The organism is Candidatus Villigracilis proximus (genome assembly GCF_016717045.1).
Classification (GTDB): domain Bacteria; phylum Chloroflexota; class Anaerolineae; order Anaerolineales; family Villigracilaceae; genus Villigracilis; species Villigracilis proximus.
In genome coordinates, this window is sequence record NZ_JADJUO010000022.1 from 1 (window position 1) to 57,399 (window position 57,399).

At 49.5% G+C, this 57,399-nt stretch carries 57 protein-coding genes, 2 rRNA genes, 3 pseudogenes and 1 riboswitch; of the genes and pseudogenes, 20 read left to right on the plus strand and 42 right to left on the minus strand.

The window, feature by feature from the left end:
- The 5 genes from IPL71_RS20325 to infA (IPL71_RS20345) all read left to right on the plus strand — a co-directional run.
- Positions 1-943 (plus strand): 23S ribosomal RNA (locus IPL71_RS20325); the annotation flags it as partial.
- A gap of 74 nt (positions 944-1,017) precedes the next feature.
- Positions 1,018-1,134 (plus strand): 5S ribosomal RNA (gene rrf, locus IPL71_RS20330).
- A gap of 195 nt (positions 1,135-1,329) precedes the next feature.
- Entirely contained in the window at positions 1,330-1,578 is a 249-nt protein-coding gene (gene rpsU, locus IPL71_RS20335) for a 30S ribosomal protein S21 (protein WP_345324793.1), read from the plus strand.
- Positions 1,553-1,801, plus strand: a complete 249-nt coding sequence (gene infA, locus IPL71_RS20340) for a translation initiation factor IF-1 (RefSeq protein WP_345324795.1) — start codon at positions 1,553-1,555, stop codon at positions 1,799-1,801. The genes rpsU and infA (IPL71_RS20340) overlap by 26 nt, the downstream gene beginning before the upstream one ends.
- Positions 1,802-2,425: 624 nt before the next feature.
- Positions 2,426-2,674: a translation initiation factor IF-1 gene (gene infA / locus IPL71_RS20345; RefSeq protein WP_345324797.1), complete on the plus strand. Its 249-nt coding sequence runs from the start codon at positions 2,426-2,428 to the stop codon at positions 2,672-2,674.
- Between the two features lie 54 nt (positions 2,675-2,728).
- On the opposite strand, the gene IPL71_RS20350 is transcribed toward infA (IPL71_RS20345), so the two are convergent.
- From IPL71_RS20350 to IPL71_RS20375, 6 genes are all read right to left on the minus strand, one after another.
- Positions 2,729-3,424, minus strand: coding sequence for a dihydroorotate dehydrogenase-like protein (locus IPL71_RS20350; protein ID WP_345324947.1), 696 nt, complete (start codon positions 3,422-3,424; stop codon positions 2,729-2,731).
- On the minus strand, positions 3,306-3,731 hold the full coding sequence (locus IPL71_RS20355) for a beta/alpha barrel domain-containing protein (RefSeq protein ID WP_345324799.1): 426 nt from the start codon (positions 3,729-3,731) through the stop codon (positions 3,306-3,308). The genes IPL71_RS20350 and IPL71_RS20355 overlap by 119 nt, the downstream gene beginning before the upstream one ends.
- Complete coding sequence (gene nifJ / locus IPL71_RS20360; RefSeq protein ID WP_345324801.1) at positions 3,728-7,300, minus strand: pyruvate:ferredoxin (flavodoxin) oxidoreductase; 3,573 nt, start codon at positions 7,298-7,300, stop codon at positions 3,728-3,730. Before nifJ ends, IPL71_RS20355 begins: the two co-directional genes overlap by 4 nt.
- Positions 7,301-7,494: 194 nt before the next feature.
- Positions 7,495-7,851 carry a DUF4406 domain-containing protein gene (locus IPL71_RS20365; RefSeq protein ID WP_345324803.1) on the minus strand — a complete coding sequence of 119 codons (357 nt, stop codon included), beginning with the start codon at positions 7,849-7,851 and terminating at the stop codon, positions 7,495-7,497.
- A gap of 1 nt (position 7,852) precedes the next feature.
- Positions 7,853-8,377, minus strand: a complete 525-nt coding sequence (locus IPL71_RS20370) for an NUDIX hydrolase (RefSeq protein ID WP_345324805.1) — start codon at positions 8,375-8,377, stop codon at positions 7,853-7,855.
- Positions 8,378-8,450: 73 nt separating this feature from the next.
- Positions 8,451-9,206, minus strand: a complete 756-nt coding sequence (locus IPL71_RS20375; RefSeq protein WP_345324807.1) for a LysM peptidoglycan-binding domain-containing protein — start codon at positions 9,204-9,206, stop codon at positions 8,451-8,453.
- Positions 9,207-9,577: 371 nt separating this feature from the next.
- Between IPL71_RS20375 and IPL71_RS20380 the strand changes: the two genes are divergently transcribed.
- A complete protein-coding gene (locus IPL71_RS20380) occupies positions 9,578-10,672 on the plus strand; it encodes a hypothetical protein (RefSeq protein WP_345324809.1) in 1,095 nt (364 codons plus the stop codon).
- Between the two features lie 82 nt (positions 10,673-10,754).
- On the opposite strand, the gene IPL71_RS20385 is transcribed toward IPL71_RS20380, so the two are convergent.
- From IPL71_RS20385 to IPL71_RS20435, 11 genes are all read right to left on the minus strand, one after another.
- Positions 10,755-12,587 carry a hypothetical protein gene (locus IPL71_RS20385; protein ID WP_345324811.1) on the minus strand — a complete coding sequence of 611 codons (1,833 nt, stop codon included), beginning with the start codon at positions 12,585-12,587 and terminating at the stop codon, positions 10,755-10,757.
- Positions 12,588-12,794: 207 nt separating this feature from the next.
- Positions 12,795-13,799, minus strand: coding sequence for a uroporphyrinogen decarboxylase family protein (locus IPL71_RS20390; RefSeq protein ID WP_345324813.1), 1,005 nt, complete (start codon positions 13,797-13,799; stop codon positions 12,795-12,797).
- Positions 13,800-13,914: 115 nt separating this feature from the next.
- Positions 13,915-14,793 (minus strand): homocysteine S-methyltransferase family protein, encoded by an 879-nt coding sequence (locus tag IPL71_RS20395; RefSeq protein ID WP_345324815.1) that lies wholly within the window; start codon positions 14,791-14,793, stop codon positions 13,915-13,917.
- A gap of 15 nt (positions 14,794-14,808) precedes the next feature.
- A complete protein-coding gene (locus tag IPL71_RS20400) occupies positions 14,809-16,941 on the minus strand; it encodes an ASKHA domain-containing protein (RefSeq protein ID WP_345324817.1) in 2,133 nt (710 codons plus the stop codon).
- A gap of 83 nt (positions 16,942-17,024) precedes the next feature.
- Positions 17,025-17,309, minus strand: a complete 285-nt coding sequence (locus tag IPL71_RS20405) for a virulence factor (protein WP_345324819.1) — start codon at positions 17,307-17,309, stop codon at positions 17,025-17,027.
- A gap of 242 nt (positions 17,310-17,551) precedes the next feature.
- Complete coding sequence (locus IPL71_RS20410; protein WP_345324821.1) at positions 17,552-18,073, minus strand: energy-coupling factor transporter transmembrane component T family protein; 522 nt, start codon at positions 18,071-18,073, stop codon at positions 17,552-17,554.
- A complete protein-coding gene (locus IPL71_RS20415; RefSeq protein WP_345324823.1) occupies positions 18,070-19,773 on the minus strand; it encodes an ABC transporter ATP-binding protein in 1,704 nt (567 codons plus the stop codon). The genes IPL71_RS20410 and IPL71_RS20415 overlap by 4 nt, the downstream gene beginning before the upstream one ends.
- Before the next feature lie 120 nt (positions 19,774-19,893).
- Positions 19,894-20,544 (minus strand): ECF transporter S component, encoded by a 651-nt coding sequence (locus IPL71_RS20420; RefSeq protein WP_345324825.1) that lies wholly within the window; start codon positions 20,542-20,544, stop codon positions 19,894-19,896.
- Positions 20,545-20,615: 71 nt separating this feature from the next.
- Positions 20,616-21,986, minus strand: coding sequence for a monomethylamine:corrinoid methyltransferase (locus tag IPL71_RS20425; protein ID WP_345324827.1), 1,371 nt, complete (start codon positions 21,984-21,986; stop codon positions 20,616-20,618).
- 45 nt (positions 21,987-22,031) lie between these two features.
- Positions 22,032-22,691 (minus strand): cobalamin B12-binding domain-containing protein, encoded by a 660-nt coding sequence (locus IPL71_RS20430; RefSeq protein WP_345324829.1) that lies wholly within the window; start codon positions 22,689-22,691, stop codon positions 22,032-22,034.
- Between the two features lie 168 nt (positions 22,692-22,859).
- Complete coding sequence (locus tag IPL71_RS20435) at positions 22,860-24,101, minus strand: BaiN/RdsA family NAD(P)/FAD-dependent oxidoreductase (protein WP_345324831.1); 1,242 nt, start codon at positions 24,099-24,101, stop codon at positions 22,860-22,862.
- Positions 24,102-24,242: 141 nt separating this feature from the next.
- On the opposite strand from IPL71_RS20435, the gene IPL71_RS20440 reads away from it, so the two are divergent.
- Positions 24,243-24,884, plus strand: coding sequence for a class I SAM-dependent methyltransferase (locus IPL71_RS20440; protein ID WP_345324833.1), 642 nt, complete (start codon positions 24,243-24,245; stop codon positions 24,882-24,884).
- Positions 24,885-25,088: 204 nt separating this feature from the next.
- On the opposite strand, the gene IPL71_RS20445 is transcribed toward IPL71_RS20440, so the two are convergent.
- Positions 25,089-25,370 (minus strand): hypothetical protein, encoded by a 282-nt coding sequence (locus IPL71_RS20445; protein ID WP_345324835.1) that lies wholly within the window; start codon positions 25,368-25,370, stop codon positions 25,089-25,091.
- A 215-nt stretch (positions 25,371-25,585) separates the two neighbouring features.
- On the opposite strand from IPL71_RS20445, the gene IPL71_RS20450 reads away from it, so the two are divergent.
- The gene (locus tag IPL71_RS20450; RefSeq protein WP_345324837.1) at positions 25,586-25,738 is read left to right on the plus strand and encodes a hypothetical protein; all 153 of its coding nucleotides are present in this window, start codon (positions 25,586-25,588) and stop codon (positions 25,736-25,738) included.
- 158 nt (positions 25,739-25,896) lie between these two features.
- Here the strand turns inward: IPL71_RS20450 and IPL71_RS20455 are convergent, their stop codons facing one another.
- The 5 genes from IPL71_RS20455 to IPL71_RS20475 all read right to left on the minus strand — a co-directional run bounded on the left by IPL71_RS20455 (position 25,897) and on the right by IPL71_RS20475 (position 29,249).
- On the minus strand, positions 25,897-27,144 hold the full coding sequence (locus tag IPL71_RS20455) for an RNA polymerase sigma factor (RefSeq protein ID WP_345324949.1): 1,248 nt from the start codon (positions 27,142-27,144) through the stop codon (positions 25,897-25,899).
- 8 nt (positions 27,145-27,152) lie between these two features.
- Positions 27,153-27,641: a GyrI-like domain-containing protein gene (locus tag IPL71_RS20460; RefSeq protein WP_345324839.1), complete on the minus strand. Its 489-nt coding sequence runs from the start codon at positions 27,639-27,641 to the stop codon at positions 27,153-27,155.
- A 17-nt stretch (positions 27,642-27,658) separates the two neighbouring features.
- On the minus strand, positions 27,659-28,444 hold the full coding sequence (locus tag IPL71_RS20465; protein ID WP_345324841.1) for an SDR family NAD(P)-dependent oxidoreductase: 786 nt from the start codon (positions 28,442-28,444) through the stop codon (positions 27,659-27,661).
- A 6-nt stretch (positions 28,445-28,450) separates the two neighbouring features.
- A complete protein-coding gene (locus tag IPL71_RS20470; protein ID WP_345324843.1) occupies positions 28,451-28,807 on the minus strand; it encodes a YciI family protein in 357 nt (118 codons plus the stop codon).
- 85 nt (positions 28,808-28,892) lie between these two features.
- Entirely contained in the window at positions 28,893-29,249 is a 357-nt protein-coding gene (locus IPL71_RS20475; protein ID WP_345324951.1) for a YciI family protein, read from the minus strand.
- Between the two features lie 559 nt (positions 29,250-29,808).
- On the opposite strand from IPL71_RS20475, the gene IPL71_RS20480 reads away from it, so the two are divergent.
- The 12 genes and pseudogenes from IPL71_RS20480 (at position 29,809) to xylB (ending at position 40,893) form a co-directional block, all read left to right on the plus strand.
- Positions 29,809-30,045 carry a LacI family DNA-binding transcriptional regulator gene (locus IPL71_RS20480; protein WP_345324953.1) on the plus strand — a complete coding sequence of 79 codons (237 nt, stop codon included), beginning with the start codon at positions 29,809-29,811 and terminating at the stop codon, positions 30,043-30,045.
- On the plus strand, positions 29,979-30,821 hold the full coding sequence (locus tag IPL71_RS20485) for a LacI family DNA-binding transcriptional regulator (RefSeq protein ID WP_345324845.1): 843 nt from the start codon (positions 29,979-29,981) through the stop codon (positions 30,819-30,821). Before IPL71_RS20480 ends, IPL71_RS20485 begins: the two co-directional genes overlap by 67 nt.
- A gap of 193 nt (positions 30,822-31,014) precedes the next feature.
- Entirely contained in the window at positions 31,015-32,370 is a 1,356-nt protein-coding gene (locus IPL71_RS20490) for an extracellular solute-binding protein (RefSeq protein ID WP_345324846.1), read from the plus strand.
- Between the two features lie 130 nt (positions 32,371-32,500).
- Positions 32,501-32,929 (plus strand): carbohydrate ABC transporter permease, encoded by a 429-nt coding sequence (locus tag IPL71_RS20495; RefSeq protein WP_345324847.1) that lies wholly within the window; start codon positions 32,501-32,503, stop codon positions 32,927-32,929.
- An 84-nt stretch (positions 32,930-33,013) separates the two neighbouring features.
- A complete protein-coding gene (locus IPL71_RS20500) occupies positions 33,014-33,247 on the plus strand; it encodes an ABC transporter permease subunit (RefSeq protein WP_345324848.1) in 234 nt (77 codons plus the stop codon).
- A complete protein-coding gene (locus IPL71_RS20505) occupies positions 33,244-33,429 on the plus strand; it encodes a hypothetical protein (protein ID WP_345324850.1) in 186 nt (61 codons plus the stop codon). Before IPL71_RS20500 ends, IPL71_RS20505 begins: the two co-directional genes overlap by 4 nt.
- Positions 33,430-33,441: 12 nt before the next feature.
- Positions 33,442-34,305 carry a carbohydrate ABC transporter permease gene (locus IPL71_RS20510; RefSeq protein ID WP_345324852.1) on the plus strand — a complete coding sequence of 288 codons (864 nt, stop codon included), beginning with the start codon at positions 33,442-33,444 and terminating at the stop codon, positions 34,303-34,305.
- A gap of 7 nt (positions 34,306-34,312) precedes the next feature.
- Entirely contained in the window at positions 34,313-35,890 is a 1,578-nt protein-coding gene (locus tag IPL71_RS20515) for a glycoside hydrolase family 43 protein (RefSeq protein ID WP_345324854.1), read from the plus strand.
- 225 nt (positions 35,891-36,115) lie between these two features.
- Positions 36,116-37,701: pseudogene (locus tag IPL71_RS20520) on the plus strand (glycoside hydrolase family 3 protein); the annotation flags it as partial.
- Between the two features lie 15 nt (positions 37,702-37,716).
- Entirely contained in the window at positions 37,717-38,145 is a 429-nt protein-coding gene (locus IPL71_RS20525) for a fibronectin type III-like domain-contianing protein (RefSeq protein ID WP_345324955.1), read from the plus strand.
- 26 nt (positions 38,146-38,171) lie between these two features.
- Positions 38,172-39,339 (plus strand): annotated as a pseudogene (gene xylA / locus IPL71_RS20530) (xylose isomerase).
- 66 nt (positions 39,340-39,405) lie between these two features.
- Positions 39,406-40,893 carry a xylulokinase gene (gene xylB, locus IPL71_RS20535; protein ID WP_345324856.1) on the plus strand — a complete coding sequence of 496 codons (1,488 nt, stop codon included), beginning with the start codon at positions 39,406-39,408 and terminating at the stop codon, positions 40,891-40,893.
- A gap of 252 nt (positions 40,894-41,145) precedes the next feature.
- Here the strand turns inward: xylB and IPL71_RS20540 are convergent, their stop codons facing one another.
- The 19 genes and pseudogenes from IPL71_RS20540 to IPL71_RS20625 all read right to left on the minus strand — a co-directional run bounded on the left by IPL71_RS20540 (position 41,146) and on the right by IPL71_RS20625 (position 57,390).
- A complete protein-coding gene (locus IPL71_RS20540) occupies positions 41,146-41,760 on the minus strand; it encodes an FmdE family protein (protein WP_345324858.1) in 615 nt (204 codons plus the stop codon).
- Between the two features lie 184 nt (positions 41,761-41,944).
- Positions 41,945-42,541, minus strand: a complete 597-nt coding sequence (locus tag IPL71_RS20545; RefSeq protein WP_345324860.1) for a class I SAM-dependent methyltransferase — start codon at positions 42,539-42,541, stop codon at positions 41,945-41,947.
- Positions 42,528-42,956: a nucleoside-triphosphatase gene (locus tag IPL71_RS20550; RefSeq protein WP_345324862.1), complete on the minus strand. Its 429-nt coding sequence runs from the start codon at positions 42,954-42,956 to the stop codon at positions 42,528-42,530. The genes IPL71_RS20545 and IPL71_RS20550 overlap by 14 nt, the downstream gene beginning before the upstream one ends.
- Positions 42,950-43,107: riboswitch (molybdenum cofactor riboswitch) on the minus strand. Its footprint overlaps the gene before it by 7 nt.
- Before the next feature lie 96 nt (positions 43,108-43,203).
- Positions 43,204-43,419: a twin-arginine translocase TatA/TatE family subunit gene (locus IPL71_RS20555; RefSeq protein WP_345324864.1), complete on the minus strand. Its 216-nt coding sequence runs from the start codon at positions 43,417-43,419 to the stop codon at positions 43,204-43,206.
- Position 43,420: 1 nt separating this feature from the next.
- On the minus strand, positions 43,421-44,215 hold the full coding sequence (gene tatC / locus IPL71_RS20560) for a twin-arginine translocase subunit TatC (RefSeq protein WP_345324866.1): 795 nt from the start codon (positions 44,213-44,215) through the stop codon (positions 43,421-43,423).
- Positions 44,216-44,224: 9 nt separating this feature from the next.
- Entirely contained in the window at positions 44,225-44,398 is a 174-nt protein-coding gene (locus tag IPL71_RS20565; protein WP_345324868.1) for a twin-arginine translocase TatA/TatE family subunit, read from the minus strand.
- A gap of 11 nt (positions 44,399-44,409) precedes the next feature.
- Positions 44,410-45,813: a radical SAM protein gene (locus IPL71_RS20570; protein WP_345324870.1), complete on the minus strand. Its 1,404-nt coding sequence runs from the start codon at positions 45,811-45,813 to the stop codon at positions 44,410-44,412.
- Entirely contained in the window at positions 45,732-46,907 is a 1,176-nt protein-coding gene (locus IPL71_RS20575; RefSeq protein ID WP_345324872.1) for a 4Fe-4S dicluster domain-containing protein, read from the minus strand. Before IPL71_RS20575 ends, IPL71_RS20570 begins: the two co-directional genes overlap by 82 nt.
- Positions 46,904-47,608: a TorD/DmsD family molecular chaperone gene (locus IPL71_RS20580; RefSeq protein ID WP_345324874.1), complete on the minus strand. Its 705-nt coding sequence runs from the start codon at positions 47,606-47,608 to the stop codon at positions 46,904-46,906. Before IPL71_RS20580 ends, IPL71_RS20575 begins: the two co-directional genes overlap by 4 nt.
- A gap of 15 nt (positions 47,609-47,623) precedes the next feature.
- Positions 47,624-49,147 (minus strand): hypothetical protein, encoded by a 1,524-nt coding sequence (locus tag IPL71_RS20585; protein WP_345324876.1) that lies wholly within the window; start codon positions 49,145-49,147, stop codon positions 47,624-47,626.
- Between the two features lie 18 nt (positions 49,148-49,165).
- Complete coding sequence (locus IPL71_RS20590) at positions 49,166-50,590, minus strand: WD40 repeat domain-containing protein (RefSeq protein ID WP_345324878.1); 1,425 nt, start codon at positions 50,588-50,590, stop codon at positions 49,166-49,168.
- A gap of 64 nt (positions 50,591-50,654) precedes the next feature.
- Complete coding sequence (locus tag IPL71_RS20595; RefSeq protein WP_345324880.1) at positions 50,655-51,572, minus strand: dimethyl sulfoxide reductase anchor subunit family protein; 918 nt, start codon at positions 51,570-51,572, stop codon at positions 50,655-50,657.
- 13 nt (positions 51,573-51,585) lie between these two features.
- A pseudogene (locus IPL71_RS20600) lies at positions 51,586-52,201 on the minus strand (DMSO/selenate family reductase complex B subunit).
- Positions 52,202-52,214: 13 nt separating this feature from the next.
- Positions 52,215-52,739, minus strand: a complete 525-nt coding sequence (locus tag IPL71_RS26175; protein WP_514130828.1) for a molybdopterin dinucleotide binding domain-containing protein — start codon at positions 52,737-52,739, stop codon at positions 52,215-52,217.
- The gene (locus IPL71_RS20605) at positions 52,661-54,628 is read right to left on the minus strand and encodes a molybdopterin-dependent oxidoreductase (protein WP_514130829.1); all 1,968 of its coding nucleotides are present in this window, start codon (positions 54,626-54,628) and stop codon (positions 52,661-52,663) included. Before IPL71_RS20605 ends, IPL71_RS26175 begins: the two co-directional genes overlap by 79 nt.
- Before the next feature lie 232 nt (positions 54,629-54,860).
- The gene (locus tag IPL71_RS20610; RefSeq protein WP_345324882.1) at positions 54,861-55,418 is read right to left on the minus strand and encodes a hypothetical protein; all 558 of its coding nucleotides are present in this window, start codon (positions 55,416-55,418) and stop codon (positions 54,861-54,863) included.
- A gap of 377 nt (positions 55,419-55,795) precedes the next feature.
- Positions 55,796-56,452: a response regulator gene (locus tag IPL71_RS20615; RefSeq protein WP_345324884.1), complete on the minus strand. Its 657-nt coding sequence runs from the start codon at positions 56,450-56,452 to the stop codon at positions 55,796-55,798.
- 18 nt (positions 56,453-56,470) lie between these two features.
- Positions 56,471-56,794 carry a hypothetical protein gene (locus IPL71_RS20620; RefSeq protein ID WP_345324885.1) on the minus strand — a complete coding sequence of 108 codons (324 nt, stop codon included), beginning with the start codon at positions 56,792-56,794 and terminating at the stop codon, positions 56,471-56,473.
- Positions 56,791-57,390, minus strand: a complete 600-nt coding sequence (locus tag IPL71_RS20625; RefSeq protein ID WP_345324886.1) for a dimethyl sulfoxide reductase anchor subunit family protein — start codon at positions 57,388-57,390, stop codon at positions 56,791-56,793. Before IPL71_RS20625 ends, IPL71_RS20620 begins: the two co-directional genes overlap by 4 nt.
- Positions 57,391-57,399: the final 9 nt, after the last annotated feature.

A 57,399-nucleotide genomic window follows, 5' to 3' on the forward strand; every position in this document is an offset into this window, starting at 1 on the left:
CGACCCGCACGAACCGCGTAACAATTAGAGCACTGTCTCGACGAGGACCCAGTGAAATTGAAATGGCTGTGAAGATGCGGACTACACCGCAGTAGGACAAAAAGACCCCGTGGAGCTTACTGCAACTTGGCATTGTATTTGGATATGATCTATGTAGGATAGGTGGGGAGGCTTTGAAGCTGGCGCTAGCGTCGGTGGAAACCAATGGTGCGAAATACCACCCTGATCATGTTTAAGATCCATAACCCCATTCCGTAATCCGGATGGGGAACCGTGCCAGGTGGGCAGTTTGACTGGGAGCGGTCGCCTCCCAAAAAGTAACGGAGGCGCCCAAAGGTTCCCTCAGGTGGAATGGAAACCCACCATAGGTGGAAAGGCTAAAGGGAGCTTGACTGTAAGGCCGACGCGCCGAACAGAGGCGAAAGTCGGGCTTAGTGATCCCACAATACCGGTGGAAGGGTTGTGGCTTACCGGATAAAAGCTACCCCGGGGATAACAGGCTGGTGAGATCAGAGTTCACATCGACGATCTCGCTCGGCACCTCGATGTCGGCTCATCGCATCCCCAGGGCTGGACAAGGTCCCAAAGGGTCGGGCTGTTCGCCCGTTAAGCGGTACGCGAGCTGGGTTCAGACCGTCGTGAGACAGGTCGGTCTCTATCCACTGTGGGCGTAAGGGATTTGAAGGGAGCTGCTCCTAGTACGAGAGGACCGGGTGGACAGACCTCTAGTGTGCCAGTTGTTCCGCCAGAACATATCGCTGGGTAGCCATGTCTGGCAAAGATAACCGCTGAAAGCATCTAAGTGGGAAACTTGCCCAAGATTAGATCCTGTGACCCGTAAGGGTGTAAGACCCCAGGTAGACTACCTGGTTAATGGGCATATGTGTAAGCGCAGTAATGTGTTAAACTAAAGCTGTACCTAATGGTCGAGGGCTTCCTTCTTGTGATACGGAGAATTTGGTACTTTTCTTGAGAAAACATCAACTTGCTGTTCAGACCAACATTGTGAAAATGTCCCTTGGTGATTTGAGCGACGTGGGTACACCCGGTCCCATACCGAACCCGGCAGTTAAGCATGTCAGCGCTGATGGTACTTGGAGGGCGACCTCCCGGGAGAGTAGGTCATTGCCAAGGGGCTTTTCTTTTACACATAACACGCGCGGGATTTTTCTATCCGCGCGTGTATGTGTTTGTATGTATCATCATTTGCTTATGCAATTTTGGTGTTGATCATATAATGAATCTAATTAGCTTGTGGTCTTATTTATAAAGTCCCCGGCCGATTAAGTGTAGCGGCCGTTTTTTTTGACTATTTTATGTGGAAAGTAGGTGATTTCGTTGGCTTCAGTAAATTTACGTAACGGCGAGTCTCAAGACTCTTTGCTCAAGCGCTTTCGCAAGAAAATAGTAAAGAGCGGTATTTTAAGCACCATTCGTAACAAACGCTGGTTCGTCTCCAAGAGTGAGACGCGTAGAATGGAAAAGAAGAAGGCTATTCGTCGCATTAATTACGACGCGCTTTCAAAGATAACGAATAGATCGAGAGGCGTGTATGACAAAAGAAGAAGGCAAAATTAAAGTGGATGGTCTCGTGATCGAAGCCCTGCCTGGAACTCAGTTCCGTGTGCGGCTTGATAATGGACATGAAGTGCTGGCTTATCTTTCGGGTAAGATGCGCAAGCATTATATTCGTATTTTGCTGGGCGATCATGTTTCCATGGAGATGTCTCCATACGATTTATCTCGTGCCCGTATTACTTTTCGTCAGCGAAAGAATGCGCCAGTTTCGGTTAGCAGCTAGATTTTGTAATTTGTATGTTGGAAGGTCCTCTGTGAAAATGGAGGGCCTTTTTTGTTTTAGTGAATTAGCGGCTGGGATGTTTGGGATGCAGAACCAGTTTTGGGTGAGTTTGATGCGGTCTGGTTGGGGTGGGTAAGTTATTCAATTGGAAAATCCATGTGGGTGAGGCAATTCCTAGGTGGAAAATTTGATAGAAAAATCTTTTCATCCATGCGTGTATCGTGTATAATGCCGATTGCAGTTTCAGCATGGGCTTTTTTGCCCTTTCTATAAAGCGAGGAGTGTGAAGCGCATTTTTTGATCGTATGGTCAGTGAGTTCGTTTCTGGTCTTATTTATAAAGTCCTCGGCCGATTCTGCGTAATGGTCGATTTTTTTTGTCTATTTTTTACGTGGAAAGTAGGTGATTTGATTGGGTTCAGTACATTTACGTAATGGCGAGTCTCAGGATTCTTTGCTCAAGCGTTTTCGGAAGAAGGTTGTTAAAGAGCGGGGTGTTGAGTACGATTCGCAATAAACGCTGGTTCGTCTCAAAGAGTGAGACGCGCCGGATGGAGAAGAAGAAGGCGATTCGACGTATGAAACGAAAATCTTTCAAGGATGTAGAATAGATCAAGAGGCGTGTATGACAAAAGAAGAAGGCAAAATTAAAGTTGATGGTGTTGTGATCGAGGCACTGCCCGGGACTCAGTTTCGGGTGAAGCTTGATAATGGACATGAGGTGCTTGCATATCTTTCTGGTAAGATGCGAAAGCATTATATTCGTATTTTGTTGGGGGATCGTGTAGCTATGGAAATGTCGCCTTATGATCTGACTCGTGCCCGTATCACTTTCCGCCAGCGTAAGAATGCCTCTGCTCCTGTTGAAAGCTAGCTTTGTGATTTGAATTTATAAAAAATCCTCCGTTTTCACGGAGGATTTTTTTACTTAAGGCAGGTTTCTGAACGAGTTCAGGACCTTCATGTAGTTTGCCCGTTCGAAAGCTGCGGGTTCTTTTACTGATTTTTGACTCATGCTTCCCTGCATTTGGTTGATCGAGACATATTCCCGTTCTTTCATCCATGTTTCCAATTCGTTTAATATGGATGGGATGACCTGGTTGCCGTTATGCAGGAGATTTGAGGCCATCATGGCAACTTTTGCGCCTGCCATCATGGATTTGAGTACGTCGTTTGCCGTGTGGACGCCGCTTGTGAGGGCAAAATCGGTGTTGAGTTTTCCGTGCAGGATTGATATCCAACGCAGAGGAAGGCGCAGTTCGGCGGAGGTACTTAAATCAAGGCTGTGGACGATTTCCAGTTCATTAAGGTCGAAATCTGGCTGGTAGAAGCGATTGAAGAGGACGAGTCCATTTGCTCCGGCTTCGACGATTTTGCGCGCAAAGTTGGGCAAGGCGGTAATATAGGGACTCAATTTGACTGCGAGTGGAATGGATATCGCAGATTTTACCTGTGCCACCAATTCAACTTGTGCGTTTTCCAATTCCTGGGCAGTGAGGTCGGGATCAGTTGGGATGTAGTACAGATTCAGTTCCAACGCATCTGCTCCGGCTTCCTGTATCTGTCTTGCGTAATTCGTCCAGCCGCCTTTGGATACACCGTTTAAACTTCCAATGACGGGGATGTTTTAAGGCTTTCTTTAATCCGGCTACTTGATTTAAGTATTTTTCAGGACCAACCGCGTACATACCGCCATCAGGCAAATAGGTCATTGCTTCGGCAAATGAGTCGGTTCCGCGGGTGAGATAGTGGTCCAGTTCGAGGCTTTCGTGGATGATCTGTTCCTCAAAGAGGGAATACATTACGATTGCTGCAATGCCGGCTTCTTCCAATTTACGTGCCTTGTCTATATCCTTGGAGAGGGGAGAAGCCGAAGCAACGAGTGGATTTTTTAATTGTAGACCAAGATAGGTTGTGGTAAGGTCGATCATGATTTTTTCTCCTCGGTTTCGCTGCCGTTTTCATAATGCATCGAAGCCATCTGCTGGTACAACGTCCAGCGGGATTTTGCATCGTGCTGCGCTTCCTTCATTAACATTTCGGCACGCTCTTCGTCCATTTGGATGAGCATCTTGTAACGGGTTTCGTTATAAGCATATTGTGAGATCGGAATACTTGGTTCCTTGGATTCGATCACGAGCGGATTGTGTCCCTGCTCGGCCAGGCGTGGGTCGTAACGATACATGGGCCAGTGACCCGATTGCACCGCTAATTTTGTCTGATCCAGACTTCTTGCCATATCGTAGCCGTGTGCAATGCACGGGCTGTACGCGATGACGAGAGATGGACCGTCATAGGTTTCGGCTTCGAGCAATGCCTTGAGTGTTTGCTGGTAGTTCGCGCCCATGGCAACACGGGCAACATAGACATATCCATAGGACATGGCGATCAGCCCGAGGTCTTTCTTGGGCAATCCCTTGCCGCCCATAGCGAACTTGGCAACTGCCGCGCGTGGCGTAGACTTGCTGGCCTGCCCGCCGGTGTTTGAATAGACTTCAGTATCCAGTACGAGGATGTTGACGTTGCGTCCGCTGGCGAGCACGTGATCGAGACCACCGTAGCCAATGTCATAGGCCCAACCATCGCCGCCGATGATCCAGACCGATTTCTTGACCAGATTATCCGCCAGGCTGATGAGGTCTTTTGCACGGCTATCACTGGACTTGCTCAGTTTATTCTTCAATTCAACAACACGTTCACGTTGAGCGCCAATGCCCGCTTCATCTTCTTGATTGGCATTCAAAATGGCTTCGACCAACTCGGTACTTACCGTTGATTCAAAGGACTTGAGCAATTCACGCGCATATTCAATTTGCTTGTCAATAGTCAGGCGCATACCCAAACCGAACTCGGCATTATCTTCAAACAGCGAATTCGACCAGGCCGGGCCGCGTCCATCGGCGTTCTTGGCCCACGGAGTAGTGGGGAGGTTGCCGCCGTAAATGGATGAACAACCCGTGGCATTTGCGATCACGGCGCGGTCGCCGAACAATTGTGAGACCAGTTTCACATACGGAGTTTCACCGCAGCCCGCGCAAGCGCCGCTGAACTCAAACAACGGGCGCAGCAACTGCGAGTTCTTAATCGTGGACGGATTGAATAACTTCCTGTCCATATCTGGAATGTTCATAAAGAAATCCCAGTTTTTTACTTCAGCTTCGCGCAAAGGAGGCTGCGCTTCCATGTTGATCGCCTTGCGTCCCACGGCGCGCTTGTCCTTCACAGGGCAAACTTCCACGCACAAAGTACAACCTGTGCAATCTTCGGGCGCAACCTGCAAAGTGTACGCAAACCCGGTCGAAAATTCCTTGAACTTCGACGCAGTATGCTTGAAGGCCTCGGGTGCCTCTGCCAGTAATTTTTCGTCATACACTTTATGGCGAATTACCGCGTGCGGACAAACCATCACGCACTTACCGCATTGGATGCACAGATCCGCTTCCCAAACAGGAATTTCGAGCGCAAGATTGCGCTTTTCCCATTGCGTTGTGCCGGTGGGGAAGGTTCCATCAATTGGGAATGCGGAGACCGGAATGTTATCGCCGTCTGAGTCGATGATCTGACCGAGCACATCGCGAACGAACTCAGGCGCTTCAATCGGGACCGGGAGCCTGCGCGTCGTCTTTGAGCTGATCTTCGCTGGAACTTTGACCTCATGAAGATTCGCGACAGTTGCATCCACTGCCTCAAAGTTCTGCTTCACAACCGCCTCACCGCGTTTGCCGTAGCTTTTTTCAATGGCATGTTTGATCTCGGCGATTGCCGCATCACGCGGAAGAATACCGCTGATGGCGAAGAAGGCCGTCTGCATGATGGTATTCATGCGTCCGCCCATGCCGGTCTTTTCCGCGACGTCGTACCCGTTAATGGCGTAGAACTTGAGTTTCTTTTCGATGATATCTTTTTGAACTTCCTGCGGTAATTCATCCCAGATTTCGTCCGGGCCAAACATGCTGTTGAGCAGGAAGATCGCGCCTTCCTTGGCGTATTTGAGCATATCCACGCGTTCGAGGAACGCATACTGGTGACAGGCCACAAAATTAGCCTGATTCGCTTCAATGAGATAAGGTGCGCGAATGGCTTGCGGGCCAAAGCGCAAATGTGAAACGGTGACCGTGCCCGACTTCTTCGAGTCGTAATAGAAGTAGCCCTGCGCGTAATTGCTGGTTTCTTCACCGATGATCTTGATCGAGTTTTTGTTCGCGCCCACGGTCCCATCGGAGCCGAGGCCGAAGAACACACAACTGACCATGCCTTCTGATTCAAGCGAGAAACTTGAGTCTACTTCAAGGCTGGTGTGAGAGACATCGTCATTAATACCGAGGGTGAAATGATTCTTGGGTTCAGGTTTGGATAATTCGTCAAACACAGCCCGTGTCATGGCAGGAGTGAATTCCTTGGAGGAAAGGCCGTAACGTCCGCCGATGACTTTGATATCGGAGCGTTTGCCTTCCATGAGCGCATTCACAATATCCAAATACATCGGTTCGCCGTTGGAGCCGGGCTCCTTGGTGCGATCCAATACTGCAATGGATTTCACACTCTTGGGCAGACCCTTGAGGAAATGTTCAATGGAAAACGGACGATACAGACGCACACGTAATACGCCAACTTTTTCGCCCTTCTTTGCAAGATAGGCAACGGTTTCTTCCACAACTTCGCCGCCGGAGCCCATGATGATAATGACGCGTTCAGCATCGGGATGTCCGCTGTAATCGAAGAGGTTGTAATGGCGGCCAGTGACCTGGGCGAATTTGTCCATCATCTCTTGCACGATGGCGGGAGTGGCGGTGTAGTAATTGTTGGAGGCTTCGCGCATTTGGAAGTACACATCGGGGTTCTGCGCGGTGCCGCGTAGGACGGGATGTTCAGGCGTGAGTCCTCTTGCTCGATGGGCACGCACCAGGTCATCGTCCAGCATGAGGCGGAGTTCTTCATCCGTCAATTGGAAGATCTTGGTCACTTCGTGCGAGGTTCTAAATCCATCAAAGAAGTGCATAAAGGGGACGCGTGATTTGAGCGTGGCTGCCTGTGAAATGGCGGCAAAATCCTGCGCTTCTTGAACAGAACCTGAGGAGAGCAGCGCCCAGCCGGTTTGGCGGACGGCCATCACATCTTGATGATCGCCGTAAATGGAGAGGGCGTGAGAGGCAATGGCGCGCGCGGCTACGTGGAAGACGGTGCTGGTCAGTTCGCCCGCGATCTTGTACATGTTCGGGATCATTAATAATAAGCCCTGAGATGCGGTGAAGGTGGTCGTGAGCGCGCCGGTTTGTAGTGCGCCGTGTACGGCTCCCGCCGCGCCGCCTTCGGATTGCATTTCAATCACTAGCGGCACGGTTCCCCAAAGATTTTTGCGTCCTTTGGAAGACCATTCGTCTGAAAATTCGCCCATTCCGGAGGATGGGGTGATCGGGTAAATGGCGATCACTTCACTGAGACGGTGCGCAACGCTTGCGGTTGCTTCATTTCCGTCGGTCATGATGATAGGTTGTTTCATTACTTGCTCCTTTGAAAGCAGGTTTACACCTGGGATTATCTTCAACATACAAGTTTATCCCTCCCTGAGGACATTGGTTAGTTATGAATGACCCGAATCTACCTGAGAGTTGTCATATTTTGGATAAGAATTGTAGAATTAAATAGACAGACGGCAATTTTTTTGCCGTCTGTCTATTTAATTCTGTTATTTAATTATTGAACGGGCGGAATTTCATCCAGTGCAAAATAAATGTTCAGGCTTCGTTTGCGCGCAACCTCAACCATTAAATCTGCGCCTTGTGACGCGCCGCCCACCCTGAGAACTGCATCACATTTTTCCAAAAGTCTCTCTGCAATCGGATGAAAAATTTCATTGAATGGTTCGTCTCCAATTTGCTTTGAGCCAGCCAGGGCCACCAATGGAAGCGCGAACCATTCACCTAATAAGGGAATATGCCCCAGGCGAAAAATAGGCAGTGCAAAGGTTTCCATCAAGTGGACATTCTCTGCGATCTTTTTAGGATCATCATTTGTGCCGGAGCGATAGGGGCCTGCAATGAGAATAAGCATATTATTTTGTTTGTAGATGTGACTTCGCCAATAACAACGCCGCCAGCGACTTGGCGTCGGGCATCCCGCCTCTTTCGACCATTTGAATTGCCTCTGCGTAGGAAAGTTTTTCCACGCTGAGAAATTCATCCGCATCTGCTTCAAGCGGATCGTGTCTTAATTCTTGCGCGAGAAAGACATGCATGAATTCTGTTGAATATCCGGGTGCGAGATAAAAATCACCGATCTTCTCGATCTTGTCTGCAGCGAAACCTGTTTCCTCGCGGATCTCGCGCGCGGCGCACACTGCCGGATCTTCGCCGTGTTCCAGGGTGCCCGCGGGCAGCTCAAGCAAGTCCATGCCTGCCGCGTGACGGTATTGACGCACAAATAGCAGATTGCCATCTTTATCGATTGGAACAATGATGACAGAACCGCCATGTTCGATAATGTCAAATTTGGTTTCACGTCCATCGGGTGTTTTTAGTGTGTCGCGCCGGATTAAAAGGCACGGCCTTTTAGCAGAGTCTCTGGTGAAGTAATTCAAACGGCATCGGAAGTTCCTTGTAAAAAGATAATAAAAAAAGCCCAAGCATTTGCTTGGGCTTTTTGATTTCAAATTAGGGTATTTTCAATGCTTGCCCGGCAGTTAATGACGCTGAAATTGAAATGCTATTTGCAGAGGCAATCGAAGCAGGATCAACATCACCAAATTTACAGGCAATGCTGTAAATGGTTTCATCACTTAAGACCACTGTGTAGGTGGCCGGGTGAGAAGCCAGCATCCGCGCGCCAGGGAATGCACCGCTTTGTGGAATGGTTAGAGTTAAGCCTGGGTAATACAGATCAGGACTGGTCAGCCCACTTGCGCTGAGCAAGGCATCAGGGTCAACATTGAAACGGCGCGCAATACAGTAGGGAAACTCGCCATTTTGTAATGTGTATGATGCAGGGCGTACACCGGCAGGTACTGGGGTTGTCGTTGGTCCACTGGGAACGACAGGTGTTAAACCAGCTGCCGCAGGAGTTGTGGGTACAGCGTTGGTAGGTGTGCCGGGCACTGGCGTTGAAACGCCCGGTGTGGAAGTTACTCCGGCTTGTGGCGTAATGACCGTTCCAACCGTGGTGATTGCCTGTGGGGTGCCAGCTGTACCGCCTGCTACAGATGTTTGCGCTGCGGCAGTCTGTTTTGCAAATTCCTCGATCATTGCCATCGGATTTTCAACAGATGGGAAGGGCGAAACGAACAGTCCGGTGGGGAGCAAGGTTGGCGTTGCTACAGGTGCTGCAGATAGTGATTGCGTGCAGGCAGAGATCAACATAGTGGACACTATAAAAATGAAGACTACCAGCAAGCCGCGTTGTTTATTACTCATAGTTTCTCCTCTTTCGATATATTCAACAAACGATGGTAGCACATGACCTTTAAAGCGTCAAGCAACTGGGAAATTCCAAATCAGATTATGATAATTAATCTTGGATTATGTGCAAGCTGCAATACCCGGCGCTCCCAAAGAGCAAAAGTCACAACGCGAATTCGGCAAATGAAGCGAATATTGCGAAAAAAGTTGCGGCCTTCGTTTCATTTAATCTTTTTAAGGAAAAATATTCATTATGTTTCTGCAACTATAGAGCGGCGCACCTTTCATTTTTGTTAGGTATAATATTTTAATTCCAGCCCTTTGCACGAGCTTATGAAATTATAGTTAATGGGATATTGATATTCTGCGCTAAAAAGGAACCATATATGAAAAGATCTCTTCCGTTAATGTTGCTAATTGTAACCATACTGTTGCAGGCCTGTAGCGCATCCACACCGCCGCCTGAAATCGTTGTGACGGGATCAACTGCTATTGCAAGTGAAGCTGTCATGATAACTCCAGAGACTGTACCTTCAGCAGTACCAACCCTCCCGCAAGCTATACAGATCGAGCATGTTGCAATTCCCACTGAAGGTACTACAGACCGTGCAACCGCTCATGATAATGAAAATTCATTATCCTTTGAAACAAAAAAAGTAAAGACTGGTGACTTTTTGCGAAAGAATCGTTTTGAACGCCCCTTCACGGCGGTTGACATGGTCTACCTGCCTGATGTTGACATTGCAGATTTTTCGATCACCAGTGATGACACTTTTTTCTACATCAAGATTTCTTTAATCGGGCTTGATCCTGAAACGCAATCCCTTACAGGTTCCTATGGTGTGGAAATCGATCGAAACGCTGATGGCAGAGCAGAGATTTTACTTGCAACACGCCCCCCATATAATACAGATTTTAACGCGGATAGTGTTGCGGTTTATTTTGATGTGAATAGCGATATGGGCGGCAGCAGTATCAACCGCCCTGATGATTATGACAGTGATGGATTTGAAACGATTATTTATGACTTGAGTAAGGGAGTCTACCCTGAAGGCGACCCCGACCTTGCATGGGCGCGCCTGAGTACCTATGGAAATTTACCCGCCATAGAAATCGCCTTTAAGAAATGGATGTTTGATGGTGGAAAAGAGACATTCATGTGGAGTGTCGTTTCCAGTGACGCAGTACTTGATCCCGGCCTTTTTTATTTTCACGATCATTTTACAGCCGAAGAGGCGGGCGCCGCCAATACGGATGACCCTACTTATCCGCTTAAAGACCTGGCTGGAATAGATAACACCTGCCGTGTGCCGTTGGGTTTTCAGGTAATTGGAAATGAGCCGCTGGGCTGTTACGTTAAGGGCGGGGAAGTAGAGGAGTTTGATGAGCCTTCTGCGGAAGGAGCCGAATCCACCTGCTCCCAGTTTAGCGAGCTTTGCAAACGGACAGAAAATAGTTCGGTGCTTTTTAGCGTGCAATAATAAGTTTGTGGCAGGGAAATAAAATAAGACCCGCCGTGACAGATTTCTGTCCCGGCGGGTTTCGCTTTTTCTGTATTTGGTACTATTTTTCGCAAAAAATAGTATTGAGTAATTTTTGCATCTCAGGCGTTGTATCAGAATTCCCAAATTCAGTGGTAAGTTTTTTACAGACCTGATATTTTTGGAAAGGGTCTTTTTTTATATCTTTGGCGATCTTTACCACTTCATCAAATTGATTGAGCCGCGTATATGCCTTTAGAAAGATCAGCCATTCAGATTTATCCGCGGGGCGCAATCCTTGATTCCAGGCTTCATTTCCGAGTGTGGCGGCGTGATCCCAATCTCCGCGCTGACTGGCCAGCGATGCAGTTTGAAAATAATAGCACCAGCCGTGTTCCGGTTCCGCCCCAAAAATGGACAATGGGGGAGTATGTGCTTCGGCGTTTACATTGATCAGATCAATATCTGAATAATTTGCAGCAGATGTAATGTCAGTCTCTTCATAGGCTGAAATGATCGGATTTTTTCCATCCATGAAATGCACACAGGAGAATTGTGTGGGCTGGCTAAGTACCAGAAGTTTATCGAGATTAGGCTGTGTGAGAATGCCGCGCCTTTCAATGGGTTTTATCTCCCCGCCTTGCATGATGTCTAAAAGATTGTTTTCATTTAAGACAATCGCATAGATCAATGGTTTTATGATTTGATGATCTGTGGATGCAGGATTGTAAATAAGATTTGCAGGTCCCCAAACGAAATAATCCTCTTCAATGGCTGTGATTGGATAATTGGCTGCCAGCGTGGTTTCGGGTTGGAATTCAGGCGCACGCCAACTGACTTGCCACCAGAAATCGCGAAAGGAAGCCGTCTGCTCTGCGGCGCGCGCGCCATTATGGAAATGGGTAAGAGTTGCAATGGTGACCAGAAAAGCCAGTGCGCTATGGCGTATCTTTTTATTGGATATTGAATAAAGCAAACCAACCATCAGCATTGCCGAACCCAGCGATGCAGCGAGTGCATAACGGGAATAGACCTCAAAGATCAGGCGTCGATTTACAAAAATAACAGGAAAAAGACTCAGGATAACAGAAGCAAGCCCGGCGGCGATGGAAGCGGTCTGCCATCCATTTTCTTCGGTCTCGGCTTCTTTGTCGCTTTCCAGATATTTTGATCCTGAAACAATCAAAGCGATGATGAGTGCGGCGATCCCAAAACTTAAAAGATGATCTCGGACCCGCAGGCCAGTGTTAAATAAATAAAGTGGAACTCCCCATGCGAGAAAGGCCGCCTTGATTGTGTCTTGAAAAAGAGCCAGCGCCAGCCAAAAGCCGTTGAGCAGCGGATTTGCTGAAATGGTTTGCAGTTGCGCGCCGATGTCTGTGGCTTTGCGTTCACTTTCAAATAAAATGATACGCCAGAAAAAGAATCCGGCTGGAATGATCGCGCTCGGCAGCCATTGTTTGAACGATATAAACGATGTTTGTGTAAAAGATTTTTTAATATCCTTATTAAGCAGGTAGATAGAGATGATCCGGAATAATTCAAATCCAAAAAAATATTCAACCAGCCCAAGATAAAAAATGCCGGTCACGATTGCAGACAGAAGCAATATATATTTTTTCCATCCCGAAATCAAAATTGCTTTTATGGTGAGCGCAATGGATAGTATCGCGAGAAAAAGACTAAAGAGTTGTGATTGATAATCGATTGGATTGGTCTGTGAAAGAAAGCCCGGGTAGATTACAAAAAGGATCGCGATCCAGGTATTCGCACTTTTATTTTTCGGCCAGATCATTTGAAAGAGCCAATACGCGCAGACGCCGCTTAGAAAACGAAAAAAATATCCGCTTAAATGATAGAGAAGAATATTGTCGCCAAAAAGAAAATATGCAGGCCCCATGACAAATGCCCGCATGGGTCTATCGCTGCTGAATACAAGTGAAAAAATATCTGCGCCCCGGCTTTTCCCGCAAAGATCAAATACCAATCATCGTTTATCAATCCGATTTTTTGAATAAATGGAAGATAGACCAAAGCCGAGATAACCAGCAATAATAAAAATGGAATCCAATTTGATAATTTTTTTCTCAACCAAGCCTCCGTGAATTGGTTTTATTATAAATTACTCAACCATGTACTTAATGTTTTGAATCGGCGTGCGGATGACGAGATCGCAGCCCGGCCAGACGGCGTCCACGCCCGCATCTTTCGCCCTGACAATTGATTCGCGTATTTCGGCATCATCTCCCCGAAAGAGAGTCTCTACCGGGTCAAGATTGCCAAACAGCAATGTATCCCTGAGAGCCAGCCGCGCCGCCGCCAGATCAACTGTCTGGTCGAGTGAGATCGCACCCGCTCCAGTTTGCGCCAGCAGATTAAGTGAACCCGTCACATTTCCACAGACCGATAAAACATTCGGCTCGGGAAGTTTTTCAATTAATAACTTTTCAGCCGGCAAAACAAACTGCTCATATTTGCCCGGACCAATAAAAGCGGGTGAACCGCCCATATCATGAATGGTAATAAAATCCGCGCCTGCTTCTCGATAGGCAGTGCCAACATCCGCAAGGAAAGAGGAAAGAAGAACGAGCGCGTCAGTAACAGCCTGCGGTTCCTTCTTCATTTCGATGAACATATTTTTTACATCCACGACCAGCAGCAACAATGTATACGGCCCGGGGATCATGCCTCCGATGACCGCATCATTCCCAATATCTTTCTTTAATAACTTAATGGCTTCGCAAACTTTCTCTATCCGCCCCAGACTTCGGATATCTTCAAGTTGAGAAGACTTCCGAAGTCTTTCAACCAATTCTTTTGCAGACCCAAACAATCCCGCGTGCTTCACCTGCGGAAATTCAAAATCCCGATCCTCGCGGAAGTTAAGCTCCGCGCCCAACGCCTCGGCTTCCACATACAGATCCAAAGGCAAAACCGCCGAAGGGAATCCGCTTAACTTAAACGTGCTCGCCGCCGCTTTTGCCAGCTTCTGCGCATTACGATGAACCTCATGAAAGATCAATCCTTCACTCTGCAACCCCTCAGCAGTGACATGGATCAACCCGCTGAAAGCCGGCTGTGAATCTATTTTTTTGCCCGATAACAAATCCAATATTTTTTCACGCATATGTTTCACCTTTAAAATAATAACGGATTACCCCTTCGAGTCACAAAACCCGTAATTGATAATCCGTCATAATACTGATTACTGATAACTATTCACTATTTTCTGTTCACTGCTCTTACTTCACAGCCTTCGCAATTGCCGCAATATGCTCGGGAGTATTTCCACAGCAACCGCCTACAACCTTCGCGCCCAGCTCAACATATTTCTTTGCATAGGTCGCCATATCTTCAGGACCCATATCATACACGCCCTGCTCGGTTTCAATATCCATGTGAGGTACACCCGCATTCGGTTTGACCCACAAAGGGAAATTCGGAATGGTCGCAACATATTCTTTCACAACGGCTTCCATGTTTTCAAGTGTCGTGCCGCAATTCGCGCCGATCAGAGTCGCGCCCATTTCACTGTAACGCTTAATTACATCCTTGGGTTTCACGCCCATCATCGAGCGTGTGCCGCGGTCATAACTAAAGGAGACAACGATCGGCAGATCAGTCGCCGAGCGTGCGCCTTCAAATGCGGCGGTGGTCTCTTCAAAAGAGAACATCGTTTCGATCAGAAGAAAATCCACGCCGCCATCGGCCAGAGCTTTGGCTTGTTCGGCAAAGGTCGCCTTCACATCTTCCGCTTCCACCGGACCATACGGCTTGACCAAAGCGCCGATAGGCCCCATCGAACCAGCCACCAGTCCATTGTTCAGTGAAGCGGCCTTGCGTGCAATTTCCGCAGCGCGGATATTTACTTCCGGTGTCCGATCCTGATATTTTGAATCCTTCATTCTCATGCGTGTCCCGCCGAAAGTGCAGGTCAAAATAATATCTGACCCGGCGTTGGTGAATGAACTCGCAAGTTTCAAAAGTGTATCAGGATCATCAATGATCAAATCCTCCGGCGGCTTGCCGGGCTTCAGCCCCATCTTTTGCAAATTTGATCCCGTTGCTCCATCCGCAACAAGAATTTCCCCTGAATTCAATCTTTCCAAAAATTTATTCATCCTGCTCTCCTTTTTTTACCACGAAGGAGACAAAGGGTCACAAAGGTTTTTAAAATCTTTTCCTTCGTGTCTCTTCGTGCCCTTCGTGGTTAAGTTATTTAACCTTGAAATTCTTCGCCATCGGGTCTGCCACACGATTGGGATCAAATGCGCAATGTGGGGGAAAGGCTCACTCATGTGCGGGAAACTCGTTGCAAGCATAAACTGATTTTGGAATTCAGGATCAGTTGGCAATTCAAATCTTTCAACCTTGCGAGTCACTTCTTCAATTTCTCTGCGCTTCTCAACATTCAACAACGCGATTCGCGCACCGTCACCCGCCGCATTTCCAACCGCATATACATTGTCCAAAACACAATCAGGGATCAGCCCGATCAGCATGGCTTTTTCTTTATCAATATAACTGCCGAAGCCGCCGGCGAGAATGATTTTATCAGGAGTTTCCAAACCAGAGCGCTTCAACAAAGTCCGCGCTGCGGTGAAGAGCGCCGCCTTCGCCAATTGAATCTGTCGTACATCCTGCTGAGTCATTGGGATGTCGCGCCCGATGGAAGTTTCCTCGGCCCAGGCAATTACATACTCCCAGCCGCTCTCTCCCTTTCGAATACGATTCCCCTTCGGGGACGATGTCGACTCAAGCCCTTGCTTGAACTTGCCCCGAGAGTCAACGATCCCCGCTCTGAATAATTCTGCCACTCCGTCGATGATGGCCGAGCCGCAGATCCCTTTGACCTTCCCAATAAACTCGGCATGGTCTGTGTTCCAGCCGTCTACACCGATGACTTTATATCTTGGCTCAAGAGTCTTATCGTCAATTTCAATGCGTTCCATCGCACCGGGCGCGGCCCGCATTCCATATTCCACGTGCGCGCCTTCAAGCGCCGGCCCCGTAGGCGTGGACGTACACACCAGTCGTTTGCGATTTCCCAGAACAAGCTCGGCGTTTGTGCCCACATCGATCAACAGCCAGTTCTCATCCTGTTTGTGTGGTTCTTCGGCAACGATCACCGCGCTGGTATCCGCACCGACAAATGAAGCGATGGTTGGCAGCACATGGATATTGCCCGAGGGATTAATGTGCAGTCCCAATTCACGCGCCTTCACATCCACCGACTTGTGAATCGCGGGTACGAAGGGAGCGAGTCCCAGATCTTTGGGATGTAAATTCAAGAGGATGTGGTGCATGGTGGAATTTCCAACCAGAACCATTTCCAAAATTTCACTGGTCTTGATGTTTGCCGTCTTTGCGGCTTGTTTCAATAATTTATTCAGCGTGGAGATAATGGCTTTGTGTAATTTCTCAAGCCCGTCAGGATATTCAATTGTGTATTGAATACGAGACATCACATCTTCGCCATACACAATTTGCGGATTCATTTCTGATTCTGCGGCGAGCATTTCACCGGTGCGCAGGTTGCATAAATAGAGCGCGACGGTTGTCGAGCCAATATCCACAGCTGCGCCGTAACTGTCTTCCACATATCCGGCTTGCACTTCGATCACTTCGCGATCCTGCCAGACGGAAACAGTCACATTCCATTTTGCTTCACGCAGGGTGGAGGATAAAGTCCGCAGGCATTGATAGTCAATATTAAACTCATGCCAGCGCGGAAGTTTTTCCTCGGTGCCGCGTACTAATGCCATGGAAGTTTCCAGTCCTTTGGCGAGTCTTTCCCAATCTGCGATCGGCCTCTCCAACGTGGGCGGACTCATCGAGACCAGATATTTCCGCACCGACGGTTTGATCTCGATCTCGCGATTGCTGGCACTCTTGCGCACGATCTGTTTGTTGCCGCGGCTTTCTTCGGGAACATTGATCAGCACATCGCCCTGTATTTTGCATTGACAGGAAAGCCGCACCTGGCCCACTTCCCAGCCTTTATCTTTTAATAACTTGGGCCTGCGTGCAAAATATGCGGCTTCTTCGGTAGTGACAGGCGAAACATTTTCACGCTTTGAATCAATGTTGTATTTTTCAAAGCGGCCTTCTTCGATCAAGACCATACACTTGCCGCAGGTGGCATTCTCAGCGCAAATGGATTCGATCTCCACGCCGAGATCACGCGCTGCGGAACGAATGGACTGGCCTTCTTCCACTTGTCCGCGGGAGCCGGAGGGTTGCAGGATGATGTTATGTTTTTGAGTCATGTAATTTTATGGGTCTCTATAAGTGATGATTGACGATGGACGATGGACCGTAGACCATAAACCCATCGTCCATGGTCTGTGGTCTACGGTCTGTTCGGGCGGGGAATCTCTATTTTGGCAAACTCAGTTTCCAGTTCAGAAAGAAGCGCTTCTGCAACTTCCTCGGGAGTGCCTTCGCGTTCGACCCACGGTCCGCGTTTGTATTGTGCGCTGTAATCCTCTGTGGAGGTTGAGCCGGTTGCCATCGCGTAGGCGTCTATCGCGTTTTGAATTTTTTGCGAAAGTTGTTTTTTGACGGTGCGCCCATCGCCTTCAACAATGAAGGAGGAGGGGATATGTTTCCAGTAAAAGATGCGGTATCTAGCCATGTGTTTACCTCGTGAAATTATATATAATCTTAGTTCGTGATTTTACGTGAGGTTGGGGATGTGGTCAATGTAAAAATTGACCCCGCAATTTGCGGGGTCATGATGATTAGATGAGCGATCTTTCCCATAACAAAAGTGCGATTGCAAACAAAATAAAAAATAGGATCAGGGCGATGCCTGTTTTTGTCCAGTGGAATTGTTTGGTGTAGGTGCGGTCGGGATAGGCGCCGAAGCCGCGTGATTCAATGGCGAGCGCGGTGTTCTCGGCTTTGCGCAGCCCGTACGACGGGCAGAAAGCGCAAGGCCATGAATACGGTGAAGGCGTAACGATAGGGCATACCGATGCTAACCAGCCCGACCATCAGGTCGCGGATGTCAGTTGTCCAAATTAAGATAAAGGAAGCCAGCACCATGATCGTGATGCGCAGAAAATATTGCAGGCCTTTATCAAATCCCTGCTGACCAAGAGAGAAGCCGGCGATATTTATATAACTCGTGGATGGTGTTGAAAAAAGATGCACAAAGAATAAGAGTGTGCCCATGATGAGAATAATGGGCATGGCCTGCCAGACAGACTTGAATGGAATTCTGGCGAGGAAGATCATGATAAAAAATAATACTCCCAGCATGATGAGCCGCGCCGAATTATCGGTCAGTTGAAACGTGACCAGAATGACAAGCACGACCCACAGCAATTTACTTAACGCGTCAATGCGGGTGAAGAACGAACCATTGTCAATATATCGCAGGGAATGTTCGCTCATTGCATGGCTCCGATGAAATCGTCCACGGTGTTCAAACCATCGGGGACGGTGATGCCTAGTCCGCGCAGACCATCTACGAGGCGGCGCAGTGTGGTGGTGCGCAGGGATGCGCGTTCGACCAGATCAGGAGATTGGAAAAGAATATCAGGACTGCCGTCAAATATTTTTTCACCGTTCGCCATCACAATGGCGCGGTCGATGTGTGTATCCACGAGACGCATATCATGTGTGATCATCAAAATGGTAATGCCTTCACGTCGCAGATTATTAATGAGCAGCATGAGTCTTTCAGTGAGACGGCGATCCTGCCCGTAGGTGGGTTCATCCACGATCAGGAGTTTTGCGTTGCCGCCGATCAGCATGGTCGCCACGCCGAGTCTGCGTTTTGCGCCGGCGCTCAACGAAAACGGATGACTATCTGCGGTGTCGGTGATGTCCAAACGCGCAAGCATATCTTCCACGCGCTGATTCACAACGGCTTGATCGTCAATGCCTTGCGCGAGCAAACTGTATTCCAATTCTTCGCGCACGGTATCGCATAAAAATTGATGTTCCGGATTCTGGAAGACGAGCGCGATTTGATTCGCAAGATCCTGAACTTTCCAGCGCTTCGCGCTTTGGCCGAACATGGTCATTTCACCCGCAGTCGGTTTCTGCAACCCGACCAGGAGTTTGCTAAGCGTGCTTTTGCCCGCTCCGTTTTGTCCGACGATGGCGACGATCTCACCCTGTTTGATGTCAAATGAAACACTGCGCAAGGCTTTGAATTTATTGCCGTACGCGAATTCGATATTCTCAGCGTGGATCAAAGTCTCAGATTCAGTGACCAGTTTTTCGTTAGGTTTTGATGCGTGAAATTTTAAATCCGCAAAATCTTTTACCGCTTCGGCCACCGTAATCGGCACGGACTTGTCGAACTGTCCGCTCGCTTTGAGGCGCAGACCGATCTCTGTCGGTTCGGGCAGCCAGACGCCCAGCTCAAGCATTTTATTTCCGTGCTGTGTGATGACATCACGCGGTGACCCCTGTGCAACCACGCGCCCTTCGGCGAGCAGAATAATGTCATCGGCTTCGGCCATGAATTCATCAAGGTCCTTGGTGACGAGGATCACGGTCTTGCCTTCATCGCGCAGGCGCAAAATCAATTGGTGGACGGAGTGGGTGGTGGCAGGGTCGAGGTTGGCGGTGGGTTCATCCAAAACGATCAGCGGAGTTTGCATGGCGATGACAGAGGCCAGCCCCAGCTTTTGAGTCTGTCCGCCGGATAAGGCCCAAACGAGATTATTCCGCAGGTGCTGCATTCCCACATAATTAAGGGATTGCTCCACACTCACCAGAATATCCTTTGGGTCGCGGCGCAAATTCTCAGGGCCAAAGGCAACTTCATCTTCCACTTTGAGCGTGGCGAACATCCACTCGGGGTCTTGAAACAACATCCCCGTGGACTTGGCTAATTCCTGCACAGGCACTTTGGAAATATCCTGTCCTTCCACAGTGACGGTGCCGGTTAATTTTCCGCCCAAAATTTGCGGGATGATGCCGTTCAACAGCATACACAAAGTGGATTTGCCCGAGCCCGAAGGCCCAACCAGTAACGTAAAAGACCCGCGCTGCACTGTGAGATTTACATCAGACAATGCGGGCGCAGGCTTATCGTAGTGCTTATAAGTAACTTGCTCGAACCGGACAAGCGGTTCCAATGGACTTTATTTCTGTTTCAATGAAACCGAGTCTTTATATGATCTGTGGGGTCACGAAGCAAAGAACGAAAGATCACAAACTTTGCCTTCGTGACCCTTCGTTCCTTCGTGATGAAAAAACTATTCTTCCTTGCGGCGGGTTGACCTTAAGAGACCGGTCTTTTCGATCATCTTTCCGAGATAGTATCCGAGCAAACCGGAGAATATAAAGCCGGAGATCATGTTGATCGGAGCGGCGATCAGGTAATCTTGAAGGGAAGTCCAGCCATAGAGGATGAAACTCCAGACGGTCCCGAATTGAGATGCGCCAGCGCCAGCCAGACCCAGTGCAAGCCAGCCGAATTTGCTGTACATGCAGAAAGCCATGACCACTTCCGCGCCGATGCCTTGTGAAATGCCCCAGCCCAAAGTGGAGAGTCCTGCCTGATTGCCGAGCAAGGCTTCCACAGTCGCTTCGATCAGGCCGATGATCAACATTGTGCCGGATTTGCGCACAAGGAAATAAGCCAGCACATAGGCCCACATGAATGTGCCCTGCAACGCAGCGCCGTAAATGGGGCTGACTGTATTGGCGGCGTACCAGATATTTCCCATCCAGGTGTTGATCACGCCCGCGAGCGCGCCCAACACGGCCATGATGACCAGGTCAGAGGTGGTGTAGTTGAAATTGAAACCGCCCTTGGTAGTTGGATCTGATTTGACGGTTTTGGCAATGGCGCCTAATGCAACAAGGATGGCAAGATTGATGCCAAGGATAACGGGGGTACTCATGGGAATTACCTCTCTTTGAAATTTGGATTTGATCTATGCCAGAGCAGGTGCTCTGAAATATCCACAGGTGCTTACAGCTTTAAACCCATTTCTTTCAATTCAGTTTTGACTTCCTCGTACATCTTCTGCCAGAAATCCAGCGGCTCGATTCTTTGAATATCATAGACTTCATCGAAAGGTTTGCCGGGATTCCCATTTTCCAGTGTAAAGACATGCTCATATTTTGGCAATAACTGGAGGACGAAATCATTCGCCTCCTTAAGTGACATTTTCATCTTGTGAGAGGCGAGTGCCACCTCAGCCATTAACCGCGCTTCAAGGCCTGAACAGTTGGGCTGATTCCCGTCCGCGGCACCACAGCCCTCAAGGTGACTTCCGCTCATCGCATTGACGATGGCATTGGCGGCTGTTTCATATAAGAGTTCCTTCGTCCCTGCGCCTGATTTGGGATAAATATCCGCCACGATAATGGAAGGCGCATGGCGGGCAAAGGCCTGCGCGGTGGCATTGATCACCCACAACACTTCAGGCGTGGAGGTTGCAATATTGCGGACATGAATGGGGTGCAGGATGTGATAATCTGCGAGACAGGTAATGTTGGCGATCAAATACGATGCCACATTAACCACCGCCGACCCGGCAGGTCCGCCGCCCAGCCCGCCGACGATGACACATGGCAGCGAAGCGTTGACCATGCCATACTCAAGTGAGTTGACTGCGCGCGAGATATTTCGGTGATCCATCTTGAGTTCATTTAAAACCGGCACAAGATGCGAATCACAGGAACGTAAATAATCAGGGTGCGCTGCTGCGAGATCGCCCAACTCTGAAACACTGGATTGCGCCGCGAGCATTCCCATGCCGGCGCGTCCGGCGCGTTTCAATCCCTGCCGCATGTATTGCAATTCGCGGCGGGTGGATACGATCTCAATTGGATTTCCCGTGCGCACTTCGCGCCCATCCACTTCAACGATGGTGCCGCAGGTGGCGAGATCGATCAATGGCTCCTGCATATACGAGATGACGTTTTGAAGAAAAAATCTTTCAGGAATGGGTGTGCCGGGTGAACCGCCGAAAAATAATGGCGCGCGTTCATCATGTAGATGACGGGCATACAAAGTACGCACATCCTTGCCTTCGCCCATGATGACTTCCTGCGGCATGGTGCGGATTCCGGTATCAATTTCATCCTGTGAAATTTCAATGATGCGCTCTGTAGATCGGCTGTACGCGCCCAATTCCACGGCCATTTCGTAGCCTGCATTAAAGATGGCTTCTGAAAGCAGAGGATCATCGGTGATCAGTTCGTTTTTGTTCCACTCAAGTTTATATTTCTTGACCAGTCTACGGGTGGTCATGGCGACCTTTTCAAGGTCCCAGTTTTCTTCCGCCATATAGGGTCCGTTGTTTGCACGGTCAAGAATATCGAGATAATTCAGCATTGATTTCTCCAGTTAATAAAATAAATGCGCAGTTAAACTGCGCACTCAGGCTTTTTCCAACATTTTTTCACGGGCAAGTTTTACCGCGTCTGCCGCGTTTCTGGCTGTTCCGTCTGCACCGATGGCTGCTGCCCAGCCCGCGGTGACCGCTGCGCCGCCGACCAGCACAATATACTTTTGGCGAATACCGCGCGCTTCCAGCAAATTGATCAGATCCTTCATGAAGGGCATGGACGTGGTCAACAGGGCGGAGAGGCAGATAATTTGGGCATCGATCTCTTCAGCTTTGTTGATAATGGATTTGATCGGCACATCCACGCCGAGGTCGGTTACTTCAAAGCCCGAAGCGGTTAACATGGAAGAGACGATGTTCTTTCCGATGTCATGAATATCAGTATGGACTGTGGCAGCCACTACTCTGCCCTTCATCTGGCTGGAGTCCGCATATTTTTCAAGCAGGGCGGGTTTCACGATTTCCATCGCGCCTTTCAGTGCGCGGCCTGCCAGCATCAATTCGGGTAGAAAATATTCAAAACGCTCAAAGCGTTTTCCCACTTCGTCAGCGCCATCCATCAACCCTTGATTAAGAATTTCCAATGGGTCAATGTTTGAATCCAAAGCCGCTTGTGTGGCATTTACAGCGTCTTCTAATTCGCCGTCAATGACGGCCGCTGAAATGGCTTGCAAATGCGTATTCTCAGACATGGTTACTCCTGACTGCTCAGAATATTGTTGTAGAGATTTTATGATAGATGTTATCTATGGTCAATAATGACTTGCTTACAATAAAATCGACGGTCTAAAATTGTGGAGTCCATCAGCTTGCCGATGAGTTACTAAAAAACCAGACAGCAAGCTGTCTGACTCCATAAGTTAGCTTGCGGCCATGGCGCTGCCGGCCAGCCAGCCGGTTGTCCATGAGGATTGAAAGTTGAAGCCGCCTGTGATGCCATCAATATCGAGCACTTCACCGGCGAAAATAGATCTGTCAACCACGCGGCTTTGCATGGTTTTGAAATCCACTTCATTCAGACGCACGCCGCCGCAGGTGACGAACTCTTCCTTGAATTGTCCCTTGCCTTCTATTTTAAATTCGCCGGCAGTTAATTCTTCGGCCAATTTTCGCATTTCGGCTTTTGAAATATCGCCCCAGTTTTTATCACCGATGAATTGTGTCAGTTGTTTCCACAAGCGCACAGGGATCTGCGAGAAGGCGGGCTGACTTGCAATTTTTTTGCGCGCGTTTTCGTGCCAGTCTTTATTGCGCTGCAAAACTTCCAGCGCAGAATCCAGCTTGTAGTCGCCGAGCCAATTGACAGTTAAGGTCGACCGGTATTTTTTGTCCGCTAGAATGCGCGCACCCCAGGCCGAGAGTCTCAGCACAGCGGGGCCGCTTAATCCCCAGTGGGTGATAAGCATCGGGCCGCTTTGAGTCAGCGAATCCATTTTGAGAGTCACATTTTCAACCGCCACACCGGCCAGCCCGTCAATTCTTTTGTCTTTCACATTGAACGTAAATAATGAAGGGACGGGCTCTTCGATGGTGTGCCCGAGCGATTTGACGATCTCGCGTGTTTTTGAATCGCTGCCGGTGGCGATCAATAATTTTTTTGTTTGGATGGAAAAAACTTCCGCATCTTCCCTAACCTGTAAATTGAATCCACCCTTTGGGCTTTTTTCCACCTTGAGCAGACTCACCCCAATGTGCACCTGAACCCCGGCATTCTCCGCCGCTCCGCGCAAACAGTTCGCGATGGTCTCCGATGAATCAGTAACCGGGAACATGCGGTTATCGGCTTCGGTCTTAAGCCGCGTGCCATGTTCTTCAAACCATTTGACCGTATCTGCCGGTTGAAAACGGGTGAACGCGCCGCGCAAAGCCATGCCGCCGCGTGGATAGTAGGTGATGAGCTGCGCCGGGTCGAAGCAGGCGTGGGTCACATTGCATCGTCCGCCGCCGGAGATCAGTACCTTGCCTAGAGTCTGGCTGGCCTTCTCGATAATTAACACGCGCAGTTTCGGATTTAATTCCGCACAGCGGATCGCAGCGAAGAACCCCGCCGGCCCGCCGCCCGCGATAACAACATCCCAGTTTGGTTGATTTGATTTTGCCATAGATGATATAAACCTCTCTGTCAGTATACTCTGGCAGGGGTACTTTTATCAGCGCAAAACTCAGAGGTTATATTTTTAATATTCAGGTAAAATCGTTAGGCGATTGAACAAAAATTCCCAATTCTTAAGTCAGGTGTATTTATGTCTACAAAACTAAAATTATTACCCTCCGCTCAATATAAAGGCGTTAATCAGTATGATCCGATCAAATATTATTACTGGCCGATTTTTGGGCGCATGTATTGTCAGCGGGTGGAACTCGCATTGGATGAATGCACGGGCGGGGAGCGTGTGCTTGAAGTTGGCTTTGGAACCGGGCTGGCGTTTCCCAATCTACATGAGATGTATAAAGAAATTCACGGGATCGACCTGACCGCAGATATTCACGCGGTTAAATCCGTTTTTGACCCGATCGGTATTCCGCTATTCCTCGAAAAAGGGGATGTTTTGAAAATGCCTTATCAGGATAATTATTTTGATACCGTTTTAATGGTCAGCATTTTGGAACATTTGAAACCACTTGAACTGGCGCAGGCTTTTGTTGAAGTGAGCCGTGTACTGAAACCCGGTGGACAGATGGTCTACGGGACGCCGGTTGAAAAACCATTTATGGTGTTTATGTTCAGTTTGCTCGGTCACAATATCCGCGATGAACATTTTTCAACCGAGAAGGAAATTGAAGAAGCGGCGCATAAAGCTTTTTCAAAGGGGCATGTCATTCACATGAAGAGCACACCGCCGATCGCTGGGGCAGTGTACACGGTTGGGAATTTCATCAAATAAAAGGAACTATTAGCCGCTTTATAGTGCCAGTAAAAAAGGCTGTGTATACCGAAAAGATATCCGACCATCAAGTTCATCATTCCCATTGAAAAAAAAGACTCTCCGGATGGAGAGTCTTTACTATTTGAGTGGATAGATTGTTTATGTTTACTGAAATTTTCACAACTGCAGTCAAGCTCCGAGCTTAAGAAAATCATCATGATACTAAATCTCATCCGCTTCAGATGGGATGGGCAAAGCATTAACAAATCCCTTCGCGCGGAATTTCTCCACATATTCGCGTACTGTCCAATAATCAAGACCAACCTGTTCGGCGATATCAAAGATGCTATGCTTGCCTTCGAATTTATTCATGATCTTTTCGATGGCACGGTTGAGATCCCAGTTCTCGCGCCAGTCTACCCAGAGGCCGTAGCCGCTGAGAAAGACGGGGCAGGGAGTTTTGGAGCGCGTAACATAACTGCAAGAGAAAGACCAGCGGATCATTATCCTCCTCGTTGACCTGATACCAGATTACGGGGTGAATCTCTGCTGCTAGTTCTGCCAGTGCGGTGCTCTTGCCATAGCCGGCTTCCGCCTGCAATATGGTGAGACGGTGTTCCAGTGCCTGCATCAGTATCTGATTAACGCGCGGGCGTACCAGTGTTCGCGCATTGCGAGGCGGAGGAATTGCTTTGGTTCGGAGAATACGGGAAAGGGATATGGGAGGTGACTACGAATTTCAATATGTAGTTTATCCCAAATTAAGCGTACTGTGCAATTATCCCAGCATATTTTTTGGGGTATTACAATGCATCTGGCAGATGCACGATCGTGACGCCGATGAAAACTTTGGCGCGATGAATGCCACATAGGAATAACATGAAACCGAAATTTATACCCGTATACATGATATATGCCGTGCTGGGAAATCTTATGACAATTCCCTCAAGATGAAAAACATAAAAATTATGGTTTGGATATTTCACCGTACTTTCTTTGACATATTATTTATAAGATTAAGAGTGCTGGCTTACAACTCTCTTAATCTTCGTTCAAGGAATTCTCGTTCAGATTTCTGCTGGCTTAGTTGCAGTGCCCGTTTATACGAAGTGCGAGCCTCTGCTATTCTCCCAAGACGGCGACATAGATCTGCATGCGCAGAATGGATGAAGTGATAATCCTTGAGGTCACCGCGCGTGAGAATAGCCTCGATGAGTTCCAGTCCGGCAGCAGGACCATCACACATGGCAACTGCCACGGCACGATTTAATTCAATGATGGGGGATGGATCTGCCTGGTTCAAAATATCGTATAAAGCAACGATCTGTCTCCAATCTGTCGTATCTGCTGTGGATGCGCGTGCGTGGACAGCAGCGATGGCTGCTTGAATGGTATAGGGGCCAAAACGACGCGAGGCAAGTGCTTGTTGGATCAGACTCAAGCCTTCGCTGATTTGAGCATGATCCCACAGCGACCGATCCTGCTCATTGAGCAGAATCAGTTCTCCCGTTGGTGAGATGCGCGCGGCTCGCCGCGATTCCTGTAAGAGCATCAAGGCCAGCAAGCCAATCGCTTCAGGTTCGGGTAATAGTTCAATCAATAAGCGTCCGAGCCGAATGGCTTCGCTGGAAAGGTCGTGACGGGTAAGTGATTCACCGAAAGATGCAGAGTACCCTTCGTTGAATACCAGATATATAACATGCAAAACAGTATCAAGCCGATCTGGCAACTCTGTATGAGAAGGTACTTCATAGGGAATTTTCGCATCGCGGATCTTTGACTTTGCGCGCACGATGCGTTGTGCGATGGTTGGCGGGGGAGTGAGAAACGCGTGCGCGATCTCTTCTGTGGTTAATCCGCAAACAGTACGAAGGGTTAACGCGATCTGCGCATCTGGAGATAACGCAGGATGACAACAGGTGAAGATCAAACGCAGGCGTTCATCTTCAATATCTTCATCATCAACTTCAAATGGGTCTTCCGTATTCGGACCTAATTCATTTGCGATCTGGGCGAGGGAGGAGTCGAAGCGTACACGGCGGCGGATGTTGTCGATGGCTTTGAAGCGGCCCACGGAAACCAGCCATGCCCGTGGATTTTTAGGCACGCCTTCGTGCGCCCATTGTTCCAGTGCGGTAGTGAAGGCTTCATGTAATGCCTCCTCTGCAAGATCAAAATCCCCCAGTAGACGAATTAACGTAGCGAGGACGCGGCGTGATTCAAGGCGATAGATTTCATCGATTGTCTCACGTAATGTTTCGCGCGCGTCCTCGTTCATACTTAAATTCAGGCTGTCAGGAATGCCAGCTCCGTCTCCCATTTGCTCATATCGGGTTCAGTATCGGGGCCGGAGTAATACCATTCCACACGCCCGCCCCAGCGTTCACCGTTCATCTTCCATTGGATGTTATTTTTTTCCGCCCAGGCCAATAGGTTTGCTGTGGCTTCTTCGAGTTCGGATGGGTGACCTGTATGTAACATGGTGGCATAACGCCCGGCGGGAAGCACATCTGCAATGATCTGCCCATCCCCTTTGACTGCGGAAGCGATGGGCACGGCCACATCGATCTCCAGTTTTTTATCCATCTCCACGACGTTATAGCGCCAGAATACTGCGCCCGATGGTTGGATTCCTTTTTCGGCAAGCCAGGCAAAGACATCGTCGCTCAGGGGAGGCAGGGTGGGTCCAATCTCAGCCATGGTGACGAGTTTGCGGATCGCTACATAATGTTGTTCACTGCGTTCCACGAGTTTGGGTTCTGTAATGTTGATCATGTTTTCTCCTTGTTATTTTAATCGACGAGCGCACCACATGTTAAATTTGCGACCGACGCAGTCATCGCGCTGGCGCCATCCGAGGCCATAAACGCTGCAACGTTTGCGATCTCTGCCATCCATGGCATGCGCTTGAGCATGGACCCACGTGCCGCATAGGCATGGAATTCATCAAAGGTCATGTTGGAATTTTTTGCATGGATGCTTAACGCTTCATGCACGCCGGGTGCATCCGGTGACCCTGCGGAGCGCAAACAGATCACACGCACGCCGTCTGCTCCAACTTCCACTGCAACCTGCCGACACATGGCTTCGATCGTGGCACATGCCACACCGAACCCGCCAGAGTAGGACGAAGGCATGCGCGCTACATTTGCAGTCAGTGCCAGCATCACGCCTGATTTTTGTTTTGTCATATGCCGCGCTGCGGCGGTCATCGTCAAAAATTGCGTGCGTAGGGCAGTGGTGGGTGCGATTAAAAACTCGTCCAGAGTCATATCCACAAGCAGGGTGCCTTGTTCATCCCCGAGACTGATCAAGTTAAAAGAGACATCCAAACTACCAGCCTTTTTGACGACTTCAGCGGCGTGTTTCTCGACCGACTCTTGATCGAGCGCATCCACTTCTGCGACCTCGGCTGATCCACCCAAGTCAGCAATTTCCTCCGCGACAGTTTTTAGCTTCGCCAACGTATGACCCGCGAGAAAAACTTTCGCGCCTTCGCGTGCAAAGGCGTGAGCCATTGTGCGGCCCACTGCGCCGCCCGCACCATAAATGATCGCGTTCTTATTTTTGAGCATCATGATTGCCTACTTTCTTTCCAATTCCCAGATGGGGCGGACCTCAATGCTGCCGGAACGGGCCAGCGGGATTTTAGCAGCGATCTGAATCGCATCATTCAGGTCTCTGGATTCGATCAGGATGAAGCCTCCCAGTTGTTCCTTTGTCTCAGCGAAGGGGCCATCGGTGGTGGATATCTTTCCATTTCGCACTCTCACGGTGACGGCAGACTTTACGGAGTCGAGTGCCTCTGCGGCGATGAAATGACCGCTGCGTTGTAACTCTTCGTCGTAAGCCAGCGATTCGTTGTCAAACGCGATCTTTTCCGCCTCTGACAGAACGGTGAGTGCTTTGGGTTCAAAATAAACCAGACATAGATATTTCATTGTGTACTCCTTTAATTTGATTTGAGCTTGCTTTCACGGAATAGTCGTTTGGCAAAGCCCAAAATCGACATTCTGGAAAAATTGCTTATTTCTTCTCAAACTCGTACACGCGGCGGACGTGGATAAAGCCCATACGGGCGGAGGGAATCCCTGCCGCGATCTGGATCGCTTCATCCATATCCTTCGCCTCGATCAGAACAAATCCGCCCAATAACTCCTTGGTCTCAGCAAAGGGCCCATCAGTGATGGATATCTTTCCATTTCGGACACGCACAGTGGTGGCGGTTTCCACGGGTTGCAAGGCATTCGCCGTGAGCCAATTCCCGCTTTGACGCAGCACTTCGTCGTAATCGAGGTGCTCATTAACAAGGTCTTCTGCTTCCTTCGCGGTCTGTGGACCCAGTCCACTCGGTTCTTCATAGACAAGACATACAAATTTCATCATAGACTCCTTTTTATTGAATAGTCGCTTGAGAACGCTTGAAATCGACAAAACACCGGTCCGAAAATTGAACTGGTGTGAAGGATAATGGAAAATAATGTGGTTGTGTGAAAATCAAACGGGATTTTTGCTGCTTTTATAATCTGAAATTTCCCCCTTTCTTGTGCGATAAGATCCATGCTCCGATTTATCCTAAAGTTTTATTACAAGTCTCTGCGGCTTTGGGAACTATGAAGTATTTTCCTTTTTTGCGGATCGGTAAGATTATGTGTGAGAACGTCCCAACAAAAACCTCTGGCAGGTAGGGGGGTGATTGATTTGTTGATATTTTCTTCTCTATGCGGTTGACGCAAACTGGGCCGGTCTGAATTTATACCAGTATGCATGAGATATGCCATACCATACTCATGCAAATGATTCGATTCTATTTACTGATCGCAAAACTCTTGACTTAAGGTCTCTAGTTTGCTAAAATAATTTGGAAACGCTTCCAAATATAAACATAAAGACACCTAATAAACAAGAAAATTGGCCAATAAAGAGTCAGGAAACCTTATTAATGTCCAAAAAAAATGTAAACGCTTCCAATCAAGCTCCACTTTCCAAGGTTACTATTGTGGAAGTAGCAAAAAAAGCTGGCGTTTCGCTTGGTACCGTTTCACGTGTCATCAACAATGATATTCACGTAGCCGCAGAAACTCGTAAACGGGTTTTGGCAGTTACACAAGAATGGGGTACGTTGCCAATCGGCAGGCGCGTAGTTTGGCAGGCGGGAAGACCAATACGATCGGAGTAATCGTTCGTGATTTAGGGACTGGCTATATTGGTGAAATTATCCGTGGAATTGATTCTGAACTTAATTTAAGCGGTGTTGACCTGGTTTTATACACCACGCATCGAACAGTAAGCAAGGAAGCCAATTATGTGGCGAGCCTTGCCCAAGGTATGGTGGACGGTCTGTTGCTGGTCTTGCCGCGCAGTCCCGTAGATTACATTGGAACATTGATGGAACACAACTTCCCGTTTGTCTTGATTGACCATCAGGGAACTGGCACAGCCTGCCCCGCAGTTGGGGCAACCAATTGGCAGGGAGCCTATAACGCAACAGAGTACCTGATTAAGCTCGGTCATCAACGAATTGGATTTATCACCGGCTCAATGGATTTGGGATGTGCGGAAGACCGCTTACAAGGGTACCGCTCTGCGCTTCGTACGCATCATCTCCCGCTGGAAACTGAACTTGTTTACGAGGGGGATTTTCTTCAAACAGATGGATACACAGGCGCATCAGCCTTGCTGGACTTGCCAAATCCGCCGACTGCAATTTTTGCCTCAAATGATGTAATGGCGATGGGGGTGATGGATGCAGTTAGAAATCGCGGGTTACGCGTTCCAAATGATATTTCTGTGGTCGGTTTTGACAATATTCCGCAATCTGCAATGGTTTTCCCCCCGTTGACTACCGTTCAACAACCGCTTGAACAAATGGGCCGCGTTGCAACCCAAATATTGCTGGGAATTTTGAAAAAACCTGAAAAGAAAATGGACGGATCGAATTACCAACTGAATTGATCGTCCGAAACTCTACCTCTGCCCCAAAGGGCAGGGCTGGCTAAACGGCCAAGTCTCACCAGCCCTGCTTAACATGTGGGATCCCTCTACTAAGAAAGGAGAGCCAACATATCTAAATTATACGCCAATAATCCCCCGGTTAGTGACAATAGAATAGTAATTCAATTTATCTGATTCTCAAAAGGAGAAGAATATGTTACGTAAATTTTATACCTTAATGAGTCTCGTGCTCATTGTTTCTTTTGCATTGGCTGCATGTGGTTCTCCTGCAACCGAGGTACCTGCTGTCGTTAATGAACCTGCATCCACTGAGGCTCCCGCTGCTCCTGCTACTGAAGCACCCGCTTCAGCTGAGCCTGTTACCATTACCTGGTGGCATATTACAACCAAGGACCCGGGCCTGTCAGATTGGCAGAAAATGGCTGATGACTACATGGCCGCACATCCAAATGTCACCATCGAGATTACCGTCCTCGAAAATGAAGCCTTCAAGACCAAACTCACCACCGTTATGCAATCTGGCGAAGTCCCTGACATCTTCCAGAGTTGGGGCGGCGGTACGTTTAATCAGCAGGTCGAAGCTGGATTGCTGAAGGACATCACCGCTGAACTCGCTGCCGATAGCGCATGGAAGGATAGTTTTGCGCCCGGTGCTTTGGGTGTCTATAGCTATGCTGGCGCGAATTACGGTGTACCTTGGGATATGGGCATGGTTGGTTTCTGGTACAACAAAGCGCTCTTCGAACAGGCAGGCATCGCGAATCCTCCCGCCACCTGGACCGAATTCCTGGACGCTGTCAAAGCCCTCAAGGCTGCTGGCATCACCCCGATTTCCATTGGCGAAGGCGACAAATGGCCGGGCATGCACTTCTGGAATTATCTTGCCACTCGTAGCTGCGGACAGGCAAAATTTGAAGCCGCCATGGCTCGGACAGGTTCCTTTACCGATCCTTGCTTCATCGAAGCAGGCACAAAGCTCCAGGAATTACTCGCCCTTGAGCCTTTCCAGGACGGTTTCCTTGGCGCAACCCATGATGACATGCAGGCAGCCTTTGGAAATGGCAAGGCCGCTATGGAACTTTCCGGACAATGGGCGCCTTCTACATCTGCAGCCAACAGCGCAGACCAGAAGGGCGTGGGTGAAAACCTTGGCCTGTTCGGCTTCCCAGGACTCGAAGGCGGAGCTGGTGATGCAGGTGATGTTGTCGGTGGTGGTAATGGATTTGCGATCGGCAAAGATGCCGAACCGGAAGCCATTGACTTTGTTAAGTATCTCACCAGTGTAGAGAACCAGACAATTATCGCAGTAAATGGATCAGGTATTCCAGTAGTTAAAGGTTCCGAGACAGGCTTGGTTGATCCCAATATGCTTCAAGTTCAGCAGACCTTTGCTGCTGCTCAATACTTCCAGCTGTATTACGATCAGTTCCTGCCCCCGGCCACTGGGTCAGTCCTTAATGACTCTGTACAGGGTCTTTTCGCTGGCACACTGACTCCAGAGCAGGTGGCACAGGCAGTCGAAGATTCAGTTGCTGCAGAAATAAAGTAACCTGTAAGACAACCAGGTGGTTGATCAGAAAAAATCACCTGCGTCTGTAGATAAAAATGGGCTTCGTGGCGCCTCCGTTGGCGCGGAATTTTCGACAAGGCGCCACGAAGCCTAAAAAAGGATACTCTTTATGCAACAACTTCCTGCTGCCTCAAACACCCTGGAGTCGAAGCGTGTTTCAAGCTTTCCAGACAAGTTAGTCATTGTCTTATTCCTGGCACCTGCTCTTATTCTCTTCCTGCTTTTCGTTGTTTATCCCATTTTTCGCTCGATTTATTTCAGTTTGTTCGACTGGAACGGTTTAGGCCCCGCAGTGGATTTTGTAGGATTTGGGAACTACAAAACTATTCTCACCGATAAAGTATTTATAAAGGCGCTCTGGAATGGCGTCATGATCATTGTGTTCTCGTTAGGATTGCAACTGCCCCTGGCGTTGGCACTGGCCGTATTGGTGGGGCGTGACCTGCCGGGACGGGGTATATTCCGAACCATCTTTTTCTCCCCTACGTTCTTTCCGAAGTTAATGTCGCGATCATGTGGATGCTGCTTACAACCCTGACCCCGACGCGGCTTTCCCAACTCGATTGCGGTTATTTTTGGCGCAGAACCTGTAGGCTGGCTTAGCAATACGAATCTTGTTCTTTTGTCAGTCTTCATCGCGTTAACATGGAAATACTTCGGCTTTCACATGCTATTGTATTTGGCTGGTCTCCAAAACATACCCCTGGATCTTGAAGAAGCCGCCCGCATTGATGGCGCAAATAATTTTCAAAATTTCTTTTTATCACCCTGCCGCTGCTGGGCGGTACGATCCGTACCTCTGTCTATATGTCCGTGCTTGGCTCGATCCAACAGTTCATTTTGGTCTGGATCATGACCAAAGGCGGCCCGGTCAATGCGAGCGAAACCCTGGCAACTTATATGTATCGCTTCGGCTTTGTACGTTTTGAATTAGGATACGGCTCCGCAGTGGCGATCTATATGTTTGTACTCTGTCTGATCTTTTCTTTGATTTACCAGCGCCTCACACGCCAACCCGATTATCTAACCGGTCTTTAAAAGGATATAGTCATGCCGATTTTACGCCCTCGTTGGCTGCAAAAAGCACTGCCAAGGTTCTTTCAATATCTTATTCTTTCGATCGTAGTAGTGGTTATATTTGTGCCGATCGTGATCCTGCTCTTTGGCAGTGTCAAGACAACTGGTGAAATGTATTCGCACCCTTACACAATCCCCAACCCTCCACATTGGGAAAATCTGCTGGGGATATTGAGCACGCCGGTGTTCTGGGTCATGTTACGGAACAGTTTGCTGGTAATGTTTGGAACTACATTCGGTGTGGTCTTTGTCTGTGGTTTGGCGGCTTTTGTTTTTGCGCGTTTGGATTTCCGCGGCAAAGATTGGCTTTTCAACCTGTTCACTCTGGGCCTTATGTTCCCGATCAATGTCGCTATTCTGCCCGTCTATTTTGTGTTGCGGCAAATGAATGAGATGGGCATAGAAATGATCGATAGTCTTTGGGGTGTCATCCTTGTGCAGCTCGCTTTCCAGATTTCCGGAAACACTATGATTCTGCGCGGTTTCTTTGCTGCTGTCCCGGCTGAATTGCAGGATGCCGCGTATATAGACGGCTGTAATAATTTTGATTTCTTCTGGCGCATTCTGCTTCCGTTGGCAAAACCTGCGCTTGCTGCCGTTGCCGCGTTAACAATGATCGTCAGTTGGAACGATCTGCTTGTTCCTCTCGTGATATTGAATAGTGATAAACTCTGGACTCTGCCCCTGGGCACCATGCAATTTCAAGGTCAATATGGACAGGATTTAGCCCTCGTCTCGGCATTTGTAGCTCTGTCTGCCATACCAACAATTATTTTCTATATATTTGCGGAGCGACAAATCGTCTCAGGTCTGACCGCCGGTGCTGTCAAAGGTTAAAGATTTAATGACGAGAGCCTTTCATAATCCGATTCTTTCCGGTTGTTATCCCGACCCATCCATTTGCCGGGTTGGAGATGATTATTATGTAGTCACTTCAACCTTTGAATATTTTCCTGGCTTGCCGATCTTTCACAGCCGTGACCTGATTCACTGGCAGCAAATTGGACATGTATTAGATCGCGCCTCACAACTTGACCTGGATCTGATTCGCCCATCTGGTGGTTTATACGCCCCGACAATTCGTTTTTCGCAAGGCACGTATTATGTCATCAACACCCTCGTGGATGGAAAAAACAAATCAGGCAACTTCATTGTGACTGCCACAAACCCGGCGGGCCCTTGGTCTGAACCATACTGGTTGGATGATGTCGAAGGATTCGATCCCTCTCTATTTTTTGATGCAGATGGACAAGTTTGGGTAACGGGTACTCGCTTAAACGAAAAAGACCATTACACCGGTCACACAGAAATATTCCTGAAACAGATCGATCTTCAGGCTATGAAAACGATTGGCAAAGAATATATTCTTTGGGATGGAGCCGTAAAAGGTGCCGTATGGGCAGAGTCACCCCACATTTACAAAGTAAATGATTACTACTATTTACTTATCGCCGAAGCCGGAACGGCTCATCATCATGCCGTGACAATTGCCCGCAGTAAAAACATTACCGGCCCCTATGAAGCAAATCGCGGCAATCCAATTTTGACACATCGTCATCTCGGGTTGGATTATCCAATTGTCGGTACCGGCCATGCAGATTTGGTTGAAACACAAAACGGTGAATGGTGGATGGTTCTGCTTGCCATGCGTCCATATGGCGGATATTTTTACAACCTGGGTCGCGAAACATTTTTAGCCCCTGTTCGCTGGGAAGAAGGCTGGCCGATTGTTAGTCCTGGTACCGGGCGGGTGGAATTTACATATGCAGCACCTGATCTGCCTGAACATATCTGTGATACTGAGCCAGATCGCGATGAATTTAACACTCCTGATCTTGCTTTGCATTGGAATTTTCTACGAACCCCGCGCGAAGAATTTTACAGTCTCAAAGAACGGCACGGCTATTTGCGTTTGAAATTACGCCCTGAAAAATTAAATGAATTGGCAAATCCCAGTTTTGTTGGGCGACGACAACAACATGTCCATTTTGCAGCACAAACAGCGTTTGAATTTACCCCGCAAAGCGAAACAGAATGTGCTGGTCTGGTGCTTATCCAAAATAACAAATTTAATTTTCAATTTGTTGTAACCCAAAATTCAGACCGTGAGATTCACCTGATTAAGTGTGTTGACGGCGTGGAAGAAGTTCTTGCAAAAAAGCCCACCACAGATGGAATGATCTACTTGAAAATAGAAGCTCATGGGCAGGAATATAGTTTTTATTTCTCAAATCAACCTGGTGAATGGCAGACATTAATTGAAAATATCGATGGCCGCATTTTGAGCACACCTGTCGCCGGTGGATTTGTCGGCGCTTATATTGCCATGTACGCCAGTAGTAATGGACAAGCCAGCAATAACCATGTTGATTTTGATTGGTTTGAATATATTGGTTTGGATAGCTTGGAAAAAAGAAATTAAACAAGCCTCCTGGCTACTTGCCATGTCGAACTTGTTCGATTCGTTTTCTAAATAATGCAGTAAAGGTATCGAATTGGGGATGATACTGAACTTATTTTAAAGGAGCACTTCATGAGTGTGACAGGCACATCGGAAAAACCTGCGTATCTTGATACATCATTATCCTTCACAGAGCGTGTAAAGGATTTGATTAAACTTTTAACCTTGGAGGAAAAAGTAGGGTTGATGAATCATCCGGCACTTGGCGTGCCGCGCTTGAATATCCCTGCTTATAACTATTGGAATGAGGCGCTTCATGGAATTGCCCGCAGCGGGCGCGCAACCGTCTTTCCGCAGGCCATTGGCATGGCGGCAACCTGGGACAAGGAATTGATCTTCAAAGTGGCAACTGCCATCAGCGATGAAGGACGCGCGAAATATCATGCGGCGTTACGCCGCAATGGATATACCGCGCAATATCAGGGATTAACCTTTTGGTCTCCCAACGTGAATATTTTCCGTGACCCTCGTTGGGGGCGTGGACAGGAAACATGGGGCGAAGATCCATTCCTGACAGGGGAGATGGCAGCTGAATACGTGAAGGGATTACAGGGGAATGATCCCAAATATCTCAAGGCCGCAGCATGTGCCAAACATTATGCTGTTCATTCCGGCCCTGAAAAAGACCGTCACACGTTTAATGCCATAGTAACCAAACGCGAGTTATATGATACGTATCTGCCTGCTTTCAAGAAATTGGTAACAGAAGCAAAAGTTGAATCCGTAATGGGTGCCTACAATCGCACATTGGGCGAAGTCTGTTGTGCCAGTGAGCTTCTGCTCGATAATATTCTGCGCGGCGAATGGGGGTTTGGCGGGCACGTTGTGTCAGATTGTATGGCACTGTCAGATTTCCATCTCCATCACCAGGTTACGGAAGACGCGGCAGATTCCGCAGCGTTAGCTTTGAAATACGGCTGCGACCTCGGCTGCGATCACGTCTTCAATGAAATTCCTACCGCCATCGAACGTGGCGATACCACCGAAGAGTTGGTAGACCGCGCGCTCGAACGCACACTCGGCACACGCTTCAAGCTTGGCATGTTCGATCCTGATGAAGAAGTGCCTTTTGCGTCCATTCCAATGGATGTGGTCGCTAATGATGAGCATCGTCAACTTGCATATCGCACAGCAGCCGAATCGCTGGTGTTGCTCAAGAACAAGAATAACATCCTGCCTATCAAACCTTCCACAAAGAAGATCTTTGTCACAGGCCCAACCGCCGCCAGCATGGAAGTTTTGCTCGGCAATTATTATGGCTTCAACAATCAGATGGTGACCCTTCTTGAAGGGATTACCGGGCGCATCCCCGAAGGCATGGGAATGGAATATACCTCTGGCGCAATGTTGAAGCATGCACGTGAGATCAATAATACCTGGGCACCGCAAATGGCACAGTCTGCTGACTTTGCGATTGTCTGTGCAGGCTTCAACTCATTTCTCGAAGGGGAGGAAGGCGAGTCACTTTTATCTCCGCAGAATGGCGACCGCGAGAGCATCTCACTTCCAGCCAGTCAGGTGGAGTACATCAAAGAACTTTCAATTCACGGCGTGAAGATCGTGCTTGTGCTTACAGGCGGCAGCCCCATTGCATTGGGCGAAGTCGAAGATATGGTCGATGCGATTCTTTTCGTCTGGTACCCCGGTATGGAAGGCGGAAGAGCCGTGGCAGATGTTCTTTTGGCGATATCTCCCCAGCCTGCAAACTGCCGCTTACCTTCCCCAAATCACTCAATCAACTTCCCGCTTTCGATGATTACAGCATGGTAGGTCGCACCTATCGCTACATGACAGAAGAGCCGCTCTATCCCTTCGGCTTTGGCCTAAGCTATACGTGTTTTGAATATTCGGATTTACAACTCGACAAAAAGAATCATACGCTCGGAGATTCCCTCAACGTAAGCCTGACTCTCCGCAACAACGGCGCTTCAGACTCAGCCGAAGTTGCCCAGTTTTACCTGACAGATACCCAAGCCTCAAGCATTGTCCCGCTTCATCACCTGATCGGCTTTGAACGCGTTACACTCAAGGCAGGTGAAAGCCGCAAGATAAAACTCACCATCACCCCGGAAATGATGTCATTTTTTAATGACGATGGCAAACTCACGCTCGAACCTGGTGAATTTCGTTTGGAAGTTGGCGGATGTTCCCCCAGCAACCGTGGACAGGATTTAGGCGCTCCAAAACCTGTTACAGCAATATTTGAAATAAAGTAAAAACAAAAAAACAAAAGGAGTATCTCATGTCAGACTACACACCCAAACCTGAAAATAAATTCACCTTCGGCCTATGGACCGTAGGCAACGTCGGTCGGGATCCATTCGGAGGCCCCGTACGAGATGCGAAATCACCCGCAGAATTGGTACGCCTGCTCGGCGAAGTCGGTGCGTATGGCGTCAACTTCCACGACAACGATCTCATCCCAATTGACGCCACCCCAGCCGAACGCGACAGCATCCTCAAAGAATTCAAAAAAGCGCTGGCAGATACCGGCCTTGTCGTCCCCATGGCGACCACCAATTTGTTTTCCGAGCCCATCTTTAAAGATGGCGCATTTACATCCAATGACCCAAAGGTTCGCGCCTATGCCTTGCAAAAGACCATGAATTCGATTGATCTGGGAGTTGAGTTGGGTGCGAGGATTTACGTCTTCTGGGGCGGCCGCGAAGGCACAGAGACGGACGCGACCAAAGATCCCATCACTGCCATCAAACGCTCGCGCGAAGCGATGAACTATCTGTGCGAATACGTGAACGATAAGAAATACGATCTGAAATTTGCGCTCGAAGCCAAGCCCAACGAACCACGCGGTGACATCTACAATTCCACCACAGGGCACATGTTGGCATTCATCAACACCCTCGATCATCCCGAGATGGTTGGCGTGAACCCTGAGGTGGCGCACGAACACATGGCTGGACTCAACTTTGTCCACGGTGTGGCGCAGGCCATGGAATCAGGCAAGCTCTTCCATATTGACTTGAACGATCAGGCCTTCGGTCGCTACGACCAGGACTTCCGCTTTGGCGCGGTAAATCTCAAGAGCGCATTTTTCCTTGTAAAACTGCTTGAAGATAACAAGTACGACTCAAGCCGTCACTTCGATGCTCATGCCTATCGCACCGAAGATTATGAGGGTGTGAAAGATTTTGCCCGCGGTTGTATGCGAACCTATTTGATTCTCAAGGAAAAGGCAGCCCAATGGAATGCCGATCAGGAAATTCAATCTCTTCTGGCAGAGATCAATGCCGATGACGGCTCCATGAATCAATACCTTGGCAAATACTCTGCTGAAAAAAGCCAATGCACTCAAAAGCCAGATGTTTGACCGCCCCGCAATTGCCGGACGTGGATTGAAATACGAACGTCTCGACCAGTTGACGGTGGACGTGTTGTTGGGCGTGAGATAACGTTTCGGATCCAGGTATCAGGTGTCAGGAAAAACCTGACACCTGATACCTGATACAGGAGCACCGATGTACTTTCTAGGTATAGACACATCCACAACATCGAGCAAGGCGTTATTGATTAACGATAGCGGTGAAGTAACTGCAGTTGCCTCCACCCCACACACACTACAAACACCGAAACCTTTGTGGTCGGAACAGGATCCGCTGGAATGGTGGGAAGCGGTGTCAGCGAGTATCAGGTCTGTTTTGGAAAAAGCAGGCATCAGCGGGGAACGAATCGCGGCCGTCGGGTTGACAGGTCAAATGCATGGACTGGTTCTGTTGGATGAAGCGGGAAATGTTTTACGTCCAGCCATTTTGTGGAACGACCAGCGCACGCAGAGTCAGTGTGATGAGATCCATCAAATTATTGACAGGGAAAAATTTATTCAGATCACCGGCAATGTCGCTCTAACCGGATTCACCGCGCCGAAAATTTTATGGGTCAAAGAAAATGAACCGGAAGTTTACGCGAAGGCAAAACATGTTTTATTGCCCAAGGATTACATTCGGTATAAGTTGACCGGCGAATACGCGATGGATAAAGCGGATGGCGCAGGCACGGTCTTGTTCGATTTGAAATTGCGCGATTGGTCTGATGAAGTTTTATCAGCGTTTGAAATTCCGCGCACATGGATGCCGAAAACTTTTGAAGGGATAGAGTTCACGGGCCATGTCACAGCGGAGGCCGCTTCACTCACTGGATTGAAAATTGGAACACCGGTTGCGGCAGGCGGCGGTGATCAGGCCGCAGGTGCTGTGGGGGTGGGCGCTGTGGAACCCGGCATTGTTGGTTTGACTGTTGGGACAAGCGGCGTGGTGTTTGCAACCACACCATCTGCATTGATCGAGCCCGAAGGACGGCTGCATGCGTTCTGTCACGCTGTGCCGGGTATGTGGCACTTCATGGGCGTGATGCTTTCGGCAGCCGGAAGTTTGCAATGGTATCGCGATACGCTTGCGCCAGACATAAGTTTTGATGATTTATTAAACGAAGCAGAAGCGATTCCTGCTGGAAGTGAAGGATTGCAGTTTCTGCCGTATCTTTCCGGCGAACGCACGCCTCATCCCGACCCGTTAGCACGCGGCGCTTTCATCGGCTTGACTCTGCGCCACAGCCGCGCGCACATGACACGCGCCGTGTTGGAAGGAGTTGCGTTTGGATTGAAGGATAGTTTTACGCTCATTCAAAACGCTGGATTGGACACGATCACACAAGTCCGTGCTTCGGGAGGCGGAACAAAAGGTGCGCTATGGCGGCAGATCCTTGCTTCTGTTTTAGAGGTGGAACTGGTCACGGTCAACACCACGGAAGGCGGGGCTTACGGGGCCGCATTGCTGGCGGGTGTTGGAGCAGGTGTCTGGCCGGACGTTGCAAGTGCCTGTAAGGCATGTGTCAAATTAACGGGAAGCACACTGCCAGACCCCAAACAGATGGATGTATATCGAAGATCATACAAAGTATTTCAAGGACTATACCCCGCATTGAAATCCACGTTTGGTGACATGCAATAGTCAGGCTTTTTTCAGTGTATAGCGAATAAATTTCTTGCGCAGGGATTATGTTTTTTTAAGGAAGAAATAAACGAGCGCCCCTATGCATAGGGGCGCTCGTTTATTTCTTGATAGTTTATTCTCTATGTGGTGGGTATAAAATGGGCGGGGCGGAACTTATACCCGTAAACATGATTTGTGCCGCGCTGGGCTGATCCGATTGCGGTTGTGAAAGGGAAAATGTGGAGGAGTCAAAAACAGATTTTTTTGGCCTCATTTATAAGATGAGATTTGATATGGAAGACACACCTTGATACCTGGTCGATAATAGCCACTTCCTATGCATGATTTACACATTATCGAGCCTTCACAACAGATTTCCCTTTCATTCATAATCTCCTCGCCACATATGTCGCAATTGACGCGCATGCCGGGACGGGAGATGATATGTTCGATGGGTGTGTTCAAAAAGACTTCCTGAACAGTTAGCATATCTTCATCCGGCATGGTTTGATAGGCCTGCATCTGCGCGAAGTAGTGGCGCGGCTCATCTGTGACGAATGCGCTGGCTCGCTCGCGGATGTCGATTACCGGCGCAACGCGAACGGCTCTACCGGTTTGTGTGTCCACGAAGGTAGCGGCGGCTTTGCCGTAATCTTCCACGCGCAAGGTGCGATGACCGACGGTGCAGTTTGTCGCGGCGGAGAGTCCATCGGCGAAACAGCCGTCTGTTTCGGTGATGACGAGCAGCCGCTTCGAGCCTTGATCCGCTTCCAGTTGCAATGACCCGATGCCTCGGAGGCCGATGCGGACTCCGAGGATCTGGCGCGGGCACAAGTGATTGTGATCACGGGCGGATTTTTCAAGCAATGCAGATAAGTTATTCATTTCATGCTCCTATACAAAGCGGAGAGTTACGGCTGAGTTCGGGACAAAATGCGCATGCCTCCGCCGTAAGGATGATCTGTTCGGCATGACGAAGCGCATTCGAAAGGACATGACCACCAGCCTCCACAGTGCGCCAAAGACCGTCACCGTTACTAGTTCGCGCGTTGTAAATTTCACATTTCTTCTATTCGAGTTTGCGAGCCACCATTTGTACAATGCGTCTTGATTTACTGCGGTGCATCGAATGTGAAATTCGCTGAGTCTCTTCATAGTGGATGATGTTCCAATCCGCGAAGGCATGTTTCAATTCCTGCGGTTCCAAATAGTGATGCGGGTTGCCGTCTGTTTCAGGCGAGTAGGATTCATCCCGTACAAAGGTTTCGAAGAACAACAATCCGCCGCGCTTTATGGATCTGCGATATGTGGATAGGAGCGGACGCGACAGGAAATAAAAATTTAATACAACATCGAATCGATTCGATGGCAGCCACGGATTTTCCAGGTCCATCAGTGCGAAGGAAACGGGCAGCGCCTCTTTCTGGACCTCAGACTGGACGATGCGTAAAGCGGCATTTGACACGTCCAAGGCGATGACCTGCCATCCCTGACGGGCGAGGTGCAATCCGGTGGGTGTTGTGCCGCAGGCAGCATCGAGGACGAGCCCGTTGCGGGGCAAAAGATCTTGATGGGTGGTCAGCAGGTTGCGCGGGGATTGCAGATTTCGCCAGCGCGCGTCTTTCGTGTAGCGGTCATTCCAGATCATTGCATCAGGATGCGACATGGACAAAACCTTCAGCGTGGATTCTGCTTCCCGAAGCAGGAGCAATCTTCCCGTCGAGAATAAGGCGATCTTTTTCCATCAAGATGACCCGTTTTACATAGTGATGGACGAGTTTGAAATCCTGCGTTTGGATGTCGCTATCCTCATAGCCATTGCGATGGGCTAGGCGGCGCTGTTCGCCCGTCTGCAGATCTTTGAGACCGATGCTGACCTTTTTGTTATTAATAAAAACGGATGGGGAAACCAGACCGCAGAGGTTCAGTCCGCGCGCGCGGGCACGTCCGACCAGATCCTGGCACCAGAGGGTTTTCCCTGCCCCTCGCAGACCTGTGACCAGCAGCAGCCTGGGTTTATTTTTATTCGGAGAAATCAAACTCGCCAGCAGAGCGCCAGGCGAGTTTTTAGAGAGTTGCATAGCCATTGGCTCCTTTTCAATTCGATCCCGTTTGCCTTCAGGATCTCGGGAGGCATCCCTGTTTCCGGGGAGACCCTTGCCCCCTTGCGGGGACCGTCCACTTTGCCGTGACTTGCGTGGTAGGCAAAATGGATCGGAGTGTTTTTTTATGAGACGAAATTCGTCTGTTTTTATGATAATGGCAGATGAGTTTTTCTACATCATCATTCCGGGGTATTTTGTCTCTCACCCAAGTGGGTGAGCAGACCTATTTTAGCAAATCCTTCTTGACCTTTTCCATTTCATCAAGGATGTCTAACTCCGCTTTCAATTCGCTGGAAAGGGAAGTGAAGTAGGATTTTACGTTCTTGATGAACTTGCCGATCTCTCGCGCCGAACGCGCCAGGCGTTCCGGTCCGAGGATGATGGCTGCCAGTAAGATGATGACGATCAGTTCGTTGCCGCCGATCCCAAAAATATCCATGTCAACCTCTGCCGACGATCGCGGCTAAAACAATGCTGATCAGGTACAACCCCATCAGCGGCGCCATGACCAAGCCCATGTTGACCGGGTCCACTGTCGGGGTGACAGATGCGGCGACGATCGCCATGATCACGATGGCATAGCGCCATCCGCTCAGGAGTTGTTTCGCCGTGACGAATTTCAACTTCGCCAGGAACATGATGATCATTGGCATTTCAAAGCAGACGCCGATCCAGAACATCAGGCTGGTGACGAATTCAAAATAGTTTTCCGGGCGTACCTGCGTGGTGATGCCCATGAAGCCGGTCAGGAAGGGGATGGCGGTGGGCAGCATGACGAACCAGGTGAATGCCACACCGCCAGCAAACAGCAAGGTGGCGAATGGAACCATGACGAGCAGCCAGCCGCGCTCATTGTGTTTCAACCCCGGCAGGATGAAAGCCATGATCTGATACACGATGATCGGCATGGCAAGCACAAACCCGCCGAGCAGGGAGACCTTCATGAAGATGGCGATATTCTCGGTCAGTTCGATGGAGACAAGCTTTGACATCCCGCCGATGGGCGTAGCAAGGTAGCCAATGACCTGCTCGGAGAATACGAAACTGATGCCGGTGGCGATCATCAATGCCAGGAACGCCTTGAAGACCCGAATCCGCAGTTCGTTGAGGTGATTGAGCAGCGGCGCGGAACCTTCCAGTTGAACGCTGGCTTTTTTATGGGCACGCCCAAATGCGCGAAATACATCGCGCCATTTACGTTTGTCCTTCTTTTCAGCGGTCACATTTGCGGTCACGGAAAACGCCTATCCTTTTTTCTCGCTGGCGTCGGAGGGGTCTTCATCGCCCTTCAGCCCATTGCGGAAGTTGTTCATGCCCTTGCCCAGTTCGCCTGCGATCTTGCTGATGCGTCCCACGCCGAACAATAGGACGAGGATGACGAGGATGATGATCAATTCTGTGGTTCCAAGATGAAACATGTTATTTCTCCTTATATATCTTTTGAAAGACGGAATGTCTGTGGTGTGGTGATATCCACTTTGAGTTCGCGCAAGACCGGTTCGTCATTGCGCGCTTCGATCACATGACTGGTGATCCCAACATCGACGTTGAGCTTTTTCAAGCTGCTGATCTGGTTGACGTGGAATTCCAGGCTGTTTTGTTCTTCACTGAGAACGTACTCGCGATAGCCTGCCTTGTCGAACACTTGCTTCACGGCGGGAATATCCTCACCGAAGACCTTGGCGGTCTTGAGGAAGTAATCGCGCTGTGAAAAATGGATGCGTGCAGGCAGGCGCTGTCCGCTGTTTTGTTTGTAAAGCTGACCGGTATGTTTGTTCTCCAATGAGCAATAATGCACGCCAAGCTTCAATCCCTTTTCGAGCGCAAAATCGACCAGATCCAGGCAAACCAATTCACTGCCCGCGATGGGAAGTCCGCCTGCATACCAGTAGTCGTACAGCACGCGGAACGGTCGCGCCTTGACCTTGTATCCCTTCTCGCGATAGGCTTCGATATTATTCAACGGGAAGCAGAACTCCAACAGGTTGACACCAAAGATGCCCAACTCTTCAAGACGCAGCAGAACATCCTTCATCTCTTCCAGCGTGTTCGGCAGGACGGGCATCTCTACCATCACGCTCGGGATGTACTCACGCGCGAGGGCGATGCGATCATAGGTGTGCATCTGTCCCTTGGCGAGATCGTGCATGCGGATGCTGAAACGGATTTCCTTCAAGCCGGACTTTTGCAATTCTTCCAATGTAGTGCGGTCAATATGATCGCCGCTGGTGTAAAGACGCGTGTGCGAAGCGGGATACAGTTCGCGCGCGTGCTCGAAGAAGCGATAGGTCTCTTCTTTGTGCAGGAGCGGCTCGCCTCCGGTCAACGCGATGTGCCCAAGCGCAGATTTCGATGTGTGGGTCTCGTCAAGTTCCGCGACCACGTCACGGGTGTGTTCGCGGAAGTATTCGTAATTTTCCTGGTTGGGGTTGAAGCAATAAAAACAATCGCGATGACATTTCAACGAAATGAAAAATGTCGAACTGTTCGTGCCGGTCTGACAGGCGACACAGGAAGGCGAGATGCGATTGGTGTAAATGCTTTTGTCGCCGTTGCGGATGGTTGCGCTCTTCTTCCGCAGCGCTTCGGTCTTTTCCGCCACAAGCGCGGTCGTATCTTCACTATCGACCTCGAGCCCCATTGCTTTTACCCGATCCATAAAATCCTGATAGATCTGCACGTAGATATTCGCATACTCGCGCAGTGCCGGGTTTTTGATTTCGAGCAGGCTGGATCTTGTTACATCTACGATCATGAGCGGGATTCTCGTAATACTTTCTTCGGCATCATCGAGCCGAATGGATGAGCGCGGCGATACTCGCACAGCGGACATAACTTCATGCCATCACGTGCCGCCATTAATGACTTGCATCGGTCACACCGGACCAGGGAACCTGATTCGACGACCTGAGCTTCTTTCACGCCGAAAACTTCTTCAAAGATCGGAGCATGGTTTAGTGAAATTGCATCCGGCATGCAGACATGCTCGCAAAGATCACAGCCGATGCAGTTCTGCGCCGAGAATGTCAGGCGGTGGGTCATCGCTTCGTCGTTCTTTTCGAAGCGCAGTGCCTCGGTGGGGCAGGCTCGTCCACATGTGCCGCAGGCAGTGCAGGCTTGTGAGATGGTGAGCGTGGCGAAGTTTAATTCATTCAAGCCAGCACTCGAATCTAATTCAGGTAAGTGTGAAACCGCAGAAAGTAATCTCAATCTGTCGCGTCCCGGCTGGCGTTTGGATGCGGTGACACCGTTCTCCATCGCGCGCGCTAATGCCACTTGACCCTGCTTCGCCATCATGCGGAATAGGTCACGGCGCGAAAGCGGTGGATCCTTCGCGCCCCACAGCGGACGTTCCACAGGCGTTTCGATCTCGTCTACGCAGATGATGGAGATGTCTTTTTCATTTGCCGATAAAAAACGTGTCGCTTTTTTGGTTTGGAGATGAAGCTGCGAGTGAAGCGAATGCCACTTACAGTCCGAGCAACTGTCAGCGCGGAGGGTGAGGCGTTTTATTCCCAATGCTGAGAGTGCCAGCAAAGTGCCAGTTCCCAAGCCCGCGAGGCATCCGTGAATTTGAATCCCGATGGATTCTGAACCGACGCCGCTTTCGGGGTGCGGGTGAAGTCCGCAGAGAAGTTCAACGGTCTGATCTTCGATGTGCGTAGCGGAAGTCAATAAATCAGCCACATCGTCATCCGCGTGAAATGCGCCGACTGGACAGACAGGCAAACACGCGAGGCAGGATTCGCATTTTTCCGAGTCAAGTGACGGCGGCTTGCCGATGACGATGGCTTGAACGGGACAAATCTCAAAACACGCCGCGCAATCCGAATGCTGGTCCTGCGCGTGCAGGCAGCGTTTCGGATCCAAAGTTATCTGGGAACGGTCGATGGAAGCGAACCGTTCGGCGGCGTTCAATAAACTCACAGCGTGACCTCTTTTGGCATTTTGATCTCAAGCGTTTCGGCAATGGCGAGCAATGCGCCGTGCGTGAGATGCGCGATACCGCGGTAGAAATCGGTGGCGGCATGCTGCTTGACGAGCTTTGCCCAAGCTGGTCCCCAGCGCAGAAGATGCTCGGAGAGAAATTCGCGCTGGGCTTGCAGGATATCGTTTAATTTATTTTCGTCATTCAGTTCGATGGCTTGTAATGCCAGTGAAGCCAGATGCGCGATGAACAGCATTTCGAGTCCGATATGGTCATCGGGTTCCTTGTTGATGCGTTCCGCCTGCAAACCGAAACGCGCGTACCATTCGCGGACTTGCAAGGTCTGTTCCTGGAATACCATCCTTTCGCGATTGTAATAAACCGATTCCCAGGGGGGTGTGCGGTGGACATCCAGCCCAATGAACAGGCGGGTGTAATCGAGCTTCAGTTCTGCAAACTCTGTTTCTAAGATGCCGTTCGTTTGAGCCGTGCTCCATTGTTGAAGAATTTCGAAGCCGCGGATGATTTCGGGTTGCTCGGCGCCAAAAGGGATTTCGGAAAAAATTTGTTCGAATACCAATCCTTCGAGCCATTTGGCATCCGGTTCGTTGTAGAGCACCTTACCCAATAATCTCAATAATAAATTTTCACCCACCAGAGTCGTTGTCAGATCGTCAGTGACTACAGCTTCATATTTCATATGTGTCTCCAAATATTAATTGTGTGGTTTTTTAAAGCCGTATTTCCATGATGAGTATATTACTCCGATTAACAATGCCACAATAGCAATCGGTACTAAGATGTAGGTTACAAATGTAATCACTTGGGCAATGTTTATTCCTAATCGGGCGAACCAGTCGCGAATCCGGGATCCCAGGGAAAGCTCCCAGGTGTTTTGAAGGGGAGAAATCGGATCGGGGTGCAACGCCGCAAACACCGTTTCATTGTATGGTACGGGGATCGGCTGGAACGATTCAGACAGCGCAGCCATTTGTCCGCTGCCCAATGCGACTTCATATCCCTCCTCGGTTCGGAGGGTGGCTTCACCTTCAGACAGGTAGATCCAGCCGCCTTGCAGGGGCGAAAATTCCACAGCAAACGTGCCACTATTCAACGTAATTTGTATACCGGCAACGGATACATTCAAAGATTCTTCAACTTCATTGTTTCCCCATATCCAGCCTTTCTTCAATGTGATGTTGCCGTTATCTTCTTCAAAATCCGTTTCTGAAGGGAGGATGACCCTACCGTTGCCCCAGGGTTGAATGTGTGTGTCTGGACGCAGGACTAGGGCAAAATTTTGCGAACTGGATGCGGATGCCACTTTTGCCTGACTATAGTATCCGGGAACATCAGCGATCACTGTGGTTTTTGATGAGTCCCAGCCGGACAGTGTGTATGTTCCGCTCAGCGGGTTCAATTGCGCGCTTGTTTCCGAGTTGGATGTGACCCATCCAAAAGGCAGAAAGTTTCCATCCTCGTCCTGAATGATTCCCGAGATGGCAGACGTGGTCGATTTATCCAACTTGATACTAATGGAGGCTTCTGCTTCTTTTGTCAGATCCACTTGGATCGCTTCCGCTTTATAGCCGAATCTGTCAAGCGCCGGGTCGACGAAAACTCGATATTCGCCGCCTGGCAGCCGGTCAAAGTTGAACGCATTGTTTTCAATGGCTGCTTTTTGATATGCGCCATCCGGCAGGTGAACAGCCCAAATATCCAGCGCTTCGGAAAGTTCCGCGCCGATGATCTTCCCGCTGATCTGACCGCTCATTTTCTTTACATAAATTGTGACCCGATCATGGCGGGCGGCTCCGGCAGGCAGTTCCAGAAAAACAGGCTGCACACTTTCGTAGAGATACCCGCCCAGCATGGCAGGTGGGATTGTGATCTTGTAGCTGGTCGGGAACTGAGATAGCGATTCCAAAGAGAGGCTGGCAATCCCATCCGCGCCGCTGATCTGGCTTGAATATCGGTTGCGCCATTCGTACAGGATGGTCGTGGCGTGAATTGGCAAGTCAGCGATGGGGTCGCCGCTTTCCTCGTCCACAACCTGAATTTCCACCAATGCGTTTCCACTGGTATCGACAGTGACCCAGCGCTCATCGGTAGCTTTTTGTCCATCGGACAAAGCTGCTGTAATCACAAAATGGACTTCGCCAATTGGAAAAAATATCTGGCTTTCAAAATCCTCATGACAAAGGGAGCAATCCGGGTCTGCCGCCTTGGCTCCAGCCACGATGGTAGCGCCAGCGGATTAATAAGCTGCTTTGAAAGTAAAGTTGCCGTCCTGATCTGGCTGTGTGAATAACTCTCCAACCAATTCCCTATCAGACCATATTTCCATTTGTACGGTAACGTCCGCTTTGTCGCCCGGATAAAATACATGCCCTTTGACAAAGACCGGCGACATATTAATTCCGTTGGAATACAGGATTTCCCCATTGGTTGGATAGTTGATATGGACGGCTATATTTTCCGAGGAAATCGGAACCCCGATTGAGTGGGTTGGGAAGGAAAACGAAATATTCGAAATTGCCTGTGACGAACGCGGAAAGGAAACACACCAATTCATACTTATTCCGCTGGGATGACACGTTTCGCAACTGACCTGAATGACCCTAGGCGGCGCGTTGAATCCGCGCGGGTGGTGACAGTCGCGGCAGTCACTCGAAGTTGGCGGTTGGAGAACTGCTGGTATTTCCTGGTCGAGCTGCCATAATCGGGCAGTATTGTCGCTTGAGGTGGAAGCTAATACGTTTCCATCGGGGGAGAATGCAACATCGTAAACAAAATCAGTATGCCCGACCAAGGTGCGCATCAGACTGCCGTCAGTCGTATTCCACAATTTGACCGTGGTATCCACGGAACCGGTCGCCAAAATGGTTCCATCCGGTGAGAAGTCGAGTCCAAGTACGCTGGATTGATGACCGGAGAGGACAAAATCCATCTGCCCGGATTCCACGTCCCAAATCCGCGCAGTGGCATCGAACGCACCGGAAGCCAGTTTTTTACCGTTCGGCGAGAATCCCAGGCTTCGCACCCAATCCTTGTGACCAGTCAATGTTTTTATTGTGGTCCCATCCGAAACTCGGATGAGTAGGATACTTGAATCTTGTAAACCCACTGCCAGATTTTGGACATCGGGTGAAAGCGCCACGACCCTGGGTCCGGTTAGGTTATCGATCGTTAATTTCAACGACCCATCGTTCATATTCCATATGTTGAGTACATTATCGTCACCAACGGTGACCAGTGTCTTTCCGTCGCGTGATATCGCAATGCTTCGCACCCAGTCAGTATGTTTTTTTTTAATTACCCACAGGGAAGTACCTTCTGGCAACTGCCATGATTGAATTGTGCCATCGAAAATACCGGCAACAATGGTGCCCCCGTCGGGGGAATATGCTACACTGCGAGCCCAATGTTCGGTCTCTATAAAACCTTCACGAGATAATGAATTTGAATTAAATAGATAAACCCCTGAAGACCCGCCGATTGCCACCTGTTTACCGTTTTGGGAAAATGAGATCGCGACCCCATGCTCGTAGCCGCTGGAAGAAAGGTCGATAATTTGAACAGAATTTTCTGAATAGAAATTTTGTGATAATCCGGTGACTGGTAATCCAAAAAGAAATAACCCGCCCAGTAATACAAACTGTATGACACCTTTAATGGACATGATCAGCCTATTCAGCATGTGGGGCGGGATTGCCCGCCCCACATGGTATTTCATGCGTCTGGAGTTACAACCCGATCCGTACGTGGGTTGCGTAGAAGATAAAGCGCCCCATCACTTCGCCAGTCAGGATCAGGATCAAAGCACTGAAAACCAGCGTGGACAAGGTGCCTTCCTTCCAAAGGATGGAGGCATTGCGATAAATGTAAGTAGCCAGAATCCCTGCTCCCACGAAGACGAAGATGAGCCGCAAGGCAAATATGACGCCAAAGGTGCCCACCATCATCTCCAGACTTTGCATGGCTTCAACTCCCTGCGAAGGCAGGTAGGCCATGTAGAGCGGAGTAACAAGGAATTCAACACCCAGCAGGGCGATGGAGGCAATTGCAAGCCCCTGTAAAGCCTTGCGCAACATTTCCAGCTGCTGTTCATCTTTCTTGTCGCCTTTGTTGAGGAGGGCATTGTTGACGATCAATGCCGCAGCGATGGTCGCCACGCCAAGCAGCAGGGCGGTCACAAGGAAGCTCACCGGGGTGGCAAGGGTGTTCCAGGCGGGCTGGGTGCGGATCATGTACACCATACCCATGCCATACACCTGGACGAGCCCGAGCAAGCCAGTGATCCAGCCGATGACGGTCCGCAGCACGTTGTTGCCGATCTTGCGCCACTGCATAAGGGCATATACGCCGACGAGAATTACGAAAACCACGGCGATGACCACTTCCCGGCTAAGCCAAGATGTGCCAAGGTTGGGGACGGCTTTTGCAATGTTCAGCGGGTTTCCAAGATGCAGCAGCGATGAAAGCAGGGCCAATCCCATGATCGGAAAGATGATATAGAGCGGGCCATTGGTGAATCGGTCAGGCGGGTCTACGCCAGCGATGCGGAGGGCGAGGGCACGGACGATCAATAGAACCAGCAGAGAGCCAGCCGCGATTTGTCCAAGGATTGTAAAGATGAGCAGAGCCCATTCACGAGTATCCATAATGTTCCTCCTATCAATCGATGTTCAAAACCTGCCCACCGCCAGACTGTGAAGCTCTGGTGTCCTTGTGTGGGGTGTAAACTATCGCTGGATGGGTCAGGGACGGGTCAGGCATTGGAGCCGGATCATTCAGTTCGCCATGCTTGGCTTTCAATTCTTCGATATCACCAAATTCCAGCGCGCGGTATGGACAGGCATCCACACAAGCCGGGTTCTGTCCTTGTGCTTGGAGTTCGACACAAAAAATCGCACTTAGTCATCACTTTGGCTTCTTCGTTGAACTGTGGCGCGCCGTACGGGCAAGCCCATGAGCAGTAGCGGCAGCCAATGCATTTGTCCGGGTCGATCAAGACGATTCCATCGTCACGTTTGCTGATCGCAGAAGCCGGGCATACTTCCATACAGATCGGCTTTTCGCAGTGCATACAAGCGGTCGAGACGAAGTAATGGAACACACCGCTGGGGACCATCTGATCGCCGTCTGCGACCCATTCCCCGCCGCCGTATTCATATACACGGCGCCAGCGGACACCCAAAGGTAGCTCCTTGCGATCTTTGCAGGCGATTTCGCAGGCTTTACAGCCTGAGCAATCTGCCAGGTTTACATAAAAACCAAGTTGTTTAGCCATGTTAGATCTCCTTTTAGGCCTTCTCAACCTGCACCAGGTTGGTATGTTGCGGGTTGCCCTTGGCAAAAGGTGTAGGGTGGTACTTGGTCAGGGTGTTGATGCAACCACGGATATCAACACCGTTCTCATCGGGGGTGAACCAGGCACCTTGTGGCAAACTGGTTACGCCAGGGCGAAGGCGGTTCGTGACATAAGCGGGAACCCGAACTTCACCGCGATCGTTGAAGACCTTGACCATATCGCCATTTTTGATTCCGCGGGCTTCAGCATCCAACGTGTTCATCCACAAAGACTGGATGTGCGCTTCACGCAAGGTCGCCACGTTATCAAAGGTGGAATGAGAGCGCTGGACGGAGTGATGCCCACCCATCAAGAGCGGGTATTTCTCGCGCAGCGGATCACTGACACCTTCCCATTCGGGAATATACAGTGGGATGGCCGGGATCTCTTCGGGGTTGTTCATTGCAGCCATGGTGGGGGAATAGATCTCGATTTTTCCGGTTGGGGTCTTGAGCGGATTGGCAATCGGATCTTCCACGAACGCCTTACCTGCAATAATTCCGCCGCCGCCAACTTTTTTGTAATAGCCGATTTCTTTGAATTCTTCGTAGGTCGGGAAATCTTCGTTGTTTTCACGGGCAACTGCCACGATATCGCGCAGCCAGGATCCGCGTGTTTCCCATGTCCTTCACGGAATTCAACACCAAGTCCGAGGCGATCTGCCAATTGCTCCGCCACCCAGAGCACATCCTTGGCTTCGTACAACGGTTCGATCAACTGATGGTTGAACAGAACAAAGTTCGATCTGCCTTCAGAGTTGCCGCCGGTGATGTTTTCGGCTTCGAAATGGGTGGTATCAGGCAGGAGGATGTCTGCCATCTTGGCGCTGTGGGTCATGACCACATCAGACACAACGATGAACTCAAGCTTGCTTTCGTCTTGCAGCATCTTCACTGTGCCGTTGATGTCCGAGTGCTGGTTGGTGATGCAGTTACCCGCCCAGTTCCACATGAACTTCATATCGGCGGTCATTTTTTCTGCACCCTTAATGAGGTCACGGGGTCCAGATGTCATCTCGTGACCGCGTTCGATGAAATCGGGCCACATGTAGACTGAAATCTTGGTCTTGATGGGATTTTCGCCAGCTGGGAAACCTCCAATGCTGATGTTGGTGCCGCCGGTCGGGCGGGTGCCATTTCCACCACCGGATATACCAAAGTTTCCGGTCATTGCGGCAAGGATCGGCAAAGCGCGTACCGGTTGTTCGCCGTAAGCGCGTCGCTGCATACCCCAACCCTGGAACATTGCGCATGGTTTGGTGCCGGCAATCTCACGAGCCAATTTAACGATCCGCTCAGCGGGGATGCCAGTAATGGGTGCTGCCCATTCCGGGGTCTTGGGTGTTTTGTCGTAGCCACGTCCCATAAGATAAGCCATGTAGGATGAGTTGCGAGGCGTACCTTCGGGCAGTGTGTCCTCATCAAAGCCGACCGAGTAGGTCGCCATGAATTCCTTGTCGTACGTTCCGTCCTTGACCATTACATAAGCCAGGGCGGCGATCAAGGCACAGTCTGTACCGGGGTTGATCGGAACCCAATCCGCTTCGGTGGCGATGGCGGTGTCATTGTAAACAGGGTCGATGACAATGAATTTCGCTCCGGCTTCCTTTGCCTTCAGGCAGTGGTAACCAATGCCTTTTCCGCCCGTTCTGGTAACCACGGGGTTATCAGACCATAGGACGATCAGCTTGGAATTGAGAAGGTCGTCAGAAGAGTTACTACCGCCGGCAGTAATAAAAGGCAGTGCCGCGGAATAGCAGGCGGTGCTGTAGGTTCCGTAGAAACTTACATATCCACCAAACAAATGCATCACACGCGCGATCGGTCCAACGCCATTGTAGGTATTGTCGACCCCGCCCGCGATCTGGCCTGTGGCGTAATTATAGTAAATCGCCTCATTGCCGTATTTTTCCTTGACTTCCTGCAATTTGGTGGCAACCGTATCAAGAGCTTCTTCCCATGAAATGCGCTCAAATTTGCCTTCGCCGCGCTTGCCGACCCGCTTCATGGGGTACTTTAAGCGTTCTGGTGAATAAACGCGCCATTTCTGTGAACGACCGCGCAGGCAGGGAATCGCCTTCATTCGATCAAAGGTGTCTTCAGGGTCCTGGTCAGGCAGCATGCGTACCACGGTACCGTCTTTGACCTCAGCCCAGAGAATACAACGGCTGCCACAGTTGTGATAGCAGCTTGTCGTAAAAATCTGGCTATCGCTTGCAGCAGCGGCTTTTTCGACTGTTTTCAGTCCGAAATCCAGACCACCTGCCAGTGCCGCAGTTCCACCGAGGGCAGCGCTCCATTTAAGGAAGCTGCGCCGTGAAATCACGGTATCGGTCAGGGTTTTAGTGAGGAAATCCTTTTTAGTCATTATTCCTCCAGTTAGGAAACATTTGTGTAATGAGATGTGCTCCGCAGAGCATGAATTTTGTGGGCGATCGAATATTTTTGGGCTAATTGCATGGACACTCTCCTAATCATGAAAATTCACGGCTGCTTCAGTCGGGTTTGTGTATTTATTCACGATTAGAATAACATCCAGCCCGGTACAATTCATCGCCAATTGGAGTACTCTTCACTCATCCTTTCGGGTGAGATAATAATTAGTTTCCGGTTTGGGAGCTTTCTTCGGAATGTAAGCCCCAGGGGTTATTTTCGTAGTGACAACGCTTGCAATCCACTTGATATTGAAGGTTGTGGGAATAAAAGGGGGTGACTGTATTTTTATCAAACCAGGAACTGCTCCAGGAGACCCAGACACTGCCATCCTGCAGCGGTCCAACTTGTAGACCTTCCGCGTCATGGCAGGCTGGACAGGTTACGTTTGTATGCTGTGCTCCGTGGATCGAGAATGGACCTTCGGCGACTTGAGTAGCCATGGAATGACAGCCTGAACCATTGCACAACGTATCCGTGCCGTTGGTATGGTCGCTGATCGGCGTGGCTGGAACCTGCAATGATGCTTTCTCGATTTGTTTATGGCAGTCTAGACATGCAGCCCCTGTGCTGTGGTGGTCGTGACATTCCAGGCAGGTGAAGTTTTTATGAGCGGTTTCGGCATGGTCATATCCTTCATGACAATTACTGCACAGGTCGCTGTAATCATTGACAGACTCATATTGCCCGCTGTTCTGATTCAGCCAGACGACCTCGTTTGTCATAATCCCATTCTCTGTACGATGACAGACATCGCAATGGACCTCATTTCCCTTTTGCCCGTGCGGGCTTTGTCCCCATATATTTTCAATATCCGACAAATAGCGTAGATCCGGGGTCTGGGAGGGGAGGGGGACTGTCGGAGTTGGCTGCGGTGTAGGAGCTTGCGCCGTTAGGGTTGCGGTATTTTTATCCATACCATTACAACCGGTCAAAAGAACAATAAGGAGACCGATCAATATTTGTTTCCTGGTGAATATGTGTGTCATTTTCGATGTTTACTTCCTTTCGGGAATTCTATATTCAGCCCTTGTCCGGCAAGGACAAAGAGAAGCCAAAAACCGACAATAGGCTGAATATATTCTTTGATTGTGGTGGGAGATCAACTATCGCGCGGTGAGACCAATCCATGCTTGACAGCATAGGTGGCGGCTTGCGTGCGGTTATCAAGCTGTAGCTTTTCCAAAATATTCTTGATATGACTCTTAACGGTGTTGACAGAGATCATCAGTTTGTCCGCGATTTCCTGGTTGCTGGCTCCGCTGGCGACCAGACGCAGCACGAACAGTTCCCGTTCGGTCAGGGATTGTTCGCCTTTATCTTCATCTGCGATGCGGTTCGCAACGCTCTTGAGCAGTTTCGATGCCATGGTGCGCGTCATCGCTGGTTCACCGTTGGTCACTCCGTGCAAAAGGTCGAATAGTTCGTTCGCGTCCAGGCTCTTCAATAAATACCCGGCTACGCCGAGTTGTGCCGCTTCATACAGGTGACCGTCCCGTTCTGAGGAGGTCAACATGACCACTGCAATTTGAGGGAACCGGCGATGGATCTCCTTTGCAGCCTGGAGACCATCCAGTTTCGGCATGTAGATATCCATCAGGATCACGTCAGGATGTAATTTCTCCGCCAATTGGATGGCTTCCTCGCCCGTCTCTGCCTCTCCGATGACTTCGACCAAGTCTTCACGGGTCTTCATCAAGCCGATCAACCCTTGGCGGAATAATTTATGGTCGTCTGCTATTAAAACTTTGATTGTCATTCTTTCACCATTTGGTTTTTATAATCCCACACGGATATGTGTGGCGTAAAACAGGAAGCGCCCGATGATCTCTCCCACGAGTATCAACAGGCAGGAAAGATATACCGGCGACATCAAACCCTGCGGAGTGGTTTGCAGCCTGTACATCCTCACAACAGAAACTGCAAGTGATATGGATGCATAGACGAGAATGACCATCCGCATTACGAATAATGGCAGGTAAAGCTCTACAAGCAGACTCAGGCTTGTGCGGGCGGTCAAGTCTCCCTGAGCAAGGAGACGGATCTGGATGAACGTGATCGCTATATTCAAGGCGACCAGCGCAACCGTAAGAATGGTCAATCCCCCATTGAATTGCGAAGCACCTGGGTCCTCAGTTCCACGTCATTTTCTTTCTTGATCTCTGAAAATTTCAAATCCAACACCATCAGACAGGCAATTGCCATGATGCCCAAAAGAAGAGTCGTTGTGTAAAATGACAGGACGACTGTGGGGGAATTCCATGCCACCTGGGTTGGGATCAGATAAATGCGAGCCATGCAATAGATAAGGACGGAGCCAAACATGATCGCCAGCCAGCCCAGCCCGGTGATCAAGCTGCGGCGGTGGGTTTGAAAATAGGTTAGATACAGCACGCTCATCGTTGACATAAAGAACAGCAGCGAGAATACGATTTCCCGGCTCAACCACGATGATTTGAAGTTCAACACCGCCAGATAAGAGTGAAACGGTTTGCTTAAATGGAAATGCGCGCCGCCCATGGCGACCACTGCCGTGAAGGCGATCACTAATATTGGATTGCTGATGATGCGGTCGATCTCCTGTACGCTGAATTTCGACCCAGCCAGATAGCGGATCAGCCATAGAATGGCAAATGCGCCAACTGCCAATTGCATCAGGATCGTGTAAACAGGTAAAGCCCATTCGCGGACGTTCATGCCAGTTCT

Bases quoted from the DNA above. Each gene is read 5' to 3' on its own strand.
- IPL71_RS20490 (WP_345324846.1), top strand. From the start codon at position 31,015: ATGTTACGTAAATTTTATACCTTAATGAGTCTCGTGCTCATTGTTTCT.
- IPL71_RS20610 (WP_345324882.1), bottom strand. From the start codon at position 55,418: ATGACAAACGAGGTCGTCTGGCTGAATCAGAACAGCGGGCAATATGAG.
- IPL71_RS20550 (WP_345324862.1), bottom strand. From the start codon at position 42,956: ATGCAACTCTCTAAAAACTCGCCTGGCGCTCTGCTGGCGAGTTTGATT.
- IPL71_RS20385 (WP_345324811.1), bottom strand. From the start codon at position 12,587: ATGCGGGCATTTGTCATGGGGCCTGCATATTTTCTTTTTGGCGACAAT.
- IPL71_RS20510 (WP_345324852.1), top strand. From the start codon at position 33,442: ATGCCGATTTTACGCCCTCGTTGGCTGCAAAAAGCACTGCCAAGGTTC.
- IPL71_RS20405 (WP_345324819.1), bottom strand. From the start codon at position 17,309: ATGGCTAGATACCGCATCTTTTACTGGAAACATATCCCCTCCTCCTTC.
- IPL71_RS20430 (WP_345324829.1), bottom strand. From the start codon at position 22,691: ATGTCTGAGAATACGCATTTGCAAGCCATTTCAGCGGCCGTCATTGAC.
- IPL71_RS20355 (WP_345324799.1), bottom strand. From the start codon at position 3,731: ATGATCGACCTTACCACAACCTATCTTGGTCTACAATTAAAAAATCCA.
- IPL71_RS20450 (WP_345324837.1), top strand. From the start codon at position 25,586: ATGGGAGGTGACTACGAATTTCAATATGTAGTTTATCCCAAATTAAGC.
- IPL71_RS20615 (WP_345324884.1), bottom strand. From the start codon at position 56,452: ATGACAATCAAAGTTTTAATAGCAGACGACCATAAATTATTCCGCCAA.
- IPL71_RS20365 (WP_345324803.1), bottom strand. From the start codon at position 7,851: ATGCTTATTCTCATTGCAGGCCCCTATCGCTCCGGCACAAATGATGAT.
- IPL71_RS20460 (WP_345324839.1), bottom strand. From the start codon at position 27,641: ATGATCAACATTACAGAACCCAAACTCGTGGAACGCAGTGAACAACAT.
- IPL71_RS20565 (WP_345324868.1), bottom strand. From the start codon at position 44,398: ATGTTTCATCTTGGAACCACAGAATTGATCATCATCCTCGTCATCCTC.
- IPL71_RS20495 (WP_345324847.1), top strand. From the start codon at position 32,501: ATGCAACAACTTCCTGCTGCCTCAAACACCCTGGAGTCGAAGCGTGTT.
- IPL71_RS20515 (WP_345324854.1), top strand. From the start codon at position 34,313: ATGACGAGAGCCTTTCATAATCCGATTCTTTCCGGTTGTTATCCCGAC.
- IPL71_RS20440 (WP_345324833.1), top strand. From the start codon at position 24,243: ATGTCTACAAAACTAAAATTATTACCCTCCGCTCAATATAAAGGCGTT.
- IPL71_RS20425 (WP_345324827.1), bottom strand. From the start codon at position 21,986: ATGCTGAATTATCTCGATATTCTTGACCGTGCAAACAACGGACCCTAT.
- IPL71_RS20390 (WP_345324813.1), bottom strand. From the start codon at position 13,799: ATGCGTGAAAAAATATTGGATTTGTTATCGGGCAAAAAAATAGATTCA.
- IPL71_RS20485 (WP_345324845.1), top strand. From the start codon at position 29,979: ATGGGGTACGTTGCCAATCGGCAGGCGCGTAGTTTGGCAGGCGGGAAG.
- IPL71_RS20580 (WP_345324874.1), bottom strand. From the start codon at position 47,608: ATGAAATATGAAGCTGTAGTCACTGACGATCTGACAACGACTCTGGTG.
- IPL71_RS20505 (WP_345324850.1), top strand. From the start codon at position 33,244: ATGACCAAAGGCGGCCCGGTCAATGCGAGCGAAACCCTGGCAACTTAT.
- IPL71_RS20545 (WP_345324860.1), bottom strand. From the start codon at position 42,541: ATGTCGCATCCTGATGCAATGATCTGGAATGACCGCTACACGAAAGAC.
- IPL71_RS20380 (WP_345324809.1), top strand. From the start codon at position 9,578: ATGAAAAGATCTCTTCCGTTAATGTTGCTAATTGTAACCATACTGTTG.
- IPL71_RS20375 (WP_345324807.1), bottom strand. From the start codon at position 9,206: ATGAGTAATAAACAACGCGGCTTGCTGGTAGTCTTCATTTTTATAGTG.
- IPL71_RS20555 (WP_345324864.1), bottom strand. From the start codon at position 43,419: ATGGATATTTTTGGGATCGGCGGCAACGAACTGATCGTCATCATCTTA.
- IPL71_RS20395 (WP_345324815.1), bottom strand. From the start codon at position 14,793: ATGAATAAATTTTTGGAAAGATTGAATTCAGGGGAAATTCTTGTTGCG.
- IPL71_RS20435 (WP_345324831.1), bottom strand. From the start codon at position 24,101: ATGGCAAAATCAAATCAACCAAACTGGGATGTTGTTATCGCGGGCGGC.
- IPL71_RS20465 (WP_345324841.1), bottom strand. From the start codon at position 28,444: ATGATGCTCAAAAATAAGAACGCGATCATTTATGGTGCGGGCGGCGCA.
- IPL71_RS20470 (WP_345324843.1), bottom strand. From the start codon at position 28,807: ATGAAATATCTATGTCTGGTTTATTTTGAACCCAAAGCACTCACCGTT.
- IPL71_RS20540 (WP_345324858.1), bottom strand. From the start codon at position 41,760: ATGAATAACTTATCTGCATTGCTTGAAAAATCCGCCCGTGATCACAAT.
- IPL71_RS20420 (WP_345324825.1), bottom strand. From the start codon at position 20,544: ATGAGTACCCCCGTTATCCTTGGCATCAATCTTGCCATCCTTGTTGCA.
- IPL71_RS20410 (WP_345324821.1), bottom strand. From the start codon at position 18,073: ATGAGCGAACATTCCCTGCGATATATTGACAATGGTTCGTTCTTCACC.
- xylB (WP_345324856.1), top strand. From the start codon at position 39,406: ATGTACTTTCTAGGTATAGACACATCCACAACATCGAGCAAGGCGTTA.
- infA (WP_345324795.1), top strand. From the start codon at position 1,553: ATGACAAAAGAAGAAGGCAAAATTAAAGTGGATGGTCTCGTGATCGAA.
- infA (WP_345324797.1), top strand. From the start codon at position 2,426: ATGACAAAAGAAGAAGGCAAAATTAAAGTTGATGGTGTTGTGATCGAG.
- IPL71_RS20480 (WP_345324953.1), top strand. From the start codon at position 29,809: ATGTCCAAAAAAAATGTAAACGCTTCCAATCAAGCTCCACTTTCCAAG.
- nifJ (WP_345324801.1), bottom strand. From the start codon at position 7,300: ATGAAACAACCTATCATCATGACCGACGGAAATGAAGCAACCGCAAGC.
- IPL71_RS20595 (WP_345324880.1), bottom strand. From the start codon at position 51,572: ATGGATACTCGTGAATGGGCTCTGCTCATCTTTACAATCCTTGGACAA.
- IPL71_RS20400 (WP_345324817.1), bottom strand. From the start codon at position 16,941: ATGACTCAAAAACATAACATCATCCTGCAACCCTCCGGCTCCCGCGGA.
- IPL71_RS20475 (WP_345324951.1), bottom strand. From the start codon at position 29,249: ATGAAATTTGTATGTCTTGTCTATGAAGAACCGAGTGGACTGGGTCCA.
- IPL71_RS20625 (WP_345324886.1), bottom strand. From the start codon at position 57,390: ATGAACGTCCGCGAATGGGCTTTACCTGTTTACACGATCCTGATGCAA.
- IPL71_RS20605 (WP_514130829.1), bottom strand. From the start codon at position 54,628: ATGACTAAAAAGGATTTCCTCACTAAAACCCTGACCGATACCGTGATT.
- IPL71_RS20525 (WP_345324955.1), top strand. From the start codon at position 37,717: ATGACAGAAGAGCCGCTCTATCCCTTCGGCTTTGGCCTAAGCTATACG.
- IPL71_RS20445 (WP_345324835.1), bottom strand. From the start codon at position 25,370: ATGATCCGCTGGTCTTTCTCTTGCAGTTATGTTACGCGCTCCAAAACT.
- IPL71_RS20570 (WP_345324870.1), bottom strand. From the start codon at position 45,813: ATGTCCGCTGTGCGAGTATCGCCGCGCTCATCCATTCGGCTCGATGAT.
- IPL71_RS20590 (WP_345324878.1), bottom strand. From the start codon at position 50,590: ATGTCCATTAAAGGTGTCATACAGTTTGTATTACTGGGCGGGTTATTT.
- IPL71_RS20455 (WP_345324949.1), bottom strand. From the start codon at position 27,144: ATGAACGAGGACGCGCGCGAAACATTACGTGAGACAATCGATGAAATC.